Source organism: Parapedobacter defluvii, from assembly GCF_014642075.1.
Lineage (GTDB): Bacteria > Bacteroidota > Bacteroidia > Sphingobacteriales > Sphingobacteriaceae > Parapedobacter > Parapedobacter defluvii.
The window spans coordinates 519042-576712 of record NZ_BMIK01000002.1 but is presented as its reverse complement, the minus strand read 5'-3'; the positions used below and the strand labels follow the sequence as shown (position 1 = coordinate 576712).

General features: G+C 51.1%; 51 protein-coding genes and 1 tRNA gene (2 of these 52 cut by a window edge). 38 read left to right on the top strand and 14 right to left on the bottom strand.

Annotated elements, in window-relative coordinates; all coding sequences use genetic code 11:
- The 7 genes in view from IEX60_RS06295 to IEX60_RS06265 are tightly spaced (at most 38 nt apart) and all read left to right on the top strand, a layout consistent with a single transcriptional unit that may run on beyond the window.
- Positions 1 to 1245 carry the final stretch of a SusC/RagA family TonB-linked outer membrane protein gene (locus IEX60_RS06295; RefSeq protein WP_229717449.1) on the top strand. Its footprint begins 1941 nt before the window's first position, so the window shows 1245 of its 3186 coding nt (coding positions 1942-3186); its start codon lies off the left edge, out of view; it ends in the stop codon at positions 1243 to 1245.
- Between the two features lie 11 nt (positions 1246 to 1256).
- Positions 1257 to 2816 carry a RagB/SusD family nutrient uptake outer membrane protein gene (locus IEX60_RS06290; protein WP_188748574.1) on the top strand — a complete coding sequence of 520 codons (1560 nt, stop codon included), beginning with the start codon at positions 1257 to 1259 and terminating at the stop codon, positions 2814 to 2816.
- 20 nt (positions 2817 to 2836) lie between these two features.
- A complete protein-coding gene (locus IEX60_RS06285; RefSeq protein ID WP_188748572.1) occupies positions 2837 to 4378 on the top strand; it encodes a Gfo/Idh/MocA family protein in 1542 nt (513 codons plus the stop codon).
- Between the two features lie 38 nt (positions 4379 to 4416).
- Complete coding sequence (locus IEX60_RS06280) at positions 4417 to 5232, top strand: 3-keto-disaccharide hydrolase (RefSeq protein WP_188748570.1); 816 nt, start codon at positions 4417 to 4419, stop codon at positions 5230 to 5232.
- 2 nt (positions 5233 to 5234) lie between these two features.
- Positions 5235 to 5963, top strand: coding sequence for a galactosamine-6-phosphate isomerase (locus IEX60_RS06275; protein WP_188748566.1), 729 nt, complete (start codon positions 5235 to 5237; stop codon positions 5961 to 5963).
- Entirely contained in the window at positions 5960 to 6883 is a 924-nt protein-coding gene (locus IEX60_RS06270; protein WP_188748565.1) for an ROK family protein, read from the top strand. Before IEX60_RS06275 ends, IEX60_RS06270 begins: the two co-directional genes overlap by 4 nt.
- A gap of 12 nt (positions 6884 to 6895) precedes the next feature.
- Positions 6896 to 8170: an MFS transporter gene (locus IEX60_RS06265; RefSeq protein WP_188748563.1), complete on the top strand. Its 1275-nt coding sequence runs from the start codon at positions 6896 to 6898 to the stop codon at positions 8168 to 8170.
- 2 nt (positions 8171 to 8172) lie between these two features.
- Here IEX60_RS06265 and IEX60_RS06260 read toward each other — a convergent pair whose 3' ends face one another.
- Positions 8173 to 9405, bottom strand: coding sequence for a TCR/Tet family MFS transporter (locus tag IEX60_RS06260; protein WP_188748561.1), 1233 nt, complete (start codon positions 9403 to 9405; stop codon positions 8173 to 8175).
- Between the two features lie 173 nt (positions 9406 to 9578).
- On the opposite strand from IEX60_RS06260, the gene IEX60_RS06255 reads away from it, so the two are divergent.
- The 3 genes from IEX60_RS06255 to IEX60_RS06245 all read left to right on the top strand — a co-directional run bounded on the left by IEX60_RS06255 (position 9579) and on the right by IEX60_RS06245 (position 10258).
- Positions 9579 to 9653 (top strand) — tRNA-Val (locus tag IEX60_RS06255).
- 65 nt (positions 9654 to 9718) lie between these two features.
- Entirely contained in the window at positions 9719 to 9943 is a 225-nt protein-coding gene (locus IEX60_RS06250) for an addiction module component CHP02574 family protein (protein WP_188748559.1), read from the top strand.
- Positions 9944 to 9952: 9 nt separating this feature from the next.
- Entirely contained in the window at positions 9953 to 10258 is a 306-nt protein-coding gene (locus IEX60_RS06245) for a type II toxin-antitoxin system RelE/ParE family toxin (protein ID WP_188748557.1), read from the top strand.
- Between the two features lie 27 nt (positions 10259 to 10285).
- On the opposite strand, the gene IEX60_RS06240 is transcribed toward IEX60_RS06245, so the two are convergent.
- Complete coding sequence (locus IEX60_RS06240; RefSeq protein ID WP_188748555.1) at positions 10286 to 11938, bottom strand: FAD-binding dehydrogenase; 1653 nt, start codon at positions 11936 to 11938, stop codon at positions 10286 to 10288.
- A gap of 57 nt (positions 11939 to 11995) precedes the next feature.
- Here IEX60_RS06240 and mtaB point away from each other — a divergent pair, with 57 nt between their 5' ends.
- Positions 11996 to 13315: a tRNA (N(6)-L-threonylcarbamoyladenosine(37)-C(2))-methylthiotransferase MtaB gene (gene mtaB / locus IEX60_RS06235; RefSeq protein ID WP_188748553.1), complete on the top strand. Its 1320-nt coding sequence runs from the start codon at positions 11996 to 11998 to the stop codon at positions 13313 to 13315.
- A gap of 3 nt (positions 13316 to 13318) precedes the next feature.
- Here the strand turns inward: mtaB and IEX60_RS06230 are convergent, their stop codons facing one another.
- The 3 genes from IEX60_RS06230 to IEX60_RS06220 are packed head-to-tail and all read right to left on the bottom strand — an operon-like array spanning position 13319 to position 15853.
- On the bottom strand, positions 13319 to 14311 hold the full coding sequence (locus tag IEX60_RS06230) for an MlaD family protein (RefSeq protein WP_188748551.1): 993 nt from the start codon (positions 14309 to 14311) through the stop codon (positions 13319 to 13321).
- Positions 14312 to 14314: 3 nt separating this feature from the next.
- Positions 14315 to 15088 carry an ABC transporter ATP-binding protein gene (locus IEX60_RS06225; protein WP_188748549.1) on the bottom strand — a complete coding sequence of 258 codons (774 nt, stop codon included), beginning with the start codon at positions 15086 to 15088 and terminating at the stop codon, positions 14315 to 14317.
- Between the two features lie 3 nt (positions 15089 to 15091).
- Complete coding sequence (locus IEX60_RS06220) at positions 15092 to 15853, bottom strand: MlaE family ABC transporter permease (RefSeq protein WP_188748546.1); 762 nt, start codon at positions 15851 to 15853, stop codon at positions 15092 to 15094.
- A 312-nt stretch (positions 15854 to 16165) separates the two neighbouring features.
- Between IEX60_RS06220 and IEX60_RS06215 the strand changes: the two genes are divergently transcribed.
- The 4 genes from IEX60_RS06215 (at position 16166) to IEX60_RS06200 (ending at position 20347) form a co-directional block, all read left to right on the top strand.
- Positions 16166 to 17542 carry a DUF6600 domain-containing protein gene (locus IEX60_RS06215; protein ID WP_188748544.1) on the top strand — a complete coding sequence of 459 codons (1377 nt, stop codon included), beginning with the start codon at positions 16166 to 16168 and terminating at the stop codon, positions 17540 to 17542.
- A gap of 135 nt (positions 17543 to 17677) precedes the next feature.
- The gene (locus tag IEX60_RS06210) at positions 17678 to 18433 is read left to right on the top strand and encodes an SGNH/GDSL hydrolase family protein (protein ID WP_188748543.1); all 756 of its coding nucleotides are present in this window, start codon (positions 17678 to 17680) and stop codon (positions 18431 to 18433) included.
- Positions 18434 to 18483: 50 nt separating this feature from the next.
- Positions 18484 to 19656: a nicotinate phosphoribosyltransferase gene (gene pncB, locus IEX60_RS06205; RefSeq protein WP_188748540.1), complete on the top strand. Its 1173-nt coding sequence runs from the start codon at positions 18484 to 18486 to the stop codon at positions 19654 to 19656.
- Positions 19646 to 20347 (top strand): class I SAM-dependent methyltransferase, encoded by a 702-nt coding sequence (locus IEX60_RS06200; RefSeq protein WP_188748539.1) that lies wholly within the window; start codon positions 19646 to 19648, stop codon positions 20345 to 20347. Before pncB ends, IEX60_RS06200 begins: the two co-directional genes overlap by 11 nt.
- Here the strand turns inward: IEX60_RS06200 and IEX60_RS06195 are convergent.
- Positions 20232 to 20969 (bottom strand): DUF6266 family protein, encoded by a 738-nt coding sequence (locus IEX60_RS06195; RefSeq protein WP_188748537.1) that lies wholly within the window; start codon positions 20967 to 20969, stop codon positions 20232 to 20234. The genes IEX60_RS06200 and IEX60_RS06195 overlap by 116 nt on opposite strands.
- Positions 20970 to 21475: 506 nt before the next feature.
- Here IEX60_RS06195 and IEX60_RS06190 point away from each other — a divergent pair.
- On the top strand, positions 21476 to 21706 hold the full coding sequence (locus IEX60_RS06190; RefSeq protein ID WP_229717448.1) for a helix-turn-helix domain-containing protein: 231 nt from the start codon (positions 21476 to 21478) through the stop codon (positions 21704 to 21706).
- A gap of 17 nt (positions 21707 to 21723) precedes the next feature.
- Here IEX60_RS06190 and serS read toward each other — a convergent pair whose 3' ends face one another.
- Entirely contained in the window at positions 21724 to 22995 is a 1272-nt protein-coding gene (serS, locus tag IEX60_RS06185; protein WP_188748535.1) for a serine--tRNA ligase, read from the bottom strand.
- A gap of 220 nt (positions 22996 to 23215) precedes the next feature.
- Here serS and rsmI point away from each other — a divergent pair, with 220 nt between their 5' ends.
- The 6 genes from rsmI to IEX60_RS06155 are packed head-to-tail and all read left to right on the top strand — an operon-like array spanning position 23216 to position 27355.
- Positions 23216 to 23881: a 16S rRNA (cytidine(1402)-2'-O)-methyltransferase gene (gene rsmI / locus IEX60_RS06180; RefSeq protein WP_188748532.1), complete on the top strand. Its 666-nt coding sequence runs from the start codon at positions 23216 to 23218 to the stop codon at positions 23879 to 23881.
- Positions 23882 to 23908: 27 nt separating this feature from the next.
- Positions 23909 to 24466, top strand: a complete 558-nt coding sequence (locus IEX60_RS06175; protein ID WP_188748530.1) for a PH domain-containing protein — start codon at positions 23909 to 23911, stop codon at positions 24464 to 24466.
- A gap of 2 nt (positions 24467 to 24468) precedes the next feature.
- Entirely contained in the window at positions 24469 to 26097 is a 1629-nt protein-coding gene (gene lnt / locus IEX60_RS06170; protein WP_188748528.1) for an apolipoprotein N-acyltransferase, read from the top strand.
- A 37-nt stretch (positions 26098 to 26134) separates the two neighbouring features.
- The gene (locus IEX60_RS06165) at positions 26135 to 26431 is read left to right on the top strand and encodes a nucleotidyltransferase family protein (RefSeq protein WP_188748526.1); all 297 of its coding nucleotides are present in this window, start codon (positions 26135 to 26137) and stop codon (positions 26429 to 26431) included.
- Positions 26424 to 26762, top strand: a complete 339-nt coding sequence (locus IEX60_RS06160) for a HepT-like ribonuclease domain-containing protein (RefSeq protein WP_188748525.1) — start codon at positions 26424 to 26426, stop codon at positions 26760 to 26762. Before IEX60_RS06165 ends, IEX60_RS06160 begins: the two co-directional genes overlap by 8 nt.
- Before the next feature lie 2 nt (positions 26763 to 26764).
- Positions 26765 to 27355 carry a riboflavin synthase gene (locus IEX60_RS06155; RefSeq protein WP_188748524.1) on the top strand — a complete coding sequence of 197 codons (591 nt, stop codon included), beginning with the start codon at positions 26765 to 26767 and terminating at the stop codon, positions 27353 to 27355.
- Here IEX60_RS06155 and IEX60_RS06150 read toward each other — a convergent pair.
- Positions 27352 to 28143 (bottom strand): mechanosensitive ion channel family protein, encoded by a 792-nt coding sequence (locus tag IEX60_RS06150; RefSeq protein ID WP_188748523.1) that lies wholly within the window; start codon positions 28141 to 28143, stop codon positions 27352 to 27354. The two genes, IEX60_RS06155 and IEX60_RS06150, sit on opposite strands and share 4 nt — an antisense overlap.
- Before the next feature lie 91 nt (positions 28144 to 28234).
- On the opposite strand from IEX60_RS06150, the gene IEX60_RS06145 reads away from it, so the two are divergent.
- The 4 genes from IEX60_RS06145 to IEX60_RS06130 all read left to right on the top strand — a co-directional run bounded on the left by IEX60_RS06145 (position 28235) and on the right by IEX60_RS06130 (position 33433).
- Positions 28235 to 28483 carry a hypothetical protein gene (locus tag IEX60_RS06145; protein WP_188748522.1) on the top strand — a complete coding sequence of 83 codons (249 nt, stop codon included), beginning with the start codon at positions 28235 to 28237 and terminating at the stop codon, positions 28481 to 28483.
- Between the two features lie 31 nt (positions 28484 to 28514).
- The gene (gene xerD / locus IEX60_RS06140; protein WP_188748520.1) at positions 28515 to 29408 is read left to right on the top strand and encodes a site-specific tyrosine recombinase XerD; all 894 of its coding nucleotides are present in this window, start codon (positions 28515 to 28517) and stop codon (positions 29406 to 29408) included.
- Positions 29409 to 29873: 465 nt separating this feature from the next.
- Positions 29874 to 32201 (top strand): TonB-dependent receptor, encoded by a 2328-nt coding sequence (locus IEX60_RS06135; protein ID WP_188748517.1) that lies wholly within the window; start codon positions 29874 to 29876, stop codon positions 32199 to 32201.
- A 608-nt stretch (positions 32202 to 32809) separates the two neighbouring features.
- The gene (locus IEX60_RS06130) at positions 32810 to 33433 is read left to right on the top strand and encodes a hypothetical protein (protein ID WP_188748514.1); all 624 of its coding nucleotides are present in this window, start codon (positions 32810 to 32812) and stop codon (positions 33431 to 33433) included.
- Between the two features lie 44 nt (positions 33434 to 33477).
- On the opposite strand, the gene IEX60_RS06125 is transcribed toward IEX60_RS06130, so the two are convergent.
- The 3 genes from IEX60_RS06125 to ispE are packed head-to-tail and all read right to left on the bottom strand — an operon-like array spanning position 33478 to position 35367.
- Positions 33478 to 34032, bottom strand: coding sequence for a peroxiredoxin (locus tag IEX60_RS06125; RefSeq protein ID WP_188748512.1), 555 nt, complete (start codon positions 34030 to 34032; stop codon positions 33478 to 33480).
- Positions 34025 to 34552, bottom strand: coding sequence for a YdeI/OmpD-associated family protein (locus IEX60_RS06120; RefSeq protein ID WP_188748510.1), 528 nt, complete (start codon positions 34550 to 34552; stop codon positions 34025 to 34027). The genes IEX60_RS06125 and IEX60_RS06120 overlap by 8 nt, the downstream gene beginning before the upstream one ends.
- Positions 34553 to 34554: 2 nt before the next feature.
- A complete protein-coding gene (gene ispE / locus IEX60_RS06115) occupies positions 34555 to 35367 on the bottom strand; it encodes a 4-(cytidine 5'-diphospho)-2-C-methyl-D-erythritol kinase (RefSeq protein ID WP_188748508.1) in 813 nt (270 codons plus the stop codon).
- A 416-nt stretch (positions 35368 to 35783) separates the two neighbouring features.
- Here ispE and IEX60_RS06110 point away from each other — a divergent pair, with 416 nt between their 5' ends.
- Entirely contained in the window at positions 35784 to 36266 is a 483-nt protein-coding gene (locus IEX60_RS06110; RefSeq protein ID WP_188748506.1) for a hypothetical protein, read from the top strand.
- Here the strand turns inward: IEX60_RS06110 and IEX60_RS06105 are convergent.
- From IEX60_RS06105 to IEX60_RS06095, 3 genes are read right to left on the bottom strand one after another with little or no spacing between them, the layout of a single operon-like run.
- Positions 36263 to 37294: an acyl-CoA dehydrogenase family protein gene (locus IEX60_RS06105; protein WP_188748504.1), complete on the bottom strand. Its 1032-nt coding sequence runs from the start codon at positions 37292 to 37294 to the stop codon at positions 36263 to 36265. The genes IEX60_RS06110 and IEX60_RS06105 overlap by 4 nt on opposite strands.
- Entirely contained in the window at positions 37291 to 37923 is a 633-nt protein-coding gene (gene pnuC / locus IEX60_RS06100) for a nicotinamide riboside transporter PnuC (protein WP_188748501.1), read from the bottom strand. The genes IEX60_RS06105 and pnuC overlap by 4 nt, the downstream gene beginning before the upstream one ends.
- Positions 37923 to 39440, bottom strand: a complete 1518-nt coding sequence (locus IEX60_RS06095) for a malate:quinone oxidoreductase (protein ID WP_188748499.1) — start codon at positions 39438 to 39440, stop codon at positions 37923 to 37925. Before IEX60_RS06095 ends, pnuC begins: the two co-directional genes overlap by 1 nt.
- Positions 39441 to 39947: 507 nt before the next feature.
- Between IEX60_RS06095 and IEX60_RS06090 the strand changes: the two genes are divergently transcribed.
- From IEX60_RS06090 to IEX60_RS06040, 11 genes are all read left to right on the top strand, one after another.
- Complete coding sequence (locus IEX60_RS06090) at positions 39948 to 42944, top strand: SusC/RagA family TonB-linked outer membrane protein (RefSeq protein ID WP_188748497.1); 2997 nt, start codon at positions 39948 to 39950, stop codon at positions 42942 to 42944.
- 25 nt (positions 42945 to 42969) lie between these two features.
- A complete protein-coding gene (locus IEX60_RS06085; protein ID WP_229717447.1) occupies positions 42970 to 44511 on the top strand; it encodes a RagB/SusD family nutrient uptake outer membrane protein in 1542 nt (513 codons plus the stop codon).
- A 10-nt stretch (positions 44512 to 44521) separates the two neighbouring features.
- On the top strand, positions 44522 to 45631 hold the full coding sequence (locus IEX60_RS06080) for a discoidin domain-containing protein (RefSeq protein WP_188748495.1): 1110 nt from the start codon (positions 44522 to 44524) through the stop codon (positions 45629 to 45631).
- Between the two features lie 20 nt (positions 45632 to 45651).
- Complete coding sequence (locus IEX60_RS06075) at positions 45652 to 46737, top strand: DUF5007 domain-containing protein (RefSeq protein ID WP_188748493.1); 1086 nt, start codon at positions 45652 to 45654, stop codon at positions 46735 to 46737.
- 22 nt (positions 46738 to 46759) lie between these two features.
- Complete coding sequence (locus IEX60_RS06070) at positions 46760 to 49900, top strand: SusC/RagA family TonB-linked outer membrane protein (RefSeq protein WP_229717446.1); 3141 nt, start codon at positions 46760 to 46762, stop codon at positions 49898 to 49900.
- 14 nt (positions 49901 to 49914) lie between these two features.
- Entirely contained in the window at positions 49915 to 51429 is a 1515-nt protein-coding gene (locus IEX60_RS06065) for a RagB/SusD family nutrient uptake outer membrane protein (protein ID WP_229717445.1), read from the top strand.
- 14 nt (positions 51430 to 51443) lie between these two features.
- Entirely contained in the window at positions 51444 to 52253 is an 810-nt protein-coding gene (locus IEX60_RS06060) for a hypothetical protein (RefSeq protein ID WP_188748488.1), read from the top strand.
- Positions 52254 to 52265: 12 nt separating this feature from the next.
- Positions 52266 to 53882 carry an IPT/TIG domain-containing protein gene (locus IEX60_RS06055; protein ID WP_188748486.1) on the top strand — a complete coding sequence of 539 codons (1617 nt, stop codon included), beginning with the start codon at positions 52266 to 52268 and terminating at the stop codon, positions 53880 to 53882.
- Between the two features lie 33 nt (positions 53883 to 53915).
- Positions 53916 to 55628 carry an alkaline phosphatase family protein gene (locus tag IEX60_RS06050; protein ID WP_188748484.1) on the top strand — a complete coding sequence of 571 codons (1713 nt, stop codon included), beginning with the start codon at positions 53916 to 53918 and terminating at the stop codon, positions 55626 to 55628.
- A 48-nt stretch (positions 55629 to 55676) separates the two neighbouring features.
- Entirely contained in the window at positions 55677 to 57059 is a 1383-nt protein-coding gene (locus tag IEX60_RS06045; protein WP_188748482.1) for a discoidin domain-containing protein, read from the top strand.
- Between the two features lie 75 nt (positions 57060 to 57134).
- Positions 57135 to 57671: the 5' portion of a PKD domain-containing protein gene (locus IEX60_RS06040; RefSeq protein ID WP_188748480.1), read on the top strand. The gene runs 492 nt beyond the window's last position; the window shows 537 of its 1029 coding nt (coding positions 1-537); its start codon is at positions 57135 to 57137; its stop codon lies off the right edge, out of view.

Below are 57671 nucleotides of genomic sequence, written 5' to 3'. Positions count from 1 at the left end.
CTCACGGCAACCGTACGCCACGATGGTTCGTCAAAATTCGGAAAAAACCATAAGTGGGGTACCTTTCCCTCCATTTCCGCAGGGTGGAATATCTCGGAAGAACCCTTTATGCAAAACACCGCTTGGGTTAACGACCTGAAACTGCGCATCGGTTATGGGGTTACCGGAAACCAGTCGGGACTGGATCCTTATAAAACGCTGGAGCTGTTCGGCTCGGATGGCCTCTATTACGACAACGGGGCCTGGCTTCCGGCCTACAGCATCAGCCAGAACGCCAACCCCGACCTGAAATGGGAACAAACCGCCATGCTGAACATCGGATTGGATGTCGCCCTGTTTGCCAACCGGTTAAATGCCAAACTTGAATGGTACGACAAAAAGACATCCGATATGCTATACACTTATCCGGTGCCTACCCCTCCCTATCTGATGGATGAAATTATGGCCAACGTAGGCGATATGGACAACAAGGGATTGGAACTGACCCTGGGGTATGCCGCCATACAACATCCTGATTTCAATTGGGATATCTCGGTTAACCTCTCACACAACCGTAACCGGATCACCAAATTGTCCAATGCCATCTATACGACCGACCGCATTCTGCTGGGCGGGGTATTCATCCGCGGGGGCAGCTCGACCACCCATGTGCTGGAAGTAGGCCGTCCCATCGGTCAATTCTACGGATTGCGGTCCGAAGGGCTGGATGCAGACGGCAAGTATATTTTCGTCGACCAGAACGACGATGGTGAAATATCGGACCCGGCCGACCTGGATTATATCGGCGATGCCCAGCCGGACCTGCTCTATGGAATCAACAATGCATTCCGTTACAAACAGTTTGATCTATCGGTGTTTCTCCGGGGTTCCATAGGCAACGACATCCTGAATGCGCCGCGCATGGCCTTCGCGCAATCGGGATTCCTGCCGGGAACAAATGCACTGGACGACCCGCTTACGTATCAGTTACAGGAAACCACACCCCGCTATTCTTCGTTCTACATTGAAAACGGATCGTACCTACGTTTGGATAACCTTTCGTTGGGTTATCGCTTCAACGACCGTATCCTCAACGGTGCCCGTTTGTATTTCACGGCCCAGAACGTGTTCGTCATCACCGGATACAAGGGATTGGATCCCGAAGTACCCATCGATGACAACAGCGGACTAACACCGGGTATTGAACCGCGTGAATTTTATCCGAAAGCCCGGACCTTTGCCCTTGGTATAAGTGTTAACTTCTAAACGATATTCTCATGAACCGAACAATAAAATACATAACCTTCCTGCTCGGATTGGCCCTAATGGTTGCCTGCACCGATCTAGGCGAAGAGGTATACGACAAACTACCCAAGGATACCTTCGGCAACACGCCGGAACAGCTCAATGCCATCATCGGACCGGCCTATAAATCGCTCAAGCGGCTACAGCCCTATGACAGCGCGTGGGGCATGTCTGGCATGACTTCCGATGCCATGATTGCGCCCACCCGACTGGGGGGCGACTGGTGGGACGGGGGGATGTACATGGAACAGACCATGCATACCTGGGACGCCCGCTCCTATTCCGTACAGACGCTATGGGATAATTGCACAGCCGGATTGACGGCTGTCAATGCAGTTTACAGCATTGTGGAAACCAATGACCTGTTATCGCCTGAATTGAAGGCCCGTTACCTGGGGGAACTCCGCGGGCTGCGTGCCTTTTGGTACTATCAATTGATAGACTACTTTGGCAATGTGCCGCTGGTTACCGATTTCAAAGATACCTCCCTGCCTTCCATCACCCCTCGTGAACAGGTATATCAATTTATAGTGGACGAACTGAATGAGATCATTCCTGTACTCCGCGACGACGTCTCCGACGAAAGTTACGGCAAATTCACACAGGGTGCCGCCCGTACCCTGCTGGCCAAGATGTACCTCAATGCCGAAGAGTGGACGGGAACACCCAACTGGTCGGGTGTCATTGAGCAATGCGAGGAAATAAAAAAGCTGGGATACAGCCTGACAGCCGACTGGACAGCCAATTTCACGGTGCATAACGAATCCTCACGCGAAATCATCCTGCCGATCTGCTTCAGCGCTACCGATGGAGGCAACTCCATCCACCTGTATACCCTCCACTACCTGGATCCGATTGCACTGGGCTTTAAGGCAGCGACGTGGAACGGCATCTGTGGCGTACCCGATTTTGTAAAAGCGTTTGACGACGCCGATAGCCGCAAGGAAGCTACTTTCCTGATCGGCCCCATGATCGACCCCAGTACGGGGGAAGTGCTGATGACGACCGCCAACCGTCCACTGAACCATACCGTCGACCTCAACATTGTTCCCGGTACGGAAAAGCGGGATGCGGCAGGCAACCTTACGGGCTGGGGAGAAGTCAACCAGGAAGATGGCGCCCGCATCAAAAAATGGCAGTTTGAACGGGGAATGGCCAATACCGATATGGAAAACGATGTGGCCATTTTCCGCTTGGCCGATGTGTACCTCATGGAGGCAGAAGCGCTGGTACGTCTGGGACGGGCTGTCGAAGCACTGCCGCTGGTCAACGAAATACGCCAGCGCGCCTTTGGCAATACCCAACACAACTACAATGTCCTGACACTGGAAGATGTGTACCGGGAGCGGCGCTTTGAGCTGGCCTATGAGTTTACGGAACGCCAGGACATGATCCGCTTCGGCACCTTCCTGCAACCCAAGTTCATGAAACCGTATGTCACCGAAAGTTACCGGAAATTGCTGCCCATCCCCTTCACGGCATGGCAGAAAAACAACAAGCTTACCCAAAATCCGGGATACCCGGGCTTTTAACGATCGATAAAATAACCCATATGGAACAGACAACAAAGCAACAGACTTCGACGGCCGGTATCTCGCGCCGGAAATTCCTGGGAGCCGCCGCAACAGGCATTGCGGGCATCACCATTTTACCCAGCCATACCATCGCCGGCCTCGGCCATATACCGCCGAGTGATAAACTCTACATCGCTAAGATTGGATGCGGCGGCATGGGAGCAGCCGATCTCGGCAGCCTGATGAATACACCCAAAAAAAATGCGGAAATCGCCTGCCTGTGTGACGTGGATGCCCGCATGGCGGCCGATGCCCGGAAAAAATTCCCGAAAGCATCCTTCTACGAAGATTGGCGTAAATTATACGACGAAGCCGGTAATAAATTTGACGCCGTCTGCATCTCCACGCCCGATCACAACCACGCCATACAGGCCTTCGGTGCGATACGCATGGGCAAACACGTGTACCTGCAAAAACCACTGGCGCACGACATTTACGAGGCCCGGATCCTTACCGAAGCTGCCAAAAAGCACAAGGTGGTCACCCAGATGGGCGATCAGGGCAATTCCTGTGACGGCATGAAAACCATGCGCGAGTGGTTTGAAGCCGGTCTGATCGGTGATATCGAAAAGGTGTACTGCTGGACCAACCGCCCGGTATGGCCTCAGGGTATCCCCTGGCCTACTGCCAAAGCCCCTGTACCCAAAGAGCTCAATTGGGATCTCTGGCTGGGTACCGCCGAATATACCGACTACATCGAAAATCTGGTCCCTTTCAACTGGCGGGGCTGGTGGGCATTTGGTACGGGCGCCCTGGGCGACATGGGTTGCCACATCATCGGGCCTGCCTTCAAATTACTGGGTCTCAACTATCCCAGCGAAGTGAGCTGCAGCGTAACCAACCAGTTTACCGGTATCTTTGAAGAGGCGTATTATCCCGAAAGCGGCCCGGTGGCCAGTTCCATCCGCTTTAAGTTCAAGCAGCAGAATGGTCGGGATCTTTCCCTGTACTGGATGGATGGCGGCATCATGCCGGAACGGCCCGAAGAAGTGGATCCCAATGCCGATCTCACCAATGCCATGGGCGACCTCGATCCGCACGACGTGGAAGGCGCTACCGTGTTTGTCGGCACGAAGGGCAAGGTCTCCTGTGGGTGGGGCGGCTCAGATCCCCGCTTATGGCAGCAAAATGGCAGCAAAAAGCCCTTGTTCGCCAAGGACGTCGGCATCCCCGAAAAATACCCGCGCATCCCCGGAGGCACCAACGGGCACTATTGGGCCTGGATCGATTCGTGCATCGCCGGTTACGATAAAGCCCGGGTGGAGTCGCCCTTTGAAGGCTATGCCGGGCCACTCACGGAAGCGGTGCTCATGGGTAATCTCATGCTGCGCGGCTATAACATCCGCACGAAAACAAGCCGTAAGGACGCTGTCTACGGCGAAATGGAAACTTACCAATACCCGGGGAGGAACATCACCTACCTATGGGACGGCCCCAACATGCGGATTACCAATTTCCCTGAAGCAAACCAGTTTGTCAAACGCACCTACCGGAACGGATGGGAAGCGCTGACGTTGTAAAGCCGATGGTAGACAATCATTACTAAATTATTTTCTGAATGAACAAGCTAAATTATATCACCTGGATGGCACTGATGGTGCTGTCTATGGGTGCATGCACCCAACAAGCGAATCAAACCGCCGAGAATCAAACCACCAGCCAACCGGAAACTCCCTGTGTGGAAGAAGCCGTACCGGAGGGCGGTGAATGGCTCACTCTATTTGATGGCAAAACACTCAGCGGATGGCGGGGTTACTGCATGGACAGCATCCCTGCCGGTTGGGTGGTCGAAGAGGGTAACATTACGTTCAAAGGCAGCGAAAGCACGGTCAACCCCGAAGGAGGCGATCTCATTTATGATCGGGCATTCAAAAATTTTATACTGGAAATTGACTGGAAAATCGATAAAGCGGGCAACAGCGGCATCTTCTATACCGCCCGGGAAGTCAAAGGGAAACCCATTTATTATTCCAGTCCGGAATACCAGCTCCTGGACAACGAAAACATGCCCGATGCCTGGGAAGGCGTAGGCGGGAACCGGCAGGCCGGCGCCGTGTACGACATGATTCCTCCGGTACCTCAGCCTGTCAAACCTTACGGAAACTGGAACCATACCAAAATCGTGCTTTATAAAGAACACGTATACCATTACCTAAACGATACGCTGGTACTTGACTTCAAGCTCGGCACCGCCGTCTGGAAAGCACTGGTTGATAAAAGCAAGTTCAGCGAATTCAGCAAAGATCCCGAGAAATGCCCCGATGCCTACGAGCTGATGCTCAACTGCGGCAAAAATCCGGGCTACATCGGCTTACAGGACCACGGATACGGTGTCTGCTTCCGCAACATCCGCATCAAAGACCTGGATCAATAGCCATGGACGTTACGTATTACGACGATTACGAGGCGATGAGCCAGCAGGCCAGTGCCCTCATTACGGCGCAGCTGGTACAGAAACCTTCCTCCCTGCTGTGCGCTGCAACCGGAGGGTCACCAAGCCGGACGTATGCCCTGCTCCATCAGGAAGCAGGGCAACGTCCCGGGCTTTTCACACAGGTAAAGTTGATCAAGCTGGATGAATGGGGCGGCCTCCCCCCGCAGCATCCGGCTACCTGCGAATCGTATTTGCAGGCGCAGCTGATCCGGCCCCTCGGTATCAGTAACGACCGTTACATCGCCTTCCAAAGCGATGCAGTTGATCCGGCAAAAGAGTGTGTCCGTATCCAGCGGGAACTTTCCCATTCCGGCCCCATCGACCTGTGCGTGCTGGGTCTCGGCGTAAACGGGCATATCGCGTTTAACGAGCCTTCGGATGGATTGCAGGCTGCCTGCCATGTCGCTGAGCTATCCAGCCAGTCTTTACAGCATGCCATGGTTGCCGGTATGTCTCCGAAACCGGCATACGGATATACGCTGGGCATGGCTGACATCCTGCAGGCGAAACAGGTTATCCTACTGATCACCGGCAAAAACAAGGAAAACGCAGCAAGGGGGTTACTTTCCGGGAAAATCACGAGCCACCTTCCGGCCTCTTTTTTATCTTTACACCCCAACGCATGCTGCCTGATCGATCGGCAGGCCGTCTCATTTGAACAAATAACATGAAATACGCAATCGCCATTGATGTAGGGGGCACCCGGATCAAGTATGCACTGGTCAGCCATTCGGGAACGATTGAATATGAATCGACAAAAGCCGTTGACCGGACGGGCAACCAACCGCGCGTCATCGATAGCCTGAAACAAATCGTGTCCGAATTACAGAACCAGGCTACTGCGGCACAAGGAACTGTCGTGGGCATCGGAATCGGTGTACCCTCCATCGTGGATCAGGGTGTCGTCCTTTTTGCCAACAACTTACCCGAACTCGATGCGATCAATCTGGAATCGGTGATGGGCAACTTTGCCCGGCTACCGGTACATGTAGCCAATGATGCTGACCTCATGGGGCTGGGCGAAGTACGTTACGGCAGTGGCGAGGATATTTCGGATGCGGTTTTCCTTACCGTAGGCACGGGTATCGGCGGGGCGCTCATATTGAACAGGCAATTATACGGAGGCTATAAACACCGGGGCGGCGAACTCGGGCATATTACCATCAACCACCTGGGGGTGGCCTGCTCCTGCGGGGCGCGCGGATGTCTGGAAGCGTATGCTTCGGTAACAGCCCTGACGAACCAGTACCGGGATTTATTAATTGCGAACCGCAAACCACTGCCTCCGGTCATAGATGGGCACGCGGTCTTCAGCCGCTACCGGGCGTCGGAAAAAGAAGCAGTGGCCGCCCTGCAGCAGCATTTTGGTTACATGGCCGCGGGCATCGTCAGCCTGATCCACATCTTCGCCCCCCAACAGGTCATCATCGGCGGGGGTATCTCCGAAGCCGGGGAAGTCTATATCGACCCCATACGCCAACGTGTATATGCCTCCGCAATGAAAGAAAGTTCCTGTTTCACCCGCATCGTCGCTGCCTCGCGGGGAAACAAAGCCGGTTTTTTAGGGGCAGCCACGCTTGTATTCGGTTAAATACCCATCTCTATGAAGAGCAACAACTTACTCGTTATCCTGATTCTCTGCATCTGGTTCCTGATATCGTTTGTTACCAATATCCTGGGCCCCATGCTGCCCATTATCATCAGCGATTTTCAGCTCAGCCTTACGCTGGCGGCATTTCTCCCCTTTTCTTTTTTCCTTGCTTATGGCATCACGTCTATCCCCGCTGGTATGATGATCGAACGCTTTGGTGCACGGAACGCCCTTTTGCTCGCCTTCGGTTTGGCTTTCGCTGGTTCGACGCTCTTCGTCCTGATGCCCACCTATACCATTGTCCTCGTTTCCCTATTTATTATCGGTATGGGCATGGCAATGCTTCAGGTCATTATTTTACCGCTGATGCGTGAAGCAGGAGGAGAAAAAAATTACGCATTCAATTCGGTACTGGCACAGATCGTTTTCGGACTGGCCTCTTTCCTGAGTCCTTTTGTTTTCAGCGGCATCATGCACGCGCTGACCCGGCCCAACAATCAACCGGCGGTTGTTTCGCTGTTACATCGCGTCATTCCCCCGACACTGCCGTGGAGTTCACTGTACGTATTGTTCACCCTGGTTTTTGCTGTGATGCTGCTGGTCATTGCCTGCGTAAAATTTCCGATGATTGTGCTGAAAAATGAGGAAAAGACCGGTTCCATGGAGAACTACAAGGAGCTGCTGGGGCAAAAGAAAGTATGGTTTTTCTTCTTCGGAATCGTAGCCTATGTGGGTACGGAACAGGGACTGGCCAATTGGATGAGCCAGTTCCTGGATCACTACCACCACATTGACCCACTGACCGGCGGTGCAAAAGCCGTTGCCTGGTTCTGGGGGCTCATGTCCCTTGGCTGCCTGCTGGGGCTGCTTTTGGTAAAGTTGATGGATGCCAAGCGGGTATTGCAGGGCTTTTGCATATTGGCGTTGATCAACCTGTTTTTGGCGCTGTTCGGAAACCGCGAAGTAGCGCTCCTTGCTTTTCCCTTCTGTGGCATCTCCATCTCCGTTATGTTTTCCATTATTTTTTCACTGGCGCTGAACTCGATGGATAAGCATCACGGTTCCGTTTCAGGCATTTTGTGTACCGGTATTTTTGGAGGTGCACTGATTCCGTTTATCATCGGATGGCTGGGCGATCTGATCGGCTTACGGTATGCCATGTGCTTCTTAAGCATTACCATAGGCTACATGTTCCTTGTCGGCCGCTTTTCAACCCCCCTGGTCCAAAATCAAACCATCCGGCTTAGTGAGGTGTTTACATGGTTCCCTAAGCGGGGCACGCGTTAAAATCACGCCGAAACGGCTGTTATTTTTTCCCGCGTCAATATCCGGCGGACGATCCACAGGCCTCCCAACATACAGATGGCCCCCATCAGAAAATGGATTCCCGGAAAGTGAAACGGCGCCTGGGGGGTGGTAAAATACGAAAATGCATTGTTCATGATCAGCGGCCCCAAAATCGTGGTCAGGCTCATCAGGCTGGTCAGCGCCCCCTGCAATTCTCCCTGCTGGCTGCTCTGCACGTGGCCCGCGATCAGTGATTGCAGGGAAGGTCCACTGATCCCGCCCAGGCAATAGGGCACCAGAAAGACGAACATCATCCATCCCTCGGTGGCAAAGGCAAACAGAACCAGTCCCAAGGCGTACAGTGAAAGCCCCAGGTAGATACTTTTTTCGTTTCCGATTTTTGGATTCAGTATCCGTGTCAGCCCACCCTGAACCAAACCCGTCAGCACACCGACAACCGCCAGGGAAGCGCCCACCATCCCCTCGCTCCAGTCGAAGCGATAAATGGTAAAGAAATTCCAGCTGCCCTGTACCGACTGAGCGCCCAGGTAGATCAGGAAAAAGCTGATCGCCAGTCCGCCGATTTCCTTATGCTGCATCAGGAACCGGAGCGATCCCAGGGGGTTCGCCCGCTTCCAGTCAAAGGCCCTCCGGCTACTCTTGGGAAGCGATTCGGGCAACAGCAGAAGCCCGAACAAACAATTCAGCAGGCAAAGTACAGCAGCGGCATAAAAAGGCGCCCGCAGTCCCCACGTGGCCAACAGCCCTCCCAGTGCAGGTCCCAGCACAAACCCCAGTCCGAAAGCGGCACCGATCAATCCGAAATTCTTCGCCCGGGTTGTCTCATCCGTACTGATATCGGCAATATACGAGGAGGCTGTCGTAAAGCTGGCCCCGGTGATACCCGCAATGATACGGCCCACGAATAACCACCCGTAAGTGGGGGCCCAGGCCAGAATCAGGTAGTCAACCGCAAAGCCCAGCAGCGAAATCAACAGCACGGGCCGGCGCCCGAACCGGTCACTCAGGTTACCGACCACGGGTGAAAACAGAAACTGGGTGATCGCAAATGAAGACAGCAGAAATGCCCCATAGGTACTGGCAACATTCACCGGTATGCCTTTGAGCTCGGCAATCAGATCGGCCATTACCGGAATGATCAACCCCCACCCCATCACATCGATTAACAAGGTGACGAAGATAAACCCGATGGCAGCCTGTTTGGTATTACGCATAAGATTCCGATGTGAGCATAAATCGGGCCAATAATAGTAATATTTTTTTACGGTTTGGTGTGGCTGTTTGCGACAACTTATAGGCAAAACGCGACAATTACTTCGTCCTGGTTTCAGCAAAATCAAAATTCATTTGCATCCATTTAAAAAAAGCCTATTTTTGCACTCACCAAGGGAAATTAGCTCAGTTGGTTCAGAGCACTACCTCGACAAGGTAGGGGTCACAGGTTCGAGCCCTGTATTTCCCACACTTACTTTCCGTCATCCAACAATCCATCATTGTTTTTTAACTGTTTTTAACTACATTTGCTATATGAGTATCCAATATCTCTCAAACGAAAAAGGGAAAATTACCGCGGTACAGCTCCCTATCAAAGAGTGGGAACGCATCAAAAAGCAATATCCCGATATTGAAAATATCGATGCAGAGTTGCCTGACTGGCAGAAATCTATGTTGGATAAACGTTTGGATGCTATTGCGAAAGACAATACGAAAGTACATCCGATTGAAGGATTATTAACCGAGCTTGATCGATAAGGTCTGCCCATGGCTTGGAGGTTAACCTATTTCGAAAACGTTGCAGACGATGTCCGTGACGCAAAAGAGTGGTATAGGGAGCAGTTACCTGGTTTGGACAAGCGTTTTGCGGTTGCTGTCAAGGCAACGATACGTCGCATAGCTAATCATCCATTACATTACGCCTTGAAATACAAAAATATCAGAACAGCATTGGTTCCGGTATTTCCTTATGCAATACATTTTTATATCGACAAAGAAGAAAAGATAATTACAATAATCGCCATTGTGCATACGAGTCGAAATCCGGATATACCCAGAAACCGCGTTTCTTAAATAGCCGGTGTAACATAGATACCGTTATCACAATACGTTTGCGATCGCCCTCCCACAAACCCGGCCCGAGAAAATACACCCTCCGAGAAACGTACCCTCCAATGCCCGGTAGCCGTGCATGCCGCCGCCGCCGAATCCCGCCACCTCTCCCGCTGCATACAAACCCGGTATCGGTTCTCCCGACGCACCGATCACCTGACCTTCGAGGTTAGTTTCCAGTCCGCCCAAGGTTTTCCGGGTGAGTATATGGAGCCGCACCGCGATCAGGGGACCCTTATCCGGGTCCAGGATTTTATGCGGTTTGGCCGTACGGATGAGTTTATCACCCAAGTAATTCCGGGCCGAACGGATCGCATTGATCTGCGAATCCTTCGAAAACCGGTTGTCGATCTCCCGGTCGCGTGCTTCAATCTCCATTTGGATCAGGTTGGGGTCCAGCAGCGTATTGCCTGCAAGTTCATTCATCGCCGCTACCAGTTCCCGCAGATTGTTCCGTACGATAAAATCTTCCCCATCGGCCTTGAAACGCTCTACGGGCGGTGTCGCCTGCGTTCCGAACGCCCGTTTCAGCACCTGTCCCCATTTTTTATCGGTCAGGTCGGGGTTCTGCTCAGAGCCGGATAAGGCAAACTCTTTTTTCAGTATCTTTTGGGTCAGGATAAACCAACTGTAGTCATGTCCCGTGTCCATCACGTATTTCAGTGTACCCAACGTGTCAAAGCCGGGATACAGGGGTACAGGCAGGCGTTTACCAGTCGCGTCAAACCAAAGCGACGAAGGACCGGGAAGAATCCGGATGCCGTGGTTGGTCCAGATGGGATTCCAGTTTTTCACCCCTTCGGTATAGTGCCACATGCGGTCGGGGTGGATGACCTTCCCGCCGATTTCCTGCACGACCCCCAGCATCCGGCCATCCACATGATCGGGTACGCCGCAAACGATGTTTTTGGGAGCACTTCCCAACCGGGCGGACCAATTCTGCCGCACCAGCGCTTCGTTGGCACCGATGCCCCCGGAGGTTACCAGCACTACGGGCGCTTTCAGCTCAAAGGAGGACGTTACCGTGTCGTTGCTCCTCTTCCCCCGCGCCACGTGGCTATCTTCGAGCAGATCACCCGCCACACCCACCACGGTGCCGTTAGAGGTCAGCAAACGGGTCACCCGATGCCGGAATTTCAGGGTTATCTTCCCCTCTTTTTGGGCGCGTCGCACCGCTTCGACAAAGGGCATGACCACACCCGGTCCCGTGCCCCACGTGATGTGGAAGCGGGGCACCGAATTGCCGTGTCCGACGGCGCCGTAGCCACCCCGCTCTGCCCATCCTACAACCGGGAAAAACCGGATACCGAACGACCGCACATAATCCCGCTTTTCAAATGCAGCAAACCGTACGTAGGCCTCCGCCCATTTCCTGGGCCAGTAATCCGATATGCGGTCAAATCCGGCCGTTCCCATCCAGTCCTGCCAGGCGAGTTCATAGCTGTCTTTGATGCCCATCCGCCGCTGTTCCGGCGAATTAACGAGGAACAACCCACCGAACGACCAATAGGCTTGTCCCCCGATGGATTGTTCCGGCTCCTGGTCCATGATGACCACCCTGCGACCTGCTTGCGCCAACTCGGTGGCCGCAACCAGTCCTGCAAGACCGGCGCCGACAATGATTACTTCGGGATGTTCCATTCACCCAAAGATAATCGTTGCAGCCCGAAAAAAAAATGGTAACTTTGCGCTTTGAAAATGAGCAGGAAAGTCGCTTTTTATACGTTGGGATGTAAGCTGAATTTTTCAGAAACATCATCCATTGGCCGTATTTTCCAGCAGGCTGGATACGAGACTACCCCTTTCAACAGCCGCGCCGACGTATATGTCATTAACACCTGTTCGGTTACGGAAAATGCTGACCGCAAATGTCGCAAGGTCGTGAAGGAAGCCCTGAATCATTCGCCCGGTGCCTACATCGTTGTGGTGGGCTGTTATGCCCAATTAAAACCCCGCGAAATCACGGAAATACCCGGTGTAGATATGGTACTCGGCGCTGCTGAAAAATTCAATATCATTGAGCATATCAATGACTTAACCAAACAACCGAAAGCGATTGTTTATAATGCTCCGATTGCGGAAACCAACCAGTTCGTTCCCGCTTTTTCAATCGGTGACCGTACCCGCACCTTCCTGAAAGTCCAGGATGGGTGTGATTATTCCTGCACGTTTTGCACGATCCCGCTGGCAAGGGGCGCAAGCCGCAGCGGCACCATCGCCGACTTGGTGAAACAGGCGGAAGACATCGCGGCATCCGGCGTGCGGGAAATTGTGCTTACCGGCGTAAACATCGGCGACTTCGGTATCCGGAACGGCAATCGCGAAGATCGCTTCTTCGATCTGGTGAAGGCACTGGACCGTGTGGAAGGAATCGACCGTTTCCGCATCTCCTCCATCGAACCAAATCTGCTCAGCGACGAGATCATCGAATTCGTGGCCCGGTCCGACCGATTCGTCCCCCATTTCCACATCCCCCTGCAATCCGGATCCAACAAGGTGCTCGGGATGATGCGCAGGCGCTACAAACGGGAACTATATGCCGGCAGGGTGGCCCGGATTAAGGAGTTGATGCCCGATTGCTGCATCGGCGTAGATGTGATCGTCGGATTTCCCGGCGAAACACGGGAAGACTTTCTGGAAACGTATCAATTCCTGAACGGCCTTGATATTTCCTACCTGCACGTTTTCACCTATTCCGAACGTGAAAACACCATTGCTGCGCAGATGGAAGGTGCGGTACCGGGCGCGCAACGCGGTGAGCGCAGTAAAATGCTGCACATCCTTTCCGACAAAAAACGCCGGGCTTTTTACGAATCCCAGTTGGGCAGAGAAAGTGCTGTGCTATTTGAAGGGGATGTCAAGGATGGATACATGCACGGTTTCAGCCGCAACTACGTAAAAGTCCGTACCCCGTACGACCCACTGCTGGTCAATGAAATCATCCCCGTGAAATTCTCAAAAATTTCAGGTAGTGGCGAGGTCGAGGCCGAGGAAATCCCTGAATTGCTATCCCATTAATCTTTACTGCCCACTCTCTTTCGCTTCCTTTTCCGCCTGCTTCCGCTGTTTCCGGAAAAATCCGCGGAATAAGAAATTATGCTGCAGAGCCTCCATGTTTTGGTCCAGTTTCTCGGTGCTCAGTTCCAGATTCTGCAGGGTTTGTTTAATGTTTTCGGCAGCCTCGGGGTCATTCAGCAATACACCCACCGCGTTATCCTTATCATCCAGCTTACCTGCTGTCTGATTCAGATTGGTCACCAATGCAGAAGCGGTTTGTGTAATGCCCTGCAATTGGGCTACGGCCGACTGCAAATTACCGTAAACTACCGTATCTGTAAGTAGGTCATTTATCAATGTACCCTTTGCATTCAATTTATCCGTCAGCTGGTTTAGTGCCTGCGAGGCCCGTGCGGTATTCGATGCAGTTTGATCGAGATTGGCGATCATCTGCCTGATGTGGATCGCCATCAATGAGTCTTTAAGTACCGCACCCACCGCACCTTCGCCCCGTGCAATCCGTTCACTCACCTCACTGAAATTTTTGGTGATAACCGCCAGGTTCTGGTTATTCACCTGCAAGGTTGACAACATCGCCTCCAATCCGCGTTCCTCTGCACTCTGTAGCACATCTCCGTTTTCAATAGGGGGCGCTTCACTGCTGCCGCCCTCAATAACGATCAGCTTGTTTCCGATAAAACTTTCCGAGCCGATTTTGGCTACCGCATCTTTTCGGATGTATTCATGTGATTTCTCTTCAATGGCCATCACAATCTCTACCTGCTGGAGATTTCGAAAGGTAATGCTTTTGATCGTCCCGATTTTCACTCCCGAAAACCAAACGTTATTGCCCGCTTTGAGGCCGCTCACGTCATTAAAGACGGTAGATACATGAACATTCTTGGAAAAACGGTTCTGTTGGCCGCCAAGCACCAAAATACCCGCTACCAGAATAACCAGCCCCACCAGCACAAACAACCCCACAATAATTGAACGTTTATTTTCTGTAGCACTCATAAATTATGTGATAAAATTATAGTCATAAAACGGTTTGACCCGTTCATCGTCCGTATCAAAAATCTGGTCAAACTCACCTTCCCGCTCAAACTTGCCATCGAGCAGCATGACGATCCGGTCGCCCACGCTTTTGGCGCACGCCAAATCGTGCGTGATGATGATGGAAGAGGTCTTGTATTTTTCCTGCACTTCGTTGATAAGCCCGTTGATCTCAATGCAGGTGATCGGATCCAGGCCAGCCGTCGGTTCGTCGTACAGCATGATTTCCGGACGGAGTATCAGCGTTCGTGCAATCCCGATCCGTTTACGCTGCCCACCCGATAACTCCGAAGGCATTTGATTGATCGTATGCAGCAGTCCCACGGCATCCAGTACATCTTCCACCTCATGGTTAATCTCCCCACGCGACAGATGCCGTTTATTGCGCACCAGCGGAAACTCCAGGTTCTCACGGACGGTCATGCTATCATACAGCGCACTGTTCTGGAATGAAAAACCGATTTTCAGCCGGAGCTGCTGTAATTCCTTTTCACTGAGCTCATCCACATGTTCCCCCAGCACTTCAATGGTACCCAAATCAGGTTTAAGTAATCCTGATATCAGCTTGATCAACACGGACTTACCCGTGCCAGATCGGCCCAGAACCACCAAATTTTCACCTTTAAACAGGTGCAGGTCCACGCCGCGCAGCACATGCAAATCGCCGAACGACTTACTCACATTCTGTACGGTGATGACCTCGGTGTCCCGATCGATATGTCCTCCTGATTTTAACATGACTTAAGCGCGCATAGCCTGAATAATCTGTACAATCAATATTTCCTCGATAAATATCAGAAACATGGACATGACGACCGCCCAATTGGCAGCCCTGCCCACGCCTTCGGTTCCTTTGGATGAATGATATCCCTGGTAACACCCCACAATGCCAATGGTAAACCCAAAAACCACGGCTTTCAGCACCAGCGAAAAGATATCCAGGTAGGTCACTGCCTCAAACACCTGATCAAAGTAAACGGTGAAGCTCGTGTTTTCACTCTGATTGACACTCAAAAAAGCACCGATCAGTCCGACACCGGCCGTGTAGAACGAAAGGATGGGTATCGTAATGGTTGTCGCCAGTACCCTGCTAACCACCAAAAACTTGAATGGATTGGTACCCGATACTTCCATCGCATCGATCTGCTCCGTTACCCGCATCGAGCCCAGCTCCGCCCCAATCTGCGATCCGACCTTACCCGATGCAATCAGCGCCGTAACAAGCGGCGCCAGGGCACGGATAATCGCAATAGATATCAGCGCGGGCAACCAGGAGGTGGCACCAAATTCGGCCAGCGACGGGCGCGATTGATTGGTGAATACCACACCGGTAATAAAACCGGTAAGCGAAATCAGCGGCAATGACTTCCATCCCACCTCGTAACATTGCCGGATAATTTCCTTGAATTCGTAGGGAGGCATGAATACCTCCCGATAGAAACGCATGACAAACCGATGGATATTCGCTAATTCGATCAGTATGCGCTGTATCTTCTTTATCATCGGGGATTTTAGCAGTTAAAGGCTACAAAAATAGAAGTTTAATTTTAATATCCGTACATCGGCAGCAAACACTTACGCCACTTACGCCACGGATGCACGGATTAACACCAATCATCCGTGCCCATCAGTGTATCCGTGGCAAACAACAGCGCCGCCAATTCACAGATTAACAGCTATTTTGGAAAAATGTTCTATAAAAATTAAAATGTAACAATCAGGAAGACACCCGGGCTCCCATTAAACCATTGCCCTTCCCTTACAGTCATACCATCAGAAACGAACAAAAGTGTTGTACATTTAAATCAGCATGTCATGAAAACGTTAAAAAACACCGGACGATCATTATTTACTGCATTGGCCTTCGTGGTTCTTGCAGCAACCACTCCTGTGAAGGCTCAGCCCGGTATGAGCGTTTCCTTCCAATTATTCTATGACGAGCTTGCACCTTACGGGGATTGGGTAAATGATCCCGACTATGGATATATATGGCTTCCCAATGCCGGACCGGATTTCCAACCTTATGCAACCAACGGTCACTGGGTAATGACTAGTTACGGCAACACCTGGGTATCCAACTATGACTGGGGTTGGGCACCTTTCCATTATGGAAGATGGACTTACACCGATTATTACGGATGGGCCTGGGTACCGGGATACGAATGGGGGCCTGCTTGGGTGAGTTGGAGAAGTGGAGGTGGCTATTATGGCTGGGCACCGTTAGGTCCCCGCATGAGCATCAATATCAATATCGGCATTCCGCATAGCCATTGGGTATTTGTGCCGCAACGCTACATATGTAGCCCGAGAATCTATAGCTACTATGTACCTTACCGGAACCGGGTTAATATCTATAACCGCACGACCATCATTAATAACACGTACGTGTATAACAACCGTACGTATGTAAGCGGCCCCCGACGCAACGAGATCGAGCGGGTAACCCGCAGCAGGGTAACCGTACGAGACATCAACAGTTCCTCGCGCCCCGGAAGGGCCACGGTTAACAGCCGCTCGGTAAGCATTTACCGCCCCGAAGTCGATCGGAATACCCGTTCAGCTGCACGGCCTTCACGCGTAGCCGATGCGGCAACCGTACGGTCGGCCAGCACCCGTACGAGCAGTTCACGTACAGGCGGCCGTACCGAAGCTACCGCTCCGCGGAGCTCCGCTGCAACACGTAGTTCCGCAACCCGGAACAATAATACGGCAACCCGCAGTTCGCAGGTAACGACCCGCGAAAATAACAATACGACCCGGGCTGCCCGCACAACGGAAAAACGGACGGAAGCTACTGCGCCAACCCGGCAGTCGACGCCGGCACGTACACGCTCGGAATCCGGCACCACACGGGCAACCCGTACCGAACGTAACAGCGCCAGCAGCCCGCAGGTTAGCAACCGTTCGCAAACGACCAACAGCAGGCAAAGCAGCTCGGCTCCCAGTTCGCGCCCATCCGTACGTTCTACAACCCGGGAGAGCAGGCAGCCGGCGGCACAGATGCAAACCGTGTCGTCACGTAACAATGTCAGGTCTTCCGGCACACAAAACGGTACCCAAAGCCGCAGCTCGGTATCTTCCCGCACGTCTTCACGGCCAAGCGTATCCGCAAGCCGCAACTCAGAACGGAGCAGCAGCGCTGCGCGAAACCGTTCATCTGAACGGGGAAGTTCATCGTCACGCAGTCGGTAATACCATTCCCTTTATATTAAAACGTGAAGCCGTCTCAGAAAAAGTGGGACGGCTTCTTCATTGCACCTGATAATTATATTGCATATAAAACGAAATATATCTAAGTTTGAAACCATTAAAAACCATTTGTTAACCATGGATAAAAGCAGAAGAACATTCATAGGAGCCTCGTTGATGGGAGCCACATTGGCCGTCAACCTCCCCGAAATTGTAAAAGCGGCTGTAAAACCTTTAAACTCCGCCCCCAAGATCCGCATACAGCAAAATGACACCATTCTATTCCAGGGTGACTCCATTACGGATGCGGGACGAGATAAAGGCAACAGTGCCCCCAATAACATCGGTGCCCTCGGCAACGGTTATGCTTTTCTGACCACGGCCAACCTACTGAATACTCATGCGTCCAAGCAATTGACCATCTATAACAGAGGGATCAGCGGTAACAAGGTATACCAACTTGCCGAGCGCTGGGAAGAAGACTGCATCGCCCTTAAACCAAATGTATTGAGCATACTCATCGGTGTAAACGATTACTGGCATAAGTTCAGCGGAAATTATGACGGAACCATACAGGTTTACCGCGATGATTACCGGAAATTGATCGATCGGACACTGGCGGCCCTTCCGGGTGTCAAACTCGTCATCGGAGAGCCGTTTGCCGTAAACAACGTAAAAGCGGTAACGGACGCCTGGTATCCGGATTTCAATGAATATCGTACCGCAGCGCGGGAAATAGCCACCGAATACGGTGCCGTGTTTATCCCCTATCAACGGGTTTTTGATGAGGCATCCAACGTAGCTGCTCCCTCCTATTGGACCGGCGATGGCGTGCACCCGTCGTTGGCCGGAGCCCAGCTGATGGCTGAAGCCTGGTTAGCCGTGGTAAAGTGAGGAAACAGCTGATAGCCGATAGCTGATAGCTGATAAATAAACAACCCAACATGATCAATTCCCTGCTCGACAACGACTTCTACAAATTCACCATGCAGAATGCGGTGATCAAGCTGTTTCCAAAAGCAAAGGCAAAATATCAGTTTATCAATCGCGGTCAGCATAAATTTCCGGACGGGTTTGCCGAAGAATTGCGGAAAGCGATCAATGAATTGGCGAAACTACAATTGACACGTCAGGAAAAGACTTTTTTTGCGGTCACCTGCCCTTATATCGATCCCACCTATTTTGATTTTCTGCAGGGTTACCGGTATGATCCGGAAGAAGTCCACATCCGGCAGCAGGGGCATGAACTCTCCGTATCCATCGAGGGATACTGGTACCGTGCGATTCTGTGGGAGGTACCCATTATGTCGCTCATCTGTGAGCTCTATTACCAGATGACGGGTCAAACGCGGGAACCGGATGAACGGGTGATCGAGACGGTACGTGGGAAAATCATGCGATATGGTGAATTGGGTATCACGATTGCAGAATTCGGCACCCGGCGGCGCCATTCCTATGCGGTACATCGGCTCGTGATGCAGGCGCTCAGACAATACGGCGAACAATCGTTTATCGGCACGAGCAACGTACACATGGCCATGCTTTACCAAACCAAACCCATTGGAACCCATGCGCACGAGTGGTTTATGTTCCATGCGGCAAAATACGGATTCAAGATGGCCAACCTGCTTGGGCTGGAACACTGGTCGGACGTATACCGGGGCGACCTCGGGATTGCCCTTTCCGATACGTACACCACGGACGTCTTCTTTACCCAATTTGACAAAAAACTCACGAAACTATTCGATGGTGTCAGGCACGACAGCGGCGATCCGTTGTTGTTCGCTGACAAGACCATCCGGCATTACCGGGACAAGGGCATTGACCCGCTGTCCAAAACAATCATTTTTTCCGATGGACTGAACTACGATAAGGTAGCCCGGATCGTCGAATATTGCCGGGGCCGTATCGGAATGTCTTTCGGTATCGGCACCAATTTCACCAACGATGTAGGACTTACACCCATGAACATTGTGATCAAAATGACGGAAGCCTACCCCGAAGAAGCAGAATGGACACCGGTCATCAAGCTTTCGGATGAACCGGGCAAACATACGGGCGACGAGGAGACGATTGCACTTGCCAAGCAAATCCTGCATATCCCCTATGGTACCTGATGTTTTGGGCAATGCCCTTCACGATTATTTTCTCGGCAACACCCGGGAAAAACTGATGTTGCACACTAGCTATGGCGATCTGGAAGAAATGCCCGTCGAAGTATTCTTCCGGGAGCCTGACGAATTTCCGGAACTTGAACATATTGCGCTGGCACTATGCGACGGCCGCATACTGGATGTCGGTGCCGGCGTCGGCAGCCATGCATTGTATTTGCAGGAACAGGGGGTTGATGTAACTGCTTTGGAGTTTTCGCCCGGAGCCTGTGCCGTTATGCATAAGCGCGGGGTGCAGAAGGTGCTGCAACAGGATTTTTTTAATTGCGATACTGGGCAATACGACACGCTGCTGTTTCTGATGAACGGCATCGGCCTGGCAGGTACCATTGCCGGTCTCAGCACGTTGTTGCGGCACTGCCGCTCGCTGCTGCGCCAGGGAGGACAGCTGTTGTTCGATTCATCCGATATCAGTTACCTTTATGCCGACGGATCGGTTGAAAAACCACACGGTTATCAGGGAGAAATCCGCTACCAATACGAATACAAAGGCGAAACCGGGGAACCGTTCAACTGGCTGTTCATTGATCAGGAAATGTTAACGCGTATTGCCCGGACGGAGGGCTGGGTGGTGCAGGTGGTGTTTGAGGACGGGAACGATCAGTACCTGGCACGGATGGAGCCGATGGCTCGATAGCCCCGCAGTACACGCTGTCGGAGATCTCATCGGTCATCGTATTCCGGAATGCTGCATATACGTGAAGAGGCTGCTCCAGCAAATCCAAATCATGGAGGTCCCAGGTGTCTTGGCCGCTGCGCCGTTCGGCCCCCACATCCCGAAAGAAATGGAACGAATCGCCGTCATATGCCAACGTCAGAAGCCGATGGTATCCACCAGACTCCAAATAATCCCAACGAAAGAACAACCGGTCTCCTTCCGCCGTTACCGAGCAGTTTAACGGTGGTTCTAAATTCCCCTTGGAAATCAGCACTTTTGCAGGATTAACAAACGGCTTACCTTCCGAATCAATCTCCAACGCATGCTTCCTTACCTGCGACTGCGCCAGTTGAAATGCTCCTACCCTGCTGCCTTCGGGTGCTTCACCCCGAAAGCCAAATTTAACGTAAAATCTTATACGTTCTAAAAATTGAGAAGTCACTTTCATTTTCGCCTGATTCAGCAGTTCCCGTTCCGTAAATGGCCGTTTACGCGGCTTACTGATCGAACGCATCACATTCTGACCATTCAATTGATATCCGATTACTGATCCTACCTTGCCACGGAATGGGCCATTTATTCCTTGCTCTGCGATAGCCATATGTTGTACTTTTCCAGGTAACCAATTCAATAACGATTATCTACAAATATAGTAATAAAAATATAAATACAATAATTTTATAGAGTATTATTATAGATGTTACCTATATAAACCCTATGTTAACCCTATGTTAACCATATGTTTAAACATTGTTTAATATTTGTAGATAGTCAATGTATCTCAAAGAGTTTACGAAAATATTGCGGAGGAGGCGAAGAAAACATCGAAACCTAGCGGCAAGGAAGGCACAAAAAAAGGGGCGGGGAGCCCCTTTTAGCGATAGAATTGTTTTGGATTCACAAACACATAGTACAAGCGGAACAATTCCCAAAACCGCAAGTATGTCGAAAATTACAGAAAACTTATATACAAGTTGGCTACCCGTTTAGTTATAGTGTTTAGACTCTACAAAAATAGAGAATATACACATATATCAAAATATTTTTTACATAAAATGCATAAGGCGATATTTTTACCCGGACTCGAAGACTAAAAGATAGAACGACTTGAATAAGGGGACACTGACGGAGCTTGGCCTCTACCTGGCCAAAAGATCCGTAAACAGGGCTGAAGTGGCGAGAAAGACAGGGTTGAGTACATATCGGCTTAGCCAACTGAGTATCAATCCGAAGTCACAGTTGCGGGCGGATGAACTTTACCTCATTGCGTTGGCCATCGGCGAAGATCCGGGCGTTATGTTCAAGCACCTTTACAGAGAAGTGTCCCTCCGTGGGTAGCGTAGCGATGCCCAACTTCAGTCTATCCATTCAAACCCTGCATAGGGCACCAGTACTTCCGGTATTCTTATCCCCTCCGCCGTCTGATTATCTTCCAACAGAGAGGCCAAAATACGGGGTAAGGCCAGTGCGCTGCCATTGAGTGTGTGCGCTAACTGTGTTTTACCGTTCTCCCCTTTAAAGCGCACTTTCAGCCGATTGCTTTGGTAGGTTTCGAAATTGGATACGGAAGATACTTCCAACCAGCGTTTCTGAGCAGCGCTCCAAACCTCCATATCATACGTTAGCGCTGATGTGAATCCCATGTCGCCTCCACAAAGACGCAGTACGCGGTACGGGAGGTTCAATGCTTGCAGCAGAGACTGCACATAGGTGCTCATCTCTTCCAGTACTTTATAGGAGCTGTCGGGGTGTACGATCTGCACAACCTCAACTTTATCGAATTGGTGCAGGCGGTTCAATCCACGCACATGGGCACCGTAAGATCCTGCCTCTCGGCGAAAACAGGGTGTGTAGGCCGTCATTTTGATGGGAAAATCCGATTCCCTGACGATGGTATCGCGGTAAAGATTGGTTACCGGCACTTCGGCTGTCGGAATCAGGTATAGATTGTCAATGCCGACGTAATACATTTGCCCCTCCTTGTCGGGCAATTGCCCTGTACCAAACCCAGATGCCTCGTTGATCAGGATAGGAGGCTGTACCTCCTGATAGCCCGCCTCTGCTGCCCGATCGAGAAAAAAGTTAATCATGGCGCGCTGCAGACGGGCTCCTTTGCCTTTATAAACCGGAAAACCAGCCCCAGACACCTTGGTACCGAGTTCAAAGTCGATGATATCATACTTGGCTGCCAGTTCCCAGTGAGGTAACGCATCCTCCGGGAGCTCGGGACGATGGCCATACTCCAACACCACTTCGTTATCTTCCGCGCCGACACCTTTCGGTACGGAGTGATGAGGCAGATTGGGTAGAAGCACCAACTTTTCATACAGGTCTGCTTCTACAGCCGCCTGTTCATCCGCTAGTTTTTTCTGTTGCTCCTTATATCCGCCGGAACGGGCTTTGATCGCTTCCGCTTCGTCACGCCGCCCCTGACGCATCAGTTCACCGATCTGCCGTGCCGCCGCATTTGCCTCCGCCGCTAGGGAATCTGACTCGGTCTGCAACTGCCTGCGACGCTCATCGAGTGCGATTACCTCGTCTACCAATTCCAGCGCTTTAAAATTCCGGACCATCAAGCGTTCAATCACTTGGTCACGGTTTTCACGGATATAATTAACCTGCAACATGCTATTTTGTCTGTTTAATTCTTCTTTATCAGCTACCAAACCGTCATGCATTTTTGAAAATCAGGACGATTTCGCTTATTTTGTGCTCGCAAAGATAGGAAGGAGATGTGAGATATGAGATATCAGATGTGAGATATGAGATGTGAGATATGAGACATCCCCCATTTGTGAAGCATCACATGTCTAATGTCTAATATCTAATGTCTAATATCTAATAGAAATGCTTTACCTCATCCCCACCCCGATCGGCAATCTGGAAGACATGACGCTACGGGCCATACGCATCCTGAAAGAAGCGGATGTCATTCTTGCGGAAGATACCCGTACGAGTGCCCCGCTGCTTAAGCATTTCGGCATCGAAAAAAAGGCCTATGCCCACCATCAGCACAACGAACATAAAGCTGTGAACGAGGTGATCCGTTTTCTGAAAGCCGGCCAGACCGTTGCCCTGATTTCCGACGCAGGCACACCGGCCATATCCGACCCGGGGTTTCTGTTGGTACGTGAGGCCATCAGCCACGGAATCGCCATACAATGTCTGCCGGGAGCCACTGCCTTCGTGCCGGCATTGGTCACTTCGGGATTGCCGTGCGACCGTTTTTGCTTCGAGGGATTCCTGCCGGTAAAGAAAGGGCGGCAGACCCGATTGAAAGCGTTAGCCGATGAAAGCCGTACCTTGGTGTTTTATGAGTCTCCCCATCGGCTGCTTAAAACCCTGCATGAGTTTGCCGACACGTTCGGCGGTGAGCGGTTGGCTTCCGTATCGCGCGAAATCAGCAAAGTCTATGAAGAGACGATACGGGGAACACTTGCGGAAGTGATCGCCCATTTTGAGGAGCATCCCATCAAAGGCGAATTCGTGGTTTGTGTGCAGGGTTTGGGATAAACTTCCTATCTTCGCATAAAAACCCGCATGAACATCGATCAATATATCAACGACGGACAGGACCCCAAAGTAGTGGAGAAGCTGTTGGTGAAACTACAGGACATGCTGGCTACCGGAGAGCAGGTGCTTTACGTTGCCGTACAGAAAATGCCCGCGGTAACCTTGTTTCCAGACAGCATTGCATTGACCGACAAACGTATTTTCTTTTGCAGATCCACGAAACTCGGGCTTGCCACGGATTTTGATATCTTCCCGTGGGATGATGTGCTGGATATTTCCTTTAAAGAGGGCATACTCGGTTCGAAATTTTTCCTGACGCCAACCGGAGGAGATGCGCTGGAAATGGGACACATTCCCAAGAACCAAGCCCGCAAACTCTATCAGTGGGGCAACGAGGCCCGTGAAAGGCAGCATACCTCTGGCATTCAGGACATGGAGGAGCCCCACTTGAAGATTGTGCCGTTGGCTGAGTCCGACGATGCGCTGACACTGAAATTAAAAAAACTGAAATCGCTGTTTGAGCGACAGCTGATCACGCAGGAAGAATACGAGAACAAGAAGAGCGAACTCTTATCCCAACTTTGACCGTGAAACACCTTTATTTACAGGCACTGCTAAGCGCCGCCCTCCTGTGGTTGGCCTGGCCACCGATCCCGTATACCGCTCCCCTGTTGTGGGTTGCGTTTGTGCCGCTCTTATTGGCCCTGGAAAGCGTGATGCGTGGCAACTATCAAAAGAAAGGCACCAAGGTATTCTTGTTGGGCGGATTGACGGGTGTGGTGTGGAACACCGCCTCCATTTATTGGGTGTTCAACGCAATGAATGCAGTCATGCCGGTCTACGCGGCGGCATTTGTTGCGCTCATCCCGTTCGGCTTGGCGGCATTCCTGATGGCACTGGCTTTCCGCTTATACTACCAGCTACGAAAACGCCATTCAATCGGGATTTCACTCGTGGGGTTGGTGTGTTTCTGGATCGCCTATGAGTACCTCCATCAAACGTGGGATCTCGCTTTCCCATGGATGACCCTGGGGAATGGGTTTGCCAGTACGCATCAGCTCGTGCAATGGTATGAATATACGGGCGTATACGGCGGTACGGTATGGCTATGGGCCGTCAACTGCGGTGTGTTCCTGGCGATATTGGCTGCTAAGGACGGTTTTGCGCGCTCGCGCCGGTATGCCCTCTGGGGAAGTACCGCGGCACTGGTTGCCTTGCCCTCCCTTTGGTCGATCTGGCGATACGCGACGTATGAGGAACACGAGAATCCGTCCAACGTGGTGATTGTGCAGCCCAATGTGGATCCCTATGGAAAGTTCAGCTTTATCGCACCGGAGGAACAATTGGAAAATCTGATCCAACTGTCTAAATCAGTGGCGCAACCGAATACGGAGTTTTTCGTGTGGCCCGAAACCGCGATCGCCCACCCCCCACCGGGGTATGACGAAGGCGAGTTCTTAGGGCACCCTGCGTTCCAGCAACTGCAACAGTTCCTCTCGCCATATAAAAACGGCAATATTCTGTCTGGAATCGAGAGCTACCGGCTCTATAACGAACAGCAGACACCAACGGCAAGGCCCTGGGGCAAGGATTACCTCGACGTATTCAATGCCGCCATATTGATCGAAAACTCGGCAAAACTCCAATTTTACCACAAATCAAAACTAGTTGCCGGGGTCGAACAGTTTCCGTTCGGCGGGGCATTGGCATTCATGAAACCCTTGTTCAGCGCATTCGGCGGCACAACGGGCGGATACGGGCGGCAGGATAAGCCGTCGGTCTTCTATTCCCAAAGCGGTATCGGTGCCGCACCGGTGATCTGCTATGAATCCATCTGGGGAAACTATGTCGCTGAATACATCCGCGAGGGTGCGCAATTCGTTGCAGTGATCACGAACGACGGCTGGTGGGGAAATACGGCGGGTAAAGACCAGCATCTAGCCTATGCGAAGCTGCGTGCGATCGAAACACGGCGGTGGGTGGCGCGCTCGGCCAACACAGGAATCTCCGGGTTCATCAACCAGCGGGGCGATGTCGTGCAAAAGACCCAATGGTGGGTACCTGCGGCGATCAAGCAGGATATTAATCTCAATGAAGAAATCACGTTTTACGTGCGTACAGGCGATTATCTCGCATATGCGGGGTGTATGGGCAGTCTCGTTTTTGGTCTCCTTTTGTTATTCGGGCGGGTGAAACGGAAAAGTATTTGTAAATAAAACGAAAAATACCGTCCTTTGTTACAAGAGGTAGACTATGAAATCCAAAAGCGAGATTTTAGCAACCATTCAGAGGCATAAAAAGATACTTTCCGAATATGGAGTTAAAAATGTTGGTCTATTTGGCTCGTATGCACGCGAAAGACAAACCGACAAGAGTGACATAGACATCCTTCTTGACTTCGATAACGAGAAAGAGACTTTTGATAACTACATGGCTTCTTATGATTTACTTGAAAGTCTATTCCAAAACGAACGGGTAGAAATTGTAACTAAAAATGGCCTAAGCCCTTACATTGGCCCAAAAATCTTAAAAGAGGTCATTTATGTCTAAAGACATGCGTGAATATCTCCGGCATATGCTGGATGAATGTTCCTATTTGATCGCTGCCAAGTCTAACCTGTCATACACTGAGTTCATTGACGATGAAACACTAAAAAGAGCAGCGGTACGCAGCATTGAAATTATTGGCGAAGCCGCAAAAAAGATTTCGGCCGAATTTCGTGTACAATATCCGGAGATCAACTGGAAAAATATGGCAGGCATGCGAGATAAACTTATCCACGACTATATGGGCATAAATTATCGGATCGTATGGGACGTAATTGCCAACAAGATCCCTGAACTGCACGACCAAGTTGAACAAATCATAAAAAGATCCTGACCATGTTCACAGGCATTATCGAAACCATCGGCACCGTGACGGATCTTCGGCGGGAAGCAGAAAACCTTCACCTGACGGTTGCCTCTTCCCTATCGGACGAATTGAAGATCGACCAAAGTGTATCGCATAACGGCGTCTGCCTCACCGTAGTAGCGTTGTCACCGGGTATGCATACGGTGACGGCGATTGCGGAGACGCTCGCCAAAACCAACCTGGGCAACTTACGCGTAGGCAGTGTCATCAACCTGGAGCGATGCACCCGGGTGGGCGACCGGTTGGACGGCCATATCGTGCAGGGGCATGTGGACCAAACCGCGCGCTGCCTATCGGTGGAAGACCAGCAAGGCAGTTGGTTGTATACCTTTCAATACGACGGTGCTTCCGGCAACATCACCGTCGAAAAGGGTTCCATCACGGTCAACGGCATCAGCCTTACGGTGGTCAACGCGCAGCTCGACCGGTTTTCGGTAGCGATCATCCCCTATACCTACGAGCACACAAACCTCAAATACGTAACGGCTGGCGACACGGTCAACCTTGAATTCGACATCATCGGAAAGTATGTGGCCCGGATGATGGAATTGCGGGCTTAGGACAGCGATGCCTGGATGCCGTTTTCTTCCAGTACTTTTTTGAGCTGTTCAAAACTATCGAAGTATACGGTGTCGTACTGGGCTTTGGGTGCCCAGGCCCGGATGACGAGATCGATGGAAGTATCGGTCAATTCGGCCAGTTGGATTTCCGGCCGTGGGGTATTGAGTATCCGTTCGTCGGATTTCAACACCTCCCGGATGAGCTGACGCGTATGGTCCAGATCAACCCCGTACGGTATGCGCATCTTGAACTCCAGGCGCCGCTTGGTAATGCTGGAATAGTTACTGATGACCGAATTGGCCAGTGGGCCGTTTGGCACGAATACGGCGATGCCGTCGTCCGTGCGCAGTGTCGAATATAGGATATCGATTTTTTCGACCTGCCCGGTGGCACCCGTCGCACTGCTGATGTAATCACCCACCCGGAACGGACGGAACAGCAGGATAAGCACCCCACCGGCGAAATTGGACAGACTGCCCTGCAGGGCCAAGCCGATGGACAAGCTCGCAGCGCCCAGCACCGCGACAAATGAGGTGGTTTGTATGCCCACCATCGAAGCCGCCGAAATGATCAGCATGGTATAGAAAATGATCTTCAGGGCACTGATCACGAAATCGCGCAGCGATAGATCCACATTGCGGCGCTCGAACCGCTTCCGGATAAGCCGCAGCACCATCCGAATCAGCCAACTTCCACCTGCCAACAGCAGAACAGCCAATACCAAACTGGGTACTTTGGAGAGTACCGCTTCAATAATCCGCTCCAGGGCGACTTCGATTTTTTCCATAGTGGGGTAAAATTACAGATTCGGAACGAATTTGCATATCAGGAAACTGTTTCCTATTTTTGTATAAATCAATCCGAAAACTGAACATAAAATGAGTACCATTACCATCACGAAGCTATATGCATTGCTTTCCGGGAAATTGGGAAAAGAATCAGCCGAAAACCTGACCACGTATATTGAAGAACAAATTAAGGAAGAGGTGGAGGATAAAACAAAAATTTTGGCGACGAAAGCTGATCTCGCGGAGACTAAAACCGAAATCATCAAATGGATGTTCATTTTTTGGATCGGACAGGTAGCCGCAACGTTTGGTTTCATCCTGCTTTATCTCAACAAATAACGGCACTCCGGCGAAAGAAAGATAAGCAACGATGGATTGGAAAACGGCCATCAATGGCTTCAAACATTACCTCCAACTGGAGCGGGCGATGTCTGCCAACACAGTAGACGCCTACCTGGACGATGTGACCAAGCTCCGGCAGTTCTCGGAACCACAAAACATACATCCCCAATCCATTACCCCCTCCCAATTACAGGATTTCTTGACATGGATCAACGGATTCGGGCTTTCTGCGTACAGCCAGGCACGTATCCTGTCTGGCATCAAGACGTTCTATCTGTTCATGGCCCTGGAGCATGGGCTAGTCGAAAACCCCACGGCGCTGATCGAAGCACCGCGGTTGGGCCGCAAAATACCCGATGTGCTCAACATCACCGAAATCGACGGCCTCATCGCGGCCATCGACCTGTCGACTCCGGAGGGCATGCGCAACAAAGCCATGCTGGAGGTGCTGTATGGCTGCGGCCTCCGCGTAAGCGAGCTGGTGGGACTGAAGATCTCCAACCTGTTTCTGGACGTCGAATTTATCAAAGTGGAGGGAAAGGGTAGCAAAGAGCGGCTCGTGCCGATCGGCACACAGGCCGCTAAATGCCTCCGCATTTACCTGGAAGACGTGCGCGTACATCAAAAGATCAAGCCGGGTTACGAAGATGCTGTATTCCTGAACCGCCGGGGGGCTTCTTTAACGCGCGTGATGGTATTTATCATCATTAAGGACCTGGCCACCAAAATCGGACTTAAAAAGAAAATCAGCCCCCATACGTTCCGGCATTCCTTTGCCAGCCACCTTGTGGAGGGAGGTGCCGACCTCCGTGCGGTGCAGGAAATGCTTGGGCACGAAAGCATTACAACCACGGAAATCTATACCCATGTGGATCGGGATTACCTGCGGTCCGTGATTACCCAATTCCACCCCCGCTCTTGATAGTTGATAGTTGATAATTGATAGTTGATAATTGATAGTTGATAATTGATAGTTGATAATTGATAGTTGATAGTTGATAGTTGATAGTTGATAGTTGATAGTTGATAGTTGATAGTTGATAGTTGATAGTTGATAGTTGATAATTGATAGTTGATAATTGATAGTTGATAATTGATAGTTGATAATTGATAGTTGATAGTTGATAGTTGATAGTTGATAATTGATAGTTGATAATTATCCATTGTCCATTGTCCATTATCCATTGTCCATTATCCATTATCCATTGTCCATTGTCCATTATCCATTATCCATTATCCATTGTCCATTATCCATTGTCCATTATCCATTATCCATTGTCCATTATCCATTATCCATTGTCCATTGTCCATTAAAAAAACTTTGTTGCATTTAATTTGTTTATTAACGCAACTATGTTGAAATTTGCGGTATTGACAATGAATGCAGATGTGGATCAGAACGGCACTTACTTCGATTATACTTAGCTTATTTTTTACGGCAGGATATTCACAAACTTCAACATGTACCCTTACTGTCCGGGGCCGGGTGATGGACAGCGATACACAGCTTCCCTTATCGGGTGTAACCCTGACAATCAATCCGGGCGCTACCCAGCTTCTTTCTGACGGACATGGTTATTTCCGGTTTTCACAACTATGCAAGGGTGTCCGCTATACCGTCACGGCTACCAGCGTGGGATTTGACAGCCTCGTTACGGAAGTATTGCTCAAAAACGATGAAACGCTTACGTTAGCACTCCATCATGGCCACATCCGGTTGCACGACGTGAACGTGATCGGTCACCAGCAGCCTGTGGTTACCGCAAATGCGGTGCGGACCGTCTCGCGCGAACAGGTAGCCCAGGTACAGGGAAAGACATTGGCCGATATCTTCAGCAACCTGCCGGGGGTAAGCATGCTACAGACCGGTACGACGATTGCAAAACCGGTGATCAACGGCATGCACAGCAACCGCATCCTGATCCTCAACAACGGCATCCGGCAGGAGGGACAGCAATGGGGCAGCGAACATGCGCCGGAAATCGATCCGTTTGTTGCCAAGGATTTTAAACTGATAAAGGGTGCAGAGGGCGTCCGTTATGGCGCAGACGCCATCGGTGGGGTGATCATCACCTCTCCCGCTCCCCTGCCCATTGATCCGCATGTATCCGGCGAACTGAACACCATCTATCAGACCAACGGCCAGGGCGGCGTGCTTTCGGGCATGCTTCAATCGGGAGTTAAGGGTATTCCCGGACTTTCCTGGCGGGTACAGGGTACGGCGAAACGAAGCGGAAACGTGCGCACGGCCGACTATTACTTAGGCAACACCGGACTGGCCGAATACAATGGCTCCGCCGCTGTACGTTACAGCCACACCCGGTCCGTCTTTGATGCCTATTACAGCCGTTTTTACACGTCACTCGGGATTTTCACCGGTGCCCACGTGGGTACCATCGACGACATACAGGCCCGTGTGGAGGCCGGCAAGCCTTTCGAGACCTATCCGTTCAGCTATGCCATCGCCGCTCCGCGGCAGCGCGTCGTACACGATCTGGGTAAACTGAAATGGCACCGGGATTACACCAATGGAGGCAGCTCAGATATACAATACGGCATCCAGCGTAACCACCGGCAGGAATATGACATACGCCGTGGCGGCCGCGGTGCGTTGCCCATGCTGGATATGGTGCTTACCACCCAAACGCTGGATGCAAACTACCAAACCCCGCTTTATGACAACAATTGGCGCACACAGGTGGGCACCAACCTGACCATGCAGGTCAACAACAATGTCCCCGGCACGCTGAACACGCCCCTCATCCCCAACTACGACAGCTTTACCGGTGGACTTTTTGCCATCCAACGGCTCATCAGGGAGGCATACGAATGGGAAATGGGCATCCGCTACGATTTCAAAACCTTCGATGCCGCCGGTTTTGACAAATACCAGCATCTTTATGGCGGCCAACGCGATTTCCACAACGTGAGCGGTTCTTTCGGCGGTGTCTGGCGACCGGATAAAACCTGGCAGCTACGGAGTAACATCGGTCTTGCCTGGCGTGCTCCCAGTGCCAATGAGCTGTACAGCAACGGGCTGCACCACGGTGCGGCACTCTACGAAATCGGAGATGCCGGACTGGGTAGCGAACACGGATACAAATGGGTGGTCAGCCCTTCCTATACGCGCGACAGGGTTACCATCGATCTCGATCTCTACGCACAGTATATCCAGGACTACATTTACGCACAGCCCTCGCCTGGGGAATTTTTACAGACCATCCGGGGCACGTTTCCGGTATTCCGGTACAAACAGACCGATGCCACCTTTTTCGGGGCGGATCTCTCGTTGCAATACAGGCTCATTGATGGCCTGGATTATCACCTCAATGCATCGGTTATCCGCGCACGCGACGTCACCAATGACGTGTATCTGCCTTACATTCCTTCCGACCGGTTTGACCACCGCCTGCGTTGGCAGCTGCCGATTGAAAGCAAAGTAACCAGCAACACCTATGTCTCCTTTGCACACCAATGGGTGCTGGAGCAAAACCGGTACGAACCCGGCACGGACTATGCACCTCCCCCGCCGGCCTATCATGTCTTCTCGCTGTACGCTGGCAGCCAGTTCGCTTTGGGCAGTCATCCCCTGGAAGCAGGCATCTCCGTAAACAATTTATTCAATACACTTTATAAGGAATATATGAACCGGTTCCGCTATTACAGTCACGGTTTGGGCCGGGAGATCGGTATCCGACTTTCTTATTCATTTTAGTATACATCAAACATCAATTATCAATTATCAATTATCAATTATCAATTATCAATTATCAATTATCAATTATCAATTATCAATTATCAATTATCAATTATCAATTATCAATTATCAATTATCAATTATCAATTATCAATTATCAATTATCAATTATCAATTATCAATTATCAATTATCAATTATCAATTATCAATTATCAATTATCAATTATCAATTATCAATTATCAATTATCAATTATCAATTATCAATTATCAATTATCAATTATCAATTATCAATTATCAATTATCAATTATCAATTATCAATTATCAATTATCAATTATCAATTATCAATTATCAATTATCAATTATCAATTATCAATTATCAATTATCAATTATCAATTATCAATTATCAATTATCAATTATCAATTATCAATTATCAATTATCAATTATCAATTATCAATTATCAATTATCAATTATCAATTATCAATTATCAATTATCAATTATCAATTATCAATTATCAATTATCAATTATCAATTATCAATTATCAATTATCAATTATCAATTATCAATTATCAATTATCATAAAATAAACTGTTTAACTATAATTTAATCGAATCATTTATGAAACATTCATTCAAAAAACTCTCGATTGCACTATTGTCGCTGGGATTCGTTGCGTTTATATCCTCCTGCAGCAAGGACGATCCGGAGCCTGAAGTCCCCCAAGAAGAAATCGGTTCGGCAACGTTGACATTTACGGAAGTTGAATGGCACGGAGACCATGCCCACGACCTGGAAGATCCCGAAGTTGTATCGGTGACGTTTGACGAGGATGGACTCCCTCCCGTGGGTGCCCACCTGCACCTGGACGCCGGAAAAACCTACCGCCTGACACTCACCGCCACCGATTTCGCGGGCCGGGAAGGTGCCGAACAGGAATTTCTGGAAGAGTCCGACATCCACCAGCTTTTCTTCCTCGGTGCTCCCGAAGGTGTGCTGGACTACCAATACGCCGACCCTGACAACAAGCGGGTGGGTGTAACGGGTTACCTGCACGTGTTGAAGCCATCGGATTCGTTTGTGTTTAACGTCATCCTGCGTCACTTAAACAACGGCGTGAAAGCAAGTATCACCGATGCCGACTGGAACAATCCCAACTATACGAAGTTCAGCGGAGAGAACGATCTCGATCTTAAGGTCGAAGTGCATGTCGTAGACGGGGATCACGATCACGACGATCATTAATTAACCGTAATCCCAAAACGATGCGATGCCCGATCGGGGACCCCCTATCGGGCATCGCTTGTTTTCAGAAATTCCAATACCTTGTCGTTGTGCGCGGTGGCATTCATCAGTGCCCGGTATCTGAATGCAATCTTTCCATCGAGTCCCACCACAAACGTTTCACGCCCGGTAAGGAACAGTACATTTTTCACACCGAACAATTTCAACACGCGATTGCCGGGATCACTGAGTAACATAAAAGGCAAGCCGTGGTTTTCTGCAAATGCCTTATGACTCGCTACGCTGCCTGAATTGATGCCGATTACCAAAGCGCCCGCATCGGTGTAATCGGTAAAATGATCACGGATTGCACAGGCCTGTTTCGTACAACCGGGGCTCTCGTCTTTCGGATAGAAATAGATGACCAATTTCTTTTTGCCCATGTAATCCGCGATGTCCACATCCCGGCCATTTTGGTCTTTGAGGACAAAATGGGGCACTTGATCCCCGATTTCCAAGGTTTCCATATGATTCGATTTTTTACCGTCTTCCTGCGCACATGCAATCGCTGTGCCGACCGCTACCCATGCGATCAACGTCATTTTCAAAAGTTTATTCATCCCGTTTCCTCCTTGCTTTGTCAAGCCGGATCATGGCACCGAAGTCAAGCCCCATCGCCATCGCCTCTACCGTCATGGCAATTCGTTTGGTGCGTGTCGGCTCCGTCTTTGCCCCATGGATGTAATTGAGGAAATAATTGCGGTGCGATTTGGGCAATGCCAGGAATCTCCCCATCAGATCCGCTTCATCGTCCAATAGACACAGCTCCAGGTCTTCCGGTATCTCGATCACAAAATCCTTATCTTCTTCCAATCGGAGCGACAGGACATCCCCCACTCCCTTTTTCAATACCTTCCGCATCCCACCGTTGATGGGCAGGATGTAATCGCCCTCTCCTTTAGGCATTAGGAAAAGCCCGGAAAACACGATCCCGTCTATTTCCCCCCGCACACGGTATCCCTGCTTGTAACCGGGTTTCAGTTGCTCAGCAATTTCCCGCGGCACTTCGATGTAGGCCCATCCCAACATCGCCGCACCCTGCTCTTCAGACCGTAAAACCACTGCTTGGAAGTCGACCATGATTACCGTTCTCCGCCTACGTAAAACACTTGGTTATCTTTCTCCATATCAACTATTTTCACGGGCTTACTAAACAACCCATACACCGAAGATCCGCTCCCGCTCATGGAAGCGAATACGGCCCCGTTTTCATACAGTTTTCTTTTAACGGCTGCAATTTCTGGATGAAGGGCAAAGATGCCCACTTCAAAGTCGTTCACAATGGTATCCCGCCAGGTAGCCACGGGATGAGTGATAGCCGTTTTCAATTGCCTGCCCTTCGGATCGGGTGTCACCCCCCGATAGGCGGCTGCCGTCGAAACATGCACGCGGGGCGTGACCAGCACCAAGTGGTATTCCGACAAATCCACCCTGACCGCTTCGAAGACATCTCCGATCCCCGTGGCCAGCACGGGCGTATTGCGGATGAAAAATGGGCAGTCGGCCCCCAATTGGCGGGCATAGCCGGTCAATTGCGATTCGCTGAGTCCCAGCGCGAACATCGTGTTCAGTAATTTCAAGAGAAACGCTGCATCGGCCGAGCCGCCCCCCAATCCGGCACCGATGGGAATGGTCTTGTGCAGGTAAATATGCACCGGGGGTAAATCGTGGGATTCACTAAGCAGCCTATACGCCCGCAGACACAGATTGTCCTGCCCACCGCTTGGAATCGGTATTCCGGATGGAATAAAGCGCGTATCCCGTGCTTCCACGACTTCCAGCACGTCATAGATGTTCACCGGATAAAAAATCGTTTCGAGATTATGGTATCCATCTTCACGACGGCTCAGCACCTGCAGGCCGATATTGATTTTGGCGTTGGCAAAAGCAACCATCTCAGTTCGTATTAAAGGAAGCTTCTACGTTCCGACCAGGCGCATAGGGCGGATACCACCCCTCAGATTCAGCTGCCAACTGCCAGTATCGCAATAAAATTGATTTTACGTCCATGATTCAGCTCCTCGATCACAAACTTAGATAAAGTCGCTTTTTTATGCAATTATAATCGCCTTAAATAAAAAAGCAAAGTTGGATGCCCGTCCGGCACAGAGGACGGAAAGCCCTGTGCGCTATCGCAATGAAATGCCAAATGCAATACCGCGCCGTTGCGGCGATACAAACAATGTGGGGAATGAGTTGTTACTATTCAGAACAGTAATACTGAACAAATGAAACCTGCCATGTCAGCGCCTGGCGCAAAAGGCAATGAAAGTGCAGGTTCCATTAGACCTTTAAAGATAAATTATTTCTAATGAATCTACGATCCCATCTCAGCCTACTTTGCATAGCTGGCTTGCTTTCCTGTCAAAACAGTAACCAACGCGAACAGCAGGCAACCGGTGATACCCTTTCGCATGCGGAAGAGCCGCTTATGACAGATCAGGAACAGAAATACTGCTTCCTCCGGACGGAGGGAACGCAACGGCAGGACTCTTCCTATATCCAATTGGCAATCCGCAAGGAAACGGTAAGCGGTGTCTACAATGTCATTCCCGCAGAAAAAGACGCGAGGCGCGGAACCGTGCTGGGCAAGGAAAAAGACGGCATGCTCGATTTGGTATGGACATTTACCCAGGAAGGCACGCAGGACACACTACGGGTAGTGTTTGCGCTTCAGGACGGAAAATTGATGCAAAAACCCCTGTCGGTGGATACCACTACCGGCCGGCAAGTTACCCGTGATACAAGCAACTTTTCAGTGGTTTATGAACCCGTGGATTGTGTAGCCGATTAACGAAGGAGGCTGTGCTGACTGGCCGTAAATAAATCTCGCCATATCCGGTTTATTTCGGTAGAGGCGTCTGCACCCGTCAATCCGGTATGCGGATACAGTAACATTATTTGTTCATGGCAAAGACGTACCAATGCCCGGCTTCGATCACTTACCGTCTGAAGTGTCCTTGAAGACGGTTGCCCTTTTTCCTTCAATTCATCCCACGACACATCAACCGCCTGATAAAACGAAGCACTTGCGTTTGCCAACCGCTCCGTTACCTCTTTTGCCAGGTCAACTACCGGATCTTTCAGCACGTCCTTTGCGCAGGACACAAAATGACGTGACATGCCCAACGTGTTGGCCGCGAGCGTTGCTTCAGCGAATTGCAAAAAAGGATATTGGTAGATAAGCTGGTTTAAGGTAACCTGCTCCGGAGCAATGGCAAACGCATGGGTTTCGTCCACCCAAAGGCCGGACACTTCAAAGGAGTGGCTGGCGGTGGCTTTCAACCCGAAAGCGGGCCAATCTTCTACAATCCGTACGTCATCTTTCGCAAAGAAAAACGACTTGATTTGCGGATTCCCCGCTTCGTCCAGTACCACCGCGCCGTCGCGCTCAAGGACACAGTTGGCGGTAAAATGGGTCAGATGCGGTGCTCCGGTGGCATAACGCCACTTTCCGGACACCCGGTAGCCGTTGCGCTCCGCTACGGCTATCCCCGACGCGTGACCGCTCCCTCCGAGACAGACGGTTCGGTCGGTGAACAGGGTTTGTGCGGGCGGCTGTTGCATGTACCCCACAAATAAGTTGGCTCCCGCGCACAGGGTTACCGTCCATCCCAGGCTGCCATCTATCCACGCCAGTTCCTCTTCCAACCGTATTCCTTCGGGAGCCGTCAATTCCAATCCACCGTAACACCGGGGCACAAAGAGCTTAAACCAGCGCTGGTCGTAGATGATATCCAACTGCTCCTGCACAAGCCGGCCATCCGCTTCAGCGCGGGCCGATAAATTACTGAGCTGATGTACAATTTCTAGTGCGATCATGAATTTACCTGTTCCCGGCGGATAATACGTTTCCATTCAACATACCCAAAAATAGCCACAATAAACAAAAACAATGTCAATGCAGCGTACAGATGAAGGTTCTTATAAACGAGCAGTGGGATAGCTATCGCATTGCTGACATTGAGCCATATCCAATTTTCAATCTTGCGTTTGGCCAACAGCCACATGCCCGCCCAGGCCGTGGCACTTACCCATGCATCCCAGGCCGGCACGGTTGAATCGGTAAAGTGGATCAATGTATAATATAATAAGGGGAAGCCGAGGGCAACGATGCCGATCGTTGCAATCCATTCCCTTTTGCCCGAATAACTTGCCTTTACGGGTATTTCGTCCCGACGCGTTACCCAATGGACCCATCCGTAAATACTCATCGTCAGGTAATACAGGTTCAGCAGGATTTCGGCATATAGTCCGGCGTCGTAAAGCACATAGAGCGTAATCAGGATGCTGGCGATTCCGAACGGATACAGCAGTACTTTATTGGCTTTGGCCAGCAACACCTGCACTACTCCGCAGATCACGCCGATCCAGTGCAGAAGTGGTGTATTCAGGAGTTCGTTACCGAATCCGGTTAACCAGTCGGCCACCCATGCACCTGCCTCCGCCATCAAACGGACTCGAGTGTAGGTTCAAGTTTCAGGATGGCAGCCGAGCGTTCGCGGGTTTCCCGGCACAATTGCTCGTCAGCAGCGATGGAACGGCTGAAAGAAGGAATCATCTCCCGCAGCTTGTCCAGGTATTGTTTCGTCTTGGCACGTTCGGGAAAGCAACGGGCAAGCAGGCCGACCATGATGGAAACGGACGTGGATGCCCCGGGCGATGCGCCCAGCAATGCAGCGATGGAACCATCGGCACTGCTCACTACCTCGGTACCGAATTCGAGGATTCCGCCGTGTTTCTCATCTTTCTTAATTACCTGAACCCGCTGTCCGGCAATTTCCAGTTCCCAATCTTCCATGCGTGCGGTGGGTACGTATTCCCTAAGCGCTGCCAGCCGGTCTTCGGGGCTTTGACGCACCTGGTTGATCAGGTATTTGGTCAACGGAATGTTATCCATGCCAGCCGCCAGCATCGGGCGTATGTTATTCAGTTTAATGGATGCCGGCAGATCGAGCCAGGATCCATTTTTGAGAAATTTCGTGGAAAAACCCGCATAAGGGCCGAACAGCAGGGCCAGCTTACCGTCAATGACCCGGGTATCCAGATGGGGCACAGACATGGGGGGCGATCCCACAGCTGCTTTACCGTATACCTTTGCGTGGTGCTGGGCGATGACAGCGGGATTGGTGCACTTGAGCCATTGCCCGCTGACCGGGAACCCACCGAAACCTTTCGCCTCGGGTATGCCCGACTTTTCCAGCAGCAGCAGCGACCCGCCGCCCGCGCCGATGAAGACAAATTTGGCAGACACGGTACGTTTCCGGTCGGTTGTCAGGTTTTTCACCGTTACCTCCCAACGTCCATCGGCTGCACGCTCGATATCGCGCACCTCATGTGCCAGCCGGAGTTTCACGCCCCCTTGTTGCATCAGATGGCGAAACAAGGCCCGGGTCAACGCGCCGAAATTAACATCGGTACCGATGTCGATTTTTGTGGCTGCCAACAGCTCCTTCTCGTCGCGCCCTTCCATCATCAATGGGATCCATTCGTTCAGCAGGACATGATCCTCTGTATATTCCATTCCCTGGAAGAGGTGATGTCCTTTCATAGTCTCGTAGCGCTTTTTGAGGAAAGCGACATTTTCTTTGCCGAACACAAAACTCATGTGCGGAATACTCCGGATGAAGCTTTCGGGGCGGTCCACCAATCCATTGGCAACCAGGTATGACCAAAATTCCTTGGATTGTTCAAATGACTCGGCAATCTTGATGGCCTTCGTAATATCGACAGACCCATCCGGCCGCTGCGGCGTGTAATTGAGTTCACAAAGTGCCGAATGTCCGGTTCCCGCATTGTTCCATGCATCGGAACTTTCCGCGGCGACCTCGTCCAACCGTTCAAAGATTTCAATACTTGCACGGGGGTGCAGTTCGTTGATTAGGGTGCCCAGTGTGGCACTCATGATACCCGCGCCGATAAGAATAACATCCACCTCGTCGGCGGTTTTTTTTCTTCCTTTACCCATTCTATTAAGATTGCCGCAAAATTAGTGACAGAAATCATAAAATCGTCATTTTCCCCGTATTAATTACAAAATTTTAACAATAGGGAAACGGTAAATTTCCACGTTCAAAAAAAATTTCAAAAAAAGTTGCTAAAACGGTTTTTGTTCGTACCTTAGCAGTAACAAACCAAATAAACACACTGCCATCGGTTCAGGTGGCTGCACATGATTTTGAGAAATGAATAACTACCTAATTTAATGATGAAATTATGAACTATGAAAATTTTGTTTACGTTTAATTAGCCAATTATTTTAAATCGCAACGGACTTCCTGTTGTTGTACGGTTTCAGGTTTCCTGAAGGGGATGCTTCATTGTATAATTGACTGTACATTTGATTAACAGCACCCTTGGTGTGGAATATCCTGTCACTTCTTTAAGCTCTTAAATGCACTGCTACCGTGTGCAAAGGAATTTTGTTTGCTTTTTATTAACTTAAGAGATAATAATTATCGAAAAACCAATTTATATGCGTAACACAATAATTTTATTAGGTTGTGCACTGTTATTCCTCACGTACCCCACATTTGCCATTCACCATTTCCAGGAAGGCGGCACGAATAATCAGCCAGTGGATACTGCGGGAACGACCGTTCCGCAAGACAGTCTTGTCAATGACACCACGTTGGTCAAAGAACTGACAATCAGCAGAGTGGATTCCATTTTCACAGATGTGAACGTACGGTCAATGAGTACTGCGCCTGACGAAATTGCTCGTTTCCCGGCGGTTTCACTCCAGCAGTATCTAAAAGACCAGGCTGCTGGTCTGTATGTCCAGGAAAATACCGGGGAACCAGGAAGCGTGCAGCAGATGTATATCCGGGGGCTCCCGATGCCGATTCTGTCTCACAAAGAGATCTATCAGTCGCAGCCATTGGTAGTTGTGGATGGCATTCCACTCATCGGCGAACATCCGTTCGCATTTGACATCCAGCAATACCAATTCAGCCGCATTGGTCCGGCCACCAATCTCCTGAGTAACATCGACATGAATAATATTGCATCGGTAACGGTGCTTAAGGACCTGGCAAGTATCGCGTTATACGGCCCAATGGGTGCCAATGGTGTGATTGCAATCACGACCAAACAGCCCACAACCCAACGAAAAATCAGCTTCAACGTATATGCAGGTGTAGCCCAACGGCCCACCGTAACAACCATCAACGGCGCATATGAAAATGCATTCCGCAAGCAATTTTATGACCGGTATACGGCTACCGGCAGGTATTCGGCAGACGACAGTTATCCGCTTTACCTAAGCGATTCCCTGAATACGTCTTATTATGGTCCGTCCAACTGGACAGACAGCTATTACCAGACCGGCTTACTGTATTCGGCCAATGCCGACATATCGGGTGGAAGTGACCGTGCGAATTTCCGCTTTGCGGCGGGGCATCTGCGGAATCAGGGGGTAGCCGATGAAACGGGATTGAAGCGATACAGCGCGCTGTTTAACATCAACATGAAACCCATGAAGTGGCTGCTATTCTCGGCCATGATCAGCGGAAACCGTGTACAGCGTGACCGCAACCGGTCATTGCGCGACCGTTTTGCCACAGCGTCCTACATTCCCGATCCTTCCTCACCGCTGTCTCCAAACGACGAGATATACCGTCAATACCTTACACAGTTTGACAACAGTTTTGACAACAACGCGACGAATATTGTTGAGGGGCATGCCAAGCTGGTTTTTGACTTTAACCGCGTTAAAATCGCTTCCCGCGTGGCAGTGGACTACAACGAAGGGTACCGTGATCTCTTTTATCCACGCACGCTGATGGAAGAAAACAGCTTTGCGTCCAACTATTACGGTTACAACCAACGGCTTATTTTCGACAATCATGTAACCTACGATGTCAATATAGGTGGCAAACACACACTGTTTGTTGAAGGCGGCGGCGTGCTGCAATGGGATGCGTTCAAATACAACTACGCATATGCCTATAAGGGTATCAACGATTTTATTAAAATCAACCTACTCGAATCTGACCCCAACAACGGCAATTACCTTAATCCAACGGCTTTTCCCCGGGAATTGGTTTTTAAGTTCCTGGATTACACCAAACAGAACATCGTATCTTTTTACGGCCGTGGATCCTATAATTTCGACAACCGATATACGGTTTCGCTTCTACTGCGGTCAGACGCTTCTTCCAACGCCCAACCCACCAGCCGGTGGCTGTTTACCCCGGTACTGTCTCTGGGTTGGAACATCCGGAATGACCTATTGACCGAAAGTTCGGTTTTTTCGACATTCAACCTGCGTGCCAGTGGTGGACGCATGGGCCGACTGAACGCATTTGATAATTTTTCGCAGGGCCCATCCTATTCCACGCAGGTAGGGTACACGGGCAACCTCATTACACCGGGCTACAACGGCATGGGGGTATTGACCCGGCCTTATGATTTCGGTTGGTCGGGGTATGGAATTCCTTGGTCGTATACCGATCAACTAAACATCGGCCTGGACCTGGGCTTAGCCGACGAACGGGTACAGGTCAACCTGGATTGGTATACCAAGTACGACAGAAATCAGCTTCTCGGAATCCCCTCCTACGCCGAATTCGGTTATCGCCAGTCTTACGAAGCCGGCATGGAGGTTAACAATACGGGAGTGGAAATGCTGGTGCAGATTGAAGCATTCCGCGGTGGAGCAGGAAAGTTTTCCTGGACGCCTTCGCTGAACATTAACTATAATCAAAACAAACTAACGGCCTTACCGGGTGGGCGCAACGAACTGATTATCGATAACCGTCTGTTTCGCGTCGGTGAGCGGGTTGACCGGTTCTGGTTACTGCAAAACGATGGCATTTTTCTGTCGGATGCCGAAATACCCACGGTCGATGGACAACCTTTGCGGTATAACGGCATTCCACTGCGGGCCGGTGACCCGAGATGGGTCGATACCAACGGTGACAATACGATCGACAACAACGATCGAGTGCTCATGGGCTCCATTTTCCCAAAGGTATCGGGGGGCTTTATGAACCAGTTCCGCTATGGCAAATGGACACTGGATGCTAATTTTTATTTTAACTTAGGTCGTAATGTACTGAATGCCGATATGGCCAACCGCTTTGATTTCATCAACCGCGAAGGTACCGTGGAAATCAATTCAGTAAAGGAAATTACTTTTTGGGAAAAACACGGCGACTACAATCGGTATCCCATTTATAACCCCTGGAGTAATGTAATTCCCTACCGTGCAGAGCAGGACCTATTCCTGGAAAATGGCTCATTTCTTAAGTTGCGGACACTGTCACTAGGTTATGACTTAACCGAGCTGCTGAGCAAACGAGCGGGCACTATTGAACGATTTTTCATCTATTGTACAGGCAACAACCTGTTTACACTCACCCCCTACTCGGGGCGAGATCCGGAACTGGTCGACTTCATGGGACGCGACACGGGATACGGCCTACCCATCCCCCGGACCTACACATTGGGCATCCGAATGAATTTGTAAATCACTGAAAGCATCAAGATACATCATGAGTAAACCGATAAATAACAAGCTACTGATCAGACGGCTGGTGCCCTGGGGCATCGCGGTCGTGCTGCTCGCGTTGACCGGCAGCTGTAAAAAGATGCTGGATGTCGACTCGTCGCGCGTGGTGGGCGAAAAAAACATGTGGAATTCACTGGAAGACACCCGTGCCGCAGTAATGGGCACCTATGGTCTTGTACGTGCAGCGCTGGCTGACTACAATGCCCATTGGCTCTATGGTGATGTCCGTGCCGGTGAATTCACCAGTCCGACGAGACAGGACCTCCGTGCCATCATCAGCAATGACCTTACCGCTTCCTATCCCTCGCTGGAGGCCCTCTCTAATTGGCGACGTTGGTATGCAGTGATCAATTCAGCAAACATCTTCCTGGAGCGTGTGCACGAGGTCCATGAGAAAGACCTCCGATACACCGAAAACAACATGGTGGTGGATATCGCCCAAATCCGGTTCCTGCGTGCTTTCGCCTATTTTTACATGGTCAGGAACTGGGGTGATGTGCCACTCATTGTTTCCTCCCATGACGGCAATTTTGAAAACAAACCCCGCGAAAACCAAGACCGGGTACTGGCCTGGGCCGAACAGGAAATGCTGGCCGCTGCGGCAGACCTTCCCTACCGCTACAGTGCAGGCGATGAACAGCAGCAGGGTAATTATTACAACGAAACAACCGGCCGCTGGGATGGTGCACTGGCACGCAAGCTATCGGCCTATGCGGTACTTGCACACCTGGCCGCCTGGCAAGGGGACTACCCTTCCGTGGCCAACTATAGCAAGTTCGTGATTGACAACTACCAAAAGGCCACCAACGATTACATTTCCACCGATCATCTTACCGCTGCCAATGGCTTTTTCTTTAACAAGAACACCAATCAACTGTTCGGCTTTGCCTTTGACTGGGGGCACGTGGATGCTTCCTTTACCGGCCACATCGAGGAATTAACACTGGCTGAACCGGTGGTCAATAAGCGCATTCCCGATATCTACCTCCCCAAGGACTCGATCATCAACATTTTCAACGAGGGGGGCGACGAGCGATTCAGCCTGGACACGCTGGGTACCCCGGTATCCGATCGCTATTTTTCCAATTATAACGGCAGGTATCCGATCTTCAGCAAGATCAAATGCATCATGGGAGGTGTAAGCGACCCTACGTTCCGGATTTTCACCAGCGCCATCATATTCACGCGGTTGGAAGACGTCACATTGCTGCGGGCGGAGGCATTAGCCGTATTGGGCGAACGTTCGGGTGCCATTGATAACCTCAATGCCATACGGACACGGCGCGGACTGGATGCATACAACGAAGAAGTAAACGGTGACCTGCTCAACGCCATTTTCCTGGAACGCCAGCGCGAGCTGATGGGCGAAGGTCACCGATGGTATGATCTGGTGCGCTACAACCGCATCCGACCTAATCATGCCACGATCAGCCAGCTGATTGCCCGGAATGGCATTTACTGGCCCGTTGCCCAAACGTTGCTGGACCAGAATAAGCAATTGACTCAAAATGAATACTGGCAATAACCCCGTAACCATGAAGAAACTGACCGATTTTCGTTATTGGGTGTTCCTGGGATTGTTGGTAACCTCCTGTGCCAAAGACGGCGGTTATTACAATCCGGCACCCATTGATAAACATTTCGCGGGAGACACCTATGCGTACCTCAAAAGCCAACCGGGCGTTTACGACTCGTTGATCAGTGTGATCGACCGACTGGAACTGGCATCGACCCTACGCGATAGTGACATCACCCTGTTTGCGCTGACCAACGAAAGTTTCCAACTGGCCATAGCCAACCTCAACAACGTACGGTTTCTGGCAGACAAACCGTCGGAATACCTGTCGACCATCAATTACAACCACCTGGATACCATGCTTACGCAATACATCATACGGGGCAAGTATCCTACAGATTCGATGTTACTGCAGGACGGCATCAGCCTAACGGCCATCCGCTACGATTATCCCATGCACGCCAAACTGGCACGTACCACATCCACCGGTTTCCGCGATGGCGGTCCATCGACCATCGAATTCAGCGATACCAAGCGTAGCCAGTTCCGCCGTAATTGGATTACAACAAATACCGGCTCGATCAACATTGAAACGGACAACGGTTTTGTGCATGTTGTCAATAGCGACCATGTATTCGGATTCGGCGATTTCATCAGCCGGCTTACCTATGTACCACCACCCCCCAACCTGTTTAAGCTGATCGGCGGAACGTGGTCAACCTCGCGGGAAAACCCCGGTGGACCAACTGCCATCGAAGCAGCCGAGTTTGCATTTGACGGGAACCGGGAAACCAAGTTCTTCCTCAACAATTTCAACGGCGTCTGGCTGCAGTTTGAGCTGGAAGAACCCGCGGTGGCAGGGGCATATACCCTTACGTCGGCAAATGACCTCGCCCAGCGCGACCCGATCGACTGGAACCTACAGGGTTCCCAGGACGGGGAAAACTGGACGACCCTGGATACGAAGTCGGGGCAGATTTTTGAAGACCGGTTCCAGCTGAAAGTGTTCCGGATCCGCAATGAGGTCGCTTATAAATTTTACCGATTGAATATCACCCGGGTGCGCAGCGGCAGCGATTTCCAGATTGCTGACTGGACCGTGAATGCGCCGGATAACGAAGAGAATTAATTAGAAACGTGTACGCCACTATGCAAAAGATCAATGTTGTTATCGCCCTGCTGCTCAGCATACTGCTTACGGGGGGCTGCAAGAAAGTACTCGATCTGCCGGAAGAGCGGGAATACCTGAGTGAAAACATCAACTACGGTTCGCAGATACTGGAACCCATTATCGGCAGGACCAACCTGATGGGAACCTTCAACTCGGACGACTCATCGCTGCCGCTGACCTTTGAAATTGTCAATGCACGGTATGGCGATGGCCGGCCCGTTACGGATCTGTTCCAGGTCCGGCCCACCTATGTGTGGATTGATGCGTACGATGGCTACGAACAATCGCTGGAAGCAATCGAAGCCAAACGGCGACTGGAAGACCGCCCCCTGTTTGAGGTCCGCGAGTCGGGACAGTTTATTCTCTGGGCCTCTTCCACCAATGAACTCATCGAACCCCGGCCCACAGATAGCAGTAACCTGGTACAGGATATCCGGTTTTTCGATCTCAAAGTATCCAACACCGGCGGAACCGTCTATCTTCGGGATTTCCAGCTCATCCCCTGGCGGGAACGGCCCTATTACCCATTTACGGATACCAATCCGTACACGGGCGAACCCGCACCGGACCCGACCGATCCGGCCAATCCGGATAAACAGGACTACATCCGTCCACGGTTAGACAATGTCATCGGTGCCAACTCCAACCGTCCGCTGCAGAGCAATGACAACATCAAAGACGTGGTGGTTTACATCCGTCCGTTTGAAGGTGGAAATGGCCATAACCTGCGTCTCAAATTCATGCGCCCAGACGGCACATTCATGAACCCCGACGAATTCAATGAAACCAAGTGGGACCAGTTGGTTCACGGCTTCAATCTTGTCAAAACAGCATCGTATGTACAGTACGATGTAGCCTACCCCATCCCACTGGTCAATATCGCCACCCGGTATACCAATGAAAACGGAGGCAGCGCCAGCATCGACATCGAATATTCCCGACGTGGTTTCAGCGGTGGGTTGACGTATGCCTCGTTCGGATTGGATTTCAACATCTACCGGGCAGGCGACTGGGAAATTGTATTCCATTTTAGAAACGAACTACCAAAGTTTGAAGATGAATAAGTTAAAAATCAATTCCTTCGTTATGAAGACCGTACGATTGATAGGGATAGTTGCCGGGTTGCTGGTTGCGTTGGGGTCGTATGGCCAGACCAATGTAACCGTTGCCGGTAATGTCGTCGACGAAAACCGTCAACCTTTTCCCGGTGTCACCGTATTTGTGGGGCGTCCGTTACGGGCGCTGGGTACGACCGATGAAAACGGGAACTTCCGGTTTTCGGTACCTCCCAATTCCACGCTGGTATTCCGGATCATTGGTTATCAGGAGCAATCGCGGAAGGTAGGAAGCGACCGGGAGAGTCTGCGCATTCAGTTGGCGCCGGATGCGAATGCACTGGAAGAGGTGGTGATCCGTGGCTACCAAAAGCGTTCCAAAGAGTTAAGCACGGGTTCGTCCTTCAGCATCGGCGGCGATAAGGTACAGGATATCCCAGTGGCCAATGTGGAACAACTCTTACAGGGCCGGGTGCCGGGTATGAACATACAGCTGAACACCGGTGCACCCGGTTTCCGGGGATCCACCCAAATCCGCGGTCTTTCGACCATCTCCATGACGGGCAGCGGCAACCAATCGTTCCTGCAGCCCACATCGCCGCTTTATGTGATTGATGGCGTGCCGATGGATGCCGACCGTGCCACGGAGTATGGTTTCCAGCAACAGGGGCCCGGTATCAGTCCGCTGTCTCTCATCCCACAGGAAGACATCGCCAACATCGAGATCCTGAAAGATGCCCAAGCCACGTCACTGTACGGTTCGATGGCGGCTTATGGCGTCATTATTATCACGACGAAACGCGGCAATTCGCCGATCCCCCGGGTGCGGTATACCCACAACTCCTTTATCAAAACACCGCCTAAATTACGTGAAACACTGGGGGGAAACCTGGAACGGCAGCTTAAATTGAAGCAGATTTACGAAAATGCGCAGGATTTCTGGGATCTGTGGGATGTATCCGGTTCGCCAATGCTCTCCGATAGCCTCAACGCGTACTGGAACAATTCGACCAATTGGCAGGATTACTACTACCGGACCATTTATAACCAGAGCCATAACCTGGCCATTGACGGCGGTGACCAGCTGTTCAACTACAAAGCCAATATCGGTTATTTTTCCGATCAGGGCATTATCCGCAATACGGGTTTCAGCCGCTATAATGCCAACCTGCGCATGGAATACCAACCTGCCGACCGCCGTTTTCAGATCATCGGCTCGGTAACCGGGCAACTGGGACAGCAGAGCGTGGGCGATGGTATTGGCATGCTGCAGACCGGCATAGCAGAAAACGGGCTTTCTTCGACCCTGCTTCCGCCTCCATCGTTTTACCAGGCGGGGGGCAGCCATGCATCGGCATTGAGCACTGACAACGACAATGCCACGCGGTTGATCCGGTCTAACCTGGAAGCGAGTTACGAATTTATCAAGGGGCTCCGGGCCAGTACCAATGTTAGCTACGAATTTGAATCGAAAACAGAGGACACTTTTACCCCCGCCGTTGCCAACAACCAGTTTGCCCGTGTATATTCCTACAACGGCCGCACCACACAGCTGTATAACCGGAACAGTCTTAATTATTCACGGACATTCCTTGAGCGGCATAATCTATTCGTCAATTTTTTCAATGAATTCCGCATTGCAGGCCGCCAGAGTTCCGTTACCCGGCAGGAACGCAGCCCCAACGACCAATTGCAGGGGCCGATCGGATTTGACGGATACTTTTCCCGCGGCGGCGGACTGCTGGATGACTATACCGATGAACGGGCCGCTTCGTTCGCCTTTGCGGCTTCCTACGACTTTGATAAGCGGTATGTACTGGACCTTTCCTACCGTCTTGACGGTTCCTCGGCCAATGGTTTCGAAAACCTCTATGCACGTAACCCCGCTATCGGATTCCGTTGGAATTTCGACAAGGAGCCTTTTCTCGCTGGCCTTGACTGGCTGGATTACGGGGCGCTGCGTTTAAGCTGGGGGGTCAATATCATCCCTACGGGTACACTGGAGCGGATCTACGGAAAGTTCAACATCACCGGTAACTACAATGGGCAACAGGGAATCGGCCTCGATTTTGATCAGATTCCCAACCCCAACCTCATGCCCAAGACCAACACACAATACAACCTGGGTTTCGATTTTTCCATTTTCAACAACCGGGTGGAAGTAATCTACGATACCTATTATAAGAAAGTGGAAAACGAGCTGTTTGAACAACCCCTTTCCAACATCACCGGATTCAACAAACTATACAGCAATGGTGCGGGTATTGTGAACTACGGCCATGAGCTATTCCTGATGGTCCGGCCACTGCCCATCAACAGTGACTTCAGCCTATCGTTCTCCATCAATGGCGCCATCAACCACGATGTGCTGCTCAGCCTTCCCGACGGCTTTGACGGGCAGTTCATCCGGTGGGAATTTGACCCCAATGAGCATTATCAGCATATCATTCTTCGCGTGGGGGGTGCCTCGCTGGCCAACTACCTCCGCATCAACGATGGGGTGTACGCCACAGATCAGGAGGTGCCTGTAGATCCGGTAACGGGTTTGCGCTACCAGACTAACGGGCAGTTTTTCCAGGGGGGAGATCCCATCCTCCGCGATTTGAACGGTGATTACATTCTTGACGGTTTCGATTACCGGCGTACCGGCAACTCCCAGCCCATCTTCACCGGAGGCTTGTCGGCCATGCTCACCTACAAAAACTTCGGGCTTAACATCAACGGATCCTTTACCGGAAAACGGACGATCCTGAACAATGCGATGGCCCAACGGTTGGGGCTGATGCGTGATCCCTTCGGCAACAAAGCGGTGGTACCGCTGGACGACGTTAACATGTGGCAGCAACCGGGCGACAGGGCCCAGTACCCATATGCTTACGATTACCGCCGCTACGGTACGATCCAACCTTTCCGCTTTGACCAGACGCTATGGGCTGAGGACGGCACCTACTTCAAAATCAACAGCATCGTGCTTTCCTATATGTTTGAGCGCGATTTCATCCGGCGCTTCGGGATAGACAACCTGCGGATCTACCTTTCCGGGGAAAACCTGCATACGTTCTCCCGTTATTCAGGTCCCAACCCGGAAAACGTGACCACCATGGGGCGGGATGTTTCGGAAGGCTACCCTGTACCCCGTACCTACAACATCGGTTTTAATCTCGGATTTTAACGTGCATGACGATCATGAAAAAAAGAATAGCAATTTTGGTCTTATTATTCGCCTCGTATTCGTGTAAAGAATTTCTAACGGTCGAACCGTTGGATCGTCTTACGGGCAATAACTTCTATCAGTCGGTAACCGACGTAGAAACAAACATTGCCAACATGTACAGCATGTTTTTTGACAAACTCAACGAGGGCTGGATCATCGGCGGTATCGGCGAAGTACGCTCGGGCGAAGTCTTTGCCTCGCCCAATGGTAACAGCTACTCCTCACGGCGCGTGGTGGAAGTGCTAGGCCGAAACGACCTGCTTACGGCGATGGACCCTACCCAGCCCTGGAATTGGTACCATTATGAACGGGTCACGAACTGGACCCGGTATTACCAGGTTATCCAAACCGCCAATATCCTCATTGACAAGTTGAACGAGGGAATTCCCGGCCTGAGTGAAACCGAAAAAAAACGGTACCTGGCCGAGGCCACATTTATCCGGTGTTTTACGTATTTCTGGATGGTCCGCCTGTATGGCGACGTGGTTTACTATACCGAGCCTTACCAGGAAGAAGCCTTACCCCGGGAGCCGATGGTATCGGTGATGAATAAATGCCTGGACGACCTCCGGCCGCATAAGGACAACATTCCGTGGACGTATTCAGACCCCGCCCTCAAAGGAGCCCGGGCATCGCGCGGTGGTATCATCGCTCTGCTCATGCACATGAACATGTGGAACGCGGGATTTGACCGCAACAACCGGCAGCGTTACTACGAAGAAGTGGCTGCTTTGGGCACCGAGCTGATCGAAAGCAATGCGTACCGGCTTTACCCCCTTACCGAAGAGGGATGGGCCACCGTAATGAAAGGCCGCTCGGACGAAAGCCTGTTCGAATTTTACCGAAGCATCAACTATCAGGATCAAAACGAAGCCCTGTCGCCTTTTGGCGACCATTTCCTGCGGTGGCCGTATAAATTTCCGCGCTATAACAACCAGATCAGCCATTGTTATTTTATTGACACATATATGGCCAAGCTGTATCCGGCGGGCGTGGCCGACAAACGCCGTGATTTCTGGTTTACCGACATGCTATCCAACAGCGGCCAATTTACGGCGGTAAAATTCGGGTTCAATGTATATGCTTCGGGCAATGAAGACCGCAATCCGGACAATACCTTTATGATTTTCCGGTATGCCGACGCCATCCTCCTGCATGCAGAAGCATTGGCCGAACTGTCGCGTGATAACGAAGCCATTGCGTCGCTCAACCTCATCCGGAATCGTGCAGAAGCCACGCCTTACACCGGTGCCGGCGGAGCAATGCTCAAAGATTTTATTTTCTGGGAACGATGCCGCGAACTGTTTGGCGAAGGGCACCGCTATTTCGATCTGGTCCGTACCCAACGCATCATGAACCCCACCTTCGCCCGCAACCCGTTGAATTCGGATCAATACAACCGCCGGGCGTGGACGTGGCCGATCGATCAATCGGCCCGGGCCAATAATCCGCGGATTGTTTTAAATGAATATTGGTTAAGCAGGTAATAATGTCAGGATTTATGGAGCAATTGATAACGATGAATACGATCAAACAGGTAGTTACACACACAGGCAGGCCTTTGCTGGCTCTGCTGTTGGTTTCCTCCCTCCTCTCTTCCTGTAAACAGGATGAGTACTACACCGACGGCGGGAAGGCCAACCCCTATTTTGACGGCACCATAATGGATTACCTGGACTCGCGGCCCATTGAGCTCGATTCGGTGGCAGAGGTCGCCCGGCTGGCCGGTCTGGATGAGGTGCTGAATACTGAAGAGCTAACCTTCTTTGCCCCCAAAGACGAAGAAATCAGGCGCCTGATCGGGCAAGTGAATTATGAAGGTGAAGACCCCTTTTTGAAGACCGGTACCGCAAACCAGCGACTTTACGACCTCGGGTTAGATACCATACAGACCCTATCAGATATTGATTCGGTGATCTGGCGGAAATACCTGGAGCGATACCTATTCCACGGCAAAAAGCTGTTGAAGGATTATCCACAGATCGACTTTGATATCCTGAGCACCTTCGGCGGCGAAAATTACATCGCATATAACAACACGGTAAGCAACATCGGCGTGGTATTTAACGATGCGGTCACCGATGCAGGCAAACCTACGGAGACCCGCCTGAAATACATGGGCTATCGGCAATTGCATATTTCCTATATCCCCAATGTTTCTGATCCGGCCAGATGGGTAACCCACCCGGTTTCTTCTTCAGACATCCAGCCCCTCAACGGCGTGGTACACGTACTGGATTTCAACCAAGGTGGCGGATTCGGTTTCAACCGGGGAGAAGTGATCCAGGATATTATTCAAAGTAAACGTTAAGAAACGGCCTATATGACACATTCATTCAAAATAGCCTGTTTATTCAGCTTAGCCGGGTGGGGTCTGTGGACCTGCTCCGAAAAAGAGACCGTCCCGGCTGAACCCTACGGCCCCGGTAAAGAGCCCTTGGGAATCGTCATGAACCGGAATCAAACTCCGGCACCTGCCAGCGGACTACCGGGCACCGAGGTAACGATCCATGCAACGGGCCTGATTCCCTTTACCGAACAATTGGTATTCCGGTTCAACGGAGAAATGGCAGAAGTGACCGAGGTAACCGACGAGCACATCAAAGTAGTCGTCCCTGATTTTGCCAGCACCGGTGTGACCTCCATTTCGGTGGGTGACGTGGTTGTATTCGGCCCACAGTTTGAGGTAACGGGAAAAATCAACCCCGATCCGAGTTTTAATGCGACGCAAGGTGCCAACGGTCCCGTAAGCGGGGTGATTCAGACAAATGACGAGCGGATGTTGGTTGTTGGCGAATTCACGGATTACAACAACAAAGGCATTGTACGCCCCATCAACCGGATTGCACGTGCCTTTGCAGACGGCACTTACGATGCCAGTCTTCGCTCGGGAAGCGGAGCCAATGGTGCGCTCTCGGACATCATCCGTTTTGGCAACGGATACCTGATTGCCGGTTCATTCAGCGGTTATGCCCAACGCAATGGGGACATCAGCAACCTGACGCGTATCCATGAGAACGGCACCATTGACACCATGGGGGTACACCCCTTCCGGCGTCCCGACCAGCAGGATACCATCAAGTATTACCCACGCTTCAACGGCGGGTTTGACAAGTATATCGACAAACTCTACGAACAAAACGGGAAAGTGCTGGTAACCGGTGAATTCCGTTATTACATCAGCCGGCAATACGATAAACCGAACCGGCTGGAAACACGCGACAGTGTCATTCTGGACAGTATAGAGATCCGCCAGATTGCCCGGTTGAATGCAGACGGCACCCTCGACAAAACGTACCGATTCAACGATGCGACCGGAAAAGGACTGGAAGCCGGCAATGGAACCGCTAACACGATATTGCACACATCGGGCAACCAACAGGGTAAACTGTTGGTATACGGTAATTTCACCCGCTTCGACGGCCAAAGCGCCGGCCGTATTTTACGGCTTAAAGAGGATGGCACCATCGACGAAACGTTCAATCCGGGTGGCACAGGTGCCGATCAGCTCATCCAACGTGCTTATTACAACCCGGCCACCGGCAAATACCTTATTGCTGGCGAATTCCGCAATTACAACGGAAAGCCCGCATTGCAACTGGCCATGCTCAATGAAGACGGTACGCTCGACGAGGGCTTTGTTCCCCAAGCATTTGAGGGAGGCAGCCCGAACTTTATCAAACAGCTAAGTGACGGCAAGATCATCGTTTCCGGAGGTTTCCGTACGTACAACGGCATTGCCCGGAATGGATTCATGGTACTGGATGAAACCGGTGCATTGCTGGCCGGTTACAATGCAACAGGCCTGTTCAGCGGAACCATCAGAGACATCGTTGAAACCCGTTCTGCCGACGGCCGCCGTGCACTATTGATTTATGGCGACATTGAGCTGTTTGACGGCGAGCCAGTAAACAATTTTCTCCGGATGATTATCGATTAACCGATTAGTTACATAAGAAATCAACATCGCATTATGACTGCAAATCCATACATCTCGAAAACCCTCCGGTTGCTGCTGCCGACAGTGCTAGCGCTAGCGGGTCTGTGGGCATGCCGCGAAGAGTTTGCCCGCAAGATACCCGAAACCGAATATACGGACAGCATTGACGTTGCCTTCGGTACGCCCCGCGTGCTTTATATCATCGCCGACGGTGCCCGGGGAAAGTCTGTGCAGCAGGCAAACCTACCGGCTATCGGTTCGTTACTGCCCAATTCCATTTATTCGTGGGAGTCCCTGTCTGACGAAGAAACGGGGTCACAAAACGGGACCAACTGGGCCGATATGCTGACCGGCGTACAGAAAGCCAAGCACGGCATTCAAGGTGATAATTTTGCAAACGCCGACCTGGAAGATTTTCCGCTACTGTTTGAGCGTATACAGGCCGCAAATCCCGAAAGCGATGTACGGGTGTATACGCCATCTCCGCTGTTTTTCGAGCAGCTCACGGCAGGTGCTAAAGAGCGCGAATTGCTCGACGGCGACGCAGCGGTGAAAGATGCTGCCATTAGCGCATTGGAAGTAGATACCATCACCATGGTTACGCTACATTTCACAGGAATTGACCAGGCAGGCAGCCAGTATGGATATGACCTGTCCGTGCCGCAATACCGCGATGCGCTCCTCGCCTTTGACGGCTATGTAGGAGAAGTCCTTGATGCCGTGAAGAGCCGCCCGAATTACAGCCAGGAAAACTGGCTGGTGGTCATCACCTCCAGCAAAGGAGGAGAATATCCGATACCCGACGAAGAGAATGACAACACGATTTTCAGCAACCCAGAAGTCAATACCTTTACGATCTTTCACTCGCTGCGGTACCAGACACGTGTGATTTCCAAACCTTTCTTAGGTATCCGGTTCCAGGGAGATTTCGTACGTTTCCAGCAACAACTGAGGGGTGAGGTCACCGCGGGCGACAACGACATTTACAACCTGGACAATGAAGCATTTACGATTGAGCTGAAGGTAAAGAAAAATCCGGGGCCAAACAACAATTACCGATACAACTACCCGGCCCTGCTAAACAAGCGGGAACGGTGGACCTGGGATTTTGTGGGCTGGACCATTTTTTTGGAGGAGGATTTCTGGATGTTTAATGCACGCGGACTCGGCAATAACGTAGGCCAAACCCGTGGAGGTACCCTGGCCAATGCGACGTGGAACAGCATTGCCGTGGTGGGTGTGGTACGGGACAATGAGCGGTTTGTCCGCACGTACACCAACGGGCAGTTTAATAACGAAGTGAACATCACCAACTACGGCAGCATCACGAATAACTTTCCGCTGATGCTCGGCGGACAGGCGGATAACGGCCAGGCCGATTGCTACATCAGCGATGTACGGTTTTGGAAAGTGGCATTGCCCGATGATGTCATTTCGCAGTATTCCTGTGAGATCGGCGTGCCGGAAGACCACCCCTATTACGATTTCCTTGCCGGTCTCTGGCCCGTGGTCGGCTCGGAGGGTAACACAATTGACGACATGGGGCCCCTTGGCAGCCACATGACACTGGGCGGTGCTGACATCACCCGTCAATACCAATCGGACTTTGTCTGTGCGCCAAGTTCGGCCGATCTAGGAGCATTGGTACCCCGAAACGTAGACATACCGGCACAGATTATCAGCTGGCTCAAAATACCCCGATTGGAAAGCTGGCAACTGGACGGCCGGGTATGGCTGGACCGTTGATCGAGGTGGCGATAGAGACTGTTAACAAAATTTGCTATCCATTACGATATGAACGCATTAAAACGCATACACACATTAAGCACGTTGGCATTGGCCATGCTGCTGTTCCAGACCTGTACCGATCACGAGCTGGAATCGTTCGACATCAAGTCGACGGATCCCAGTGCGGTATCCCCACGAGAGACCGCAGGCGAACCGCGTAAGGAAGGCGAACGGATGATTGTACCGTTGGCTATCCAACTATCACAACCGGCGGGCAAAGCGTTCCAAGTGGAAATCCAGCTTAACCAGGACACGATAGACCAACTGATTGCCGAAGGAAAACTGGAAGACGTACTGCCGATCCCCAATGAACACCTCGTGGTGCCCACTGCTGTGTCGGTGCCCTTCGGTGCAGACAGCGCCGTTTTTGAAATCGCTATCAATGTGAGTTTTCTGGAACGCAACTACGGCAAGCAGGTGGCGTTTGCCTACCGACTGGCAAATCCCGGAAAAGGCAATACACTGGCCAGCGGCGGCACGGGCGGCGTCGTGACGCTCAATACAACGGATATTTTGCAGCCGGATGAAATCCGGTATCTGTCCATTACCAACGGTGGTGGAAGTATATTGGAAGTGCGCAACCGACAAAATTACCAGGTCCAGTCCGGCGGGCTCAATGTGCCATTGGGTATTTCATTGGCGGGTGTTCCCGGACGGGCCTTTACCGTGGGTGCCAAGCTCAACCCCGATACCCTAGCAACATTGATCGCGGCCGGTGTTCTGCCGGAAAACACCATTCCGTTAGAGGCGAGCCAGCTAACCATGGATACCCTCCGCCGGATCGGCTCTAACATCAGCTCGGCTCCGTTGGATGTGTTCGTGCAGTGGTCGGTTATCGAACAGCATATGGATAAACTCCTTGCCGTACCGGTGACACTGACCAACCCCTCTACCCATGTACTGGATGAAGAAAAGAAATCAGTCATCGTTCTCATTTATCCCGAGCATGTGTTAGAGGTGGACGTAACCAATGAAGGCACCTATAGCGTCAGCCGCGATAATGGCGATGGAGCCGAAGGAGGCGAAGGATCGCTTAAACTGGTGGATAATGACACCCAGACGAAGTTCCTAGTGGGCGACTTCCGGGCCGATCTGTGGGTACAGCTGAAGTACGCTGCACCAACCAAATTGGGCGCCTACACGCTCACCTCGGCCAATGACGCGCCTGACCGGGATCCGAAAGATTGGGAATTGTTGGGATCCAACGACGGAGAGACGTGGACGGTATTAGACAGCCGAACCGGCGAGATATTTACCGAACGCTTCCAAACAAAACGCTACGAATTCAACACGGAAGAATCTTATACGCACTACCGCCTCGAATTTGGCATCAACAACGGAAGCAACCTCTGGCAACTGGCGGAATGGCGGGTAATCCGTGTACCTTAATACCCGGGCAATGTATGAGGTAACCGATTAGAAAGATAAAATATAGTTTGTACGATGACAACTATCCAAATGGCAATGATAACGATCACAAGGACACTAGGTATCGCGCTACTTTTTCAGCTGACGCTGCTATCCTGTAAGGAAGAATCCGTTCCGGCACCTGAGCCGGAAGAGCCCAAACCGAGCGCTGGGTTCTCCATGGTGCAGGTTTCCGAAGACGATCCTTTCACCTATTCGTTCACCAACGAAGGAGATAACTATTCACTGGTGCGGTGGGAATTCGGCGATGACAGCGTTTCGCTGGACGATTCGCCCACGCATACCTTTCTACGCACCGGCGAGTTCCGCATCAAACTCCGGACGGAAAACAGCCAGGGCTTTTGGGCAGAAACGGAAACAGTGGTCAACATTGTTCCTGACAGTTTAATTGAAGTCTTGGCTACCCCCAAACCGGGAGGCAGCCTCGATCTGTCTGTTGCTGCCAACCTAGCGGTCGACAGTATCTTTTGGTATAAAGGTGTGGGTGTGGGCGGTGAATTCCTGAACAACAACGAAACGGTGAACATTTCGGTGGCGCCGGGACAATTTGAGGATTACACACTGCGTGTAAAA

Excerpts from the sequence above, each read along its gene's own strand:
- mtaB (WP_188748553.1), top strand. The coding sequence starts at position 11,996 with ATGAGCAGGAAAGTCGCTTTTTATACGTTGGGATGTAAGCTGAATTTT.
- IEX60_RS06125 (WP_188748512.1), bottom strand. The coding sequence starts at position 34,032 with ATGAATAAACTTTTGAAAATGACGTTGATCGCATGGGTAGCGGTCGGC.
- IEX60_RS06135 (WP_188748517.1), top strand. The coding sequence starts at position 29,874 with ATGTGGATCAGAACGGCACTTACTTCGATTATACTTAGCTTATTTTTT.
- IEX60_RS06175 (WP_188748530.1), top strand. The coding sequence starts at position 23,909 with ATGAACATCGATCAATATATCAACGACGGACAGGACCCCAAAGTAGTG.
- IEX60_RS06260 (WP_188748561.1), bottom strand. The coding sequence starts at position 9,405 with ATGCGTAATACCAAACAGGCTGCCATCGGGTTTATCTTCGTCACCTTG.
- IEX60_RS06245 (WP_188748557.1), top strand. The coding sequence starts at position 9,953 with ATGGCTTGGAGGTTAACCTATTTCGAAAACGTTGCAGACGATGTCCGT.
- IEX60_RS06090 (WP_188748497.1), top strand. The coding sequence starts at position 39,948 with ATGCGTAACACAATAATTTTATTAGGTTGTGCACTGTTATTCCTCACG.
- IEX60_RS06265 (WP_188748563.1), top strand. The coding sequence starts at position 6,896 with ATGAAGAGCAACAACTTACTCGTTATCCTGATTCTCTGCATCTGGTTC.
- IEX60_RS06225 (WP_188748549.1), bottom strand. The coding sequence starts at position 15,088 with ATGTTAAAATCAGGAGGACATATCGATCGGGACACCGAGGTCATCACC.
- IEX60_RS06285 (WP_188748572.1), top strand. The coding sequence starts at position 2,837 with ATGGAACAGACAACAAAGCAACAGACTTCGACGGCCGGTATCTCGCGC.
- IEX60_RS06130 (WP_188748514.1), top strand. The coding sequence starts at position 32,810 with ATGAAACATTCATTCAAAAAACTCTCGATTGCACTATTGTCGCTGGGA.
- IEX60_RS06085 (WP_229717447.1), top strand. The coding sequence starts at position 42,970 with ATGAGTAAACCGATAAATAACAAGCTACTGATCAGACGGCTGGTGCCC.
- IEX60_RS06070 (WP_229717446.1), top strand. The coding sequence starts at position 46,760 with ATGAAGACCGTACGATTGATAGGGATAGTTGCCGGGTTGCTGGTTGCG.
- IEX60_RS06165 (WP_188748526.1), top strand. The coding sequence starts at position 26,135 with ATGAAATCCAAAAGCGAGATTTTAGCAACCATTCAGAGGCATAAAAAG.
- IEX60_RS06195 (WP_188748537.1), bottom strand. The coding sequence starts at position 20,969 with ATGGCTATCGCAGAGCAAGGAATAAATGGCCCATTCCGTGGCAAGGTA.
- IEX60_RS06065 (WP_229717445.1), top strand. The coding sequence starts at position 49,915 with ATGAAAAAAAGAATAGCAATTTTGGTCTTATTATTCGCCTCGTATTCG.
- xerD (WP_188748520.1), top strand. The coding sequence starts at position 28,515 with ATGGATTGGAAAACGGCCATCAATGGCTTCAAACATTACCTCCAACTG.
- IEX60_RS06200 (WP_188748539.1), top strand. The coding sequence starts at position 19,646 with ATGGTACCTGATGTTTTGGGCAATGCCCTTCACGATTATTTTCTCGGC.
- IEX60_RS06075 (WP_188748493.1), top strand. The coding sequence starts at position 45,652 with ATGCAAAAGATCAATGTTGTTATCGCCCTGCTGCTCAGCATACTGCTT.
- ispE (WP_188748508.1), bottom strand. The coding sequence starts at position 35,367 with ATGGTTGCTTTTGCCAACGCCAAAATCAATATCGGCCTGCAGGTGCTG.
- IEX60_RS06230 (WP_188748551.1), bottom strand. The coding sequence starts at position 14,311 with ATGAGTGCTACAGAAAATAAACGTTCAATTATTGTGGGGTTGTTTGTG.
- pncB (WP_188748540.1), top strand. The coding sequence starts at position 18,484 with ATGATCAATTCCCTGCTCGACAACGACTTCTACAAATTCACCATGCAG.
- IEX60_RS06240 (WP_188748555.1), bottom strand. The coding sequence starts at position 11,938 with ATGGAACATCCCGAAGTAATCATTGTCGGCGCCGGTCTTGCAGGACTG.
- IEX60_RS06150 (WP_188748523.1), bottom strand. The coding sequence starts at position 28,143 with ATGGAAAAAATCGAAGTCGCCCTGGAGCGGATTATTGAAGCGGTACTC.
- IEX60_RS06215 (WP_188748544.1), top strand. The coding sequence starts at position 16,166 with ATGAAAACGTTAAAAAACACCGGACGATCATTATTTACTGCATTGGCC.
- IEX60_RS06250 (WP_188748559.1), top strand. The coding sequence starts at position 9,719 with ATGAGTATCCAATATCTCTCAAACGAAAAAGGGAAAATTACCGCGGTA.
- IEX60_RS06060 (WP_188748488.1), top strand. The coding sequence starts at position 51,444 with ATGGAGCAATTGATAACGATGAATACGATCAAACAGGTAGTTACACAC.
- IEX60_RS06055 (WP_188748486.1), top strand. The coding sequence starts at position 52,266 with ATGACACATTCATTCAAAATAGCCTGTTTATTCAGCTTAGCCGGGTGG.
- IEX60_RS06275 (WP_188748566.1), top strand. The coding sequence starts at position 5,235 with ATGGACGTTACGTATTACGACGATTACGAGGCGATGAGCCAGCAGGCC.
- IEX60_RS06220 (WP_188748546.1), bottom strand. The coding sequence starts at position 15,853 with ATGATAAAGAAGATACAGCGCATACTGATCGAATTAGCGAATATCCAT.
- IEX60_RS06270 (WP_188748565.1), top strand. The coding sequence starts at position 5,960 with ATGAAATACGCAATCGCCATTGATGTAGGGGGCACCCGGATCAAGTAT.
- IEX60_RS06110 (WP_188748506.1), top strand. The coding sequence starts at position 35,784 with ATGAATCTACGATCCCATCTCAGCCTACTTTGCATAGCTGGCTTGCTT.
- IEX60_RS06280 (WP_188748570.1), top strand. The coding sequence starts at position 4,417 with ATGAACAAGCTAAATTATATCACCTGGATGGCACTGATGGTGCTGTCT.
- serS (WP_188748535.1), bottom strand. The coding sequence starts at position 22,995 with ATGTTGCAGGTTAATTATATCCGTGAAAACCGTGACCAAGTGATTGAA.
- IEX60_RS06045 (WP_188748482.1), top strand. The coding sequence starts at position 55,677 with ATGAACGCATTAAAACGCATACACACATTAAGCACGTTGGCATTGGCC.
- IEX60_RS06155 (WP_188748524.1), top strand. The coding sequence starts at position 26,765 with ATGTTCACAGGCATTATCGAAACCATCGGCACCGTGACGGATCTTCGG.
- IEX60_RS06080 (WP_188748495.1), top strand. The coding sequence starts at position 44,522 with ATGAAGAAACTGACCGATTTTCGTTATTGGGTGTTCCTGGGATTGTTG.
- IEX60_RS06105 (WP_188748504.1), bottom strand. The coding sequence starts at position 37,294 with ATGATCGCACTAGAAATTGTACATCAGCTCAGTAATTTATCGGCCCGC.
- IEX60_RS06145 (WP_188748522.1), top strand. The coding sequence starts at position 28,235 with ATGAGTACCATTACCATCACGAAGCTATATGCATTGCTTTCCGGGAAA.
- IEX60_RS06050 (WP_188748484.1), top strand. The coding sequence starts at position 53,916 with ATGACTGCAAATCCATACATCTCGAAAACCCTCCGGTTGCTGCTGCCG.
- IEX60_RS06120 (WP_188748510.1), bottom strand. The coding sequence starts at position 34,552 with ATGGTCGACTTCCAAGCAGTGGTTTTACGGTCTGAAGAGCAGGGTGCG.
- IEX60_RS06210 (WP_188748543.1), top strand. The coding sequence starts at position 17,678 with ATGGATAAAAGCAGAAGAACATTCATAGGAGCCTCGTTGATGGGAGCC.
- pnuC (WP_188748501.1), bottom strand. The coding sequence starts at position 37,923 with ATGGCGGAGGCAGGTGCATGGGTGGCCGACTGGTTAACCGGATTCGGT.
- IEX60_RS06095 (WP_188748499.1), bottom strand. The coding sequence starts at position 39,440 with ATGGGTAAAGGAAGAAAAAAAACCGCCGACGAGGTGGATGTTATTCTT.
- IEX60_RS06290 (WP_188748574.1), top strand. The coding sequence starts at position 1,257 with ATGAACCGAACAATAAAATACATAACCTTCCTGCTCGGATTGGCCCTA.
- IEX60_RS06160 (WP_188748525.1), top strand. The coding sequence starts at position 26,424 with ATGTCTAAAGACATGCGTGAATATCTCCGGCATATGCTGGATGAATGT.
- rsmI (WP_188748532.1), top strand. The coding sequence starts at position 23,216 with ATGCTTTACCTCATCCCCACCCCGATCGGCAATCTGGAAGACATGACG.